This window comes from Curtobacterium sp. MCBD17_003 (genome assembly GCF_003234885.2).
Classification (GTDB): domain Bacteria; phylum Actinomycetota; class Actinomycetes; order Actinomycetales; family Microbacteriaceae; genus Curtobacterium.
Genome location: NZ_CP126275.1, coordinates 337,346 through 395,016, shown reverse-complemented (window position 1 = coordinate 395,016; position 57,671 = coordinate 337,346). Strand labels below are relative to the sequence as shown.

Annotated in this window: 52 protein-coding genes (2 of these 52 running past the window's edge); 16 read left to right on the top strand and 36 right to left on the bottom strand. The window is 72.3% G+C overall.

The window, feature by feature from the left end; genetic code table 11:
- The 4 genes in view from DEI88_RS01975 to DEI88_RS01960 are tightly spaced (at most 10 nt apart) and all read right to left on the bottom strand, a layout consistent with a single transcriptional unit that may run on beyond the window.
- Positions 1-738 carry the 5' portion of an ABC transporter ATP-binding protein gene (locus DEI88_RS01975; protein ID WP_111012171.1) on the bottom strand. 15 nt of this gene lie to the left of the window's left edge, so the window shows 738 of its 753 coding nt (coding positions 1-738); its start codon is at positions 736-738; its stop codon lies off the left edge, out of view.
- On the bottom strand, positions 735-1,742 hold the full coding sequence (locus DEI88_RS01970) for an ABC transporter ATP-binding protein (protein ID WP_111009775.1): 1,008 nt from the start codon (positions 1,740-1,742) through the stop codon (positions 735-737). Before DEI88_RS01970 ends, DEI88_RS01975 begins: the two co-directional genes overlap by 4 nt.
- A complete protein-coding gene (locus DEI88_RS01965) occupies positions 1,735-2,721 on the bottom strand; it encodes a branched-chain amino acid ABC transporter permease (RefSeq protein WP_111009776.1) in 987 nt (328 codons plus the stop codon). The genes DEI88_RS01970 and DEI88_RS01965 overlap by 8 nt, the downstream gene beginning before the upstream one ends.
- A gap of 10 nt (positions 2,722-2,731) precedes the next feature.
- Positions 2,732-4,042, bottom strand: a complete 1,311-nt coding sequence (locus DEI88_RS01960; RefSeq protein WP_181441245.1) for a branched-chain amino acid ABC transporter permease — start codon at positions 4,040-4,042, stop codon at positions 2,732-2,734.
- Positions 4,043-4,474: 432 nt separating this feature from the next.
- Between DEI88_RS01960 and guaB the strand changes: the two genes are divergently transcribed.
- Positions 4,475-5,977 carry an IMP dehydrogenase gene (guaB, locus tag DEI88_RS01955; protein WP_111009777.1) on the top strand — a complete coding sequence of 501 codons (1,503 nt, stop codon included), beginning with the start codon at positions 4,475-4,477 and terminating at the stop codon, positions 5,975-5,977.
- A 119-nt stretch (positions 5,978-6,096) separates the two neighbouring features.
- Here the strand turns inward: guaB and DEI88_RS01950 are convergent, their stop codons facing one another.
- Positions 6,097-8,775, bottom strand: coding sequence for a LuxR C-terminal-related transcriptional regulator (locus tag DEI88_RS01950; RefSeq protein ID WP_181441244.1), 2,679 nt, complete (start codon positions 8,773-8,775; stop codon positions 6,097-6,099).
- Between the two features lie 297 nt (positions 8,776-9,072).
- Here DEI88_RS01950 and DEI88_RS01945 point away from each other — a divergent pair, with 297 nt between their 5' ends.
- Both DEI88_RS01945 and purB read left to right on the top strand, forming a co-directional pair.
- On the top strand, positions 9,073-9,597 hold the full coding sequence (locus DEI88_RS01945; protein WP_111009897.1) for a low molecular weight protein-tyrosine-phosphatase: 525 nt from the start codon (positions 9,073-9,075) through the stop codon (positions 9,595-9,597).
- Positions 9,594-10,979 carry an adenylosuccinate lyase gene (purB, locus tag DEI88_RS01940; protein WP_111026984.1) on the top strand — a complete coding sequence of 462 codons (1,386 nt, stop codon included), beginning with the start codon at positions 9,594-9,596 and terminating at the stop codon, positions 10,977-10,979. The genes DEI88_RS01945 and purB overlap by 4 nt, the downstream gene beginning before the upstream one ends.
- Here the strand turns inward: purB and DEI88_RS01935 are convergent.
- Positions 10,934-11,944 carry an epimerase gene (locus DEI88_RS01935; RefSeq protein WP_111036960.1) on the bottom strand — a complete coding sequence of 337 codons (1,011 nt, stop codon included), beginning with the start codon at positions 11,942-11,944 and terminating at the stop codon, positions 10,934-10,936. The two genes, purB and DEI88_RS01935, sit on opposite strands and share 46 nt — an antisense overlap.
- 77 nt (positions 11,945-12,021) lie before the next feature.
- Entirely contained in the window at positions 12,022-12,696 is a 675-nt protein-coding gene (locus DEI88_RS01930) for a DUF4166 domain-containing protein (RefSeq protein WP_111036873.1), read from the bottom strand.
- A gap of 57 nt (positions 12,697-12,753) precedes the next feature.
- On the opposite strand from DEI88_RS01930, the gene DEI88_RS01925 reads away from it, so the two are divergent.
- Positions 12,754-13,668: a cation diffusion facilitator family transporter gene (locus tag DEI88_RS01925; protein ID WP_111026986.1), complete on the top strand. Its 915-nt coding sequence runs from the start codon at positions 12,754-12,756 to the stop codon at positions 13,666-13,668.
- Positions 13,669-13,683: 15 nt separating this feature from the next.
- Here the strand turns inward: DEI88_RS01925 and DEI88_RS01920 are convergent, their stop codons facing one another.
- Positions 13,684-14,961: an MFS transporter gene (locus tag DEI88_RS01920; RefSeq protein WP_111072208.1), complete on the bottom strand. Its 1,278-nt coding sequence runs from the start codon at positions 14,959-14,961 to the stop codon at positions 13,684-13,686.
- Positions 14,962-15,043: 82 nt separating this feature from the next.
- Here DEI88_RS01920 and DEI88_RS01915 point away from each other — a divergent pair, with 82 nt between their 5' ends.
- Positions 15,044-16,018 (top strand): LysR family transcriptional regulator, encoded by a 975-nt coding sequence (locus DEI88_RS01915; RefSeq protein ID WP_181441243.1) that lies wholly within the window; start codon positions 15,044-15,046, stop codon positions 16,016-16,018.
- Here the strand turns inward: DEI88_RS01915 and DEI88_RS01910 are convergent.
- From DEI88_RS01910 to DEI88_RS01890, 5 genes are all read right to left on the bottom strand, one after another.
- Entirely contained in the window at positions 15,988-17,385 is a 1,398-nt protein-coding gene (locus DEI88_RS01910) for an MFS transporter (RefSeq protein ID WP_146246075.1), read from the bottom strand. The genes DEI88_RS01915 and DEI88_RS01910 overlap by 31 nt on opposite strands.
- An 82-nt stretch (positions 17,386-17,467) precedes the next feature.
- Complete coding sequence (locus DEI88_RS01905) at positions 17,468-17,722, bottom strand: ABC transporter permease (protein ID WP_111009783.1); 255 nt, start codon at positions 17,720-17,722, stop codon at positions 17,468-17,470.
- A complete protein-coding gene (locus DEI88_RS01900; RefSeq protein WP_258375106.1) occupies positions 17,719-18,360 on the bottom strand; it encodes a DUF308 domain-containing protein in 642 nt (213 codons plus the stop codon). Before DEI88_RS01900 ends, DEI88_RS01905 begins: the two co-directional genes overlap by 4 nt.
- 151 nt (positions 18,361-18,511) lie before the next feature.
- Entirely contained in the window at positions 18,512-20,455 is a 1,944-nt protein-coding gene (locus DEI88_RS01895) for an L-type lectin family protein (protein WP_181441242.1), read from the bottom strand.
- A 145-nt stretch (positions 20,456-20,600) separates the two neighbouring features.
- A complete protein-coding gene (locus DEI88_RS01890; RefSeq protein WP_258375105.1) occupies positions 20,601-22,253 on the bottom strand; it encodes a glycoside hydrolase family 13 protein in 1,653 nt (550 codons plus the stop codon).
- 217 nt (positions 22,254-22,470) lie between these two features.
- Here DEI88_RS01890 and DEI88_RS01885 point away from each other — a divergent pair, with 217 nt between their 5' ends.
- The 4 genes from DEI88_RS01885 (at position 22,471) to DEI88_RS01870 (ending at position 25,783) form a co-directional block, all read left to right on the top strand.
- Entirely contained in the window at positions 22,471-22,980 is a 510-nt protein-coding gene (locus tag DEI88_RS01885) for a MarR family winged helix-turn-helix transcriptional regulator (protein ID WP_111009786.1), read from the top strand.
- 110 nt (positions 22,981-23,090) lie between these two features.
- Positions 23,091-23,615, top strand: a complete 525-nt coding sequence (locus DEI88_RS01880) for a Dps family protein (RefSeq protein WP_111009787.1) — start codon at positions 23,091-23,093, stop codon at positions 23,613-23,615.
- Between the two features lie 159 nt (positions 23,616-23,774).
- Positions 23,775-24,575 carry an SDR family NAD(P)-dependent oxidoreductase gene (locus tag DEI88_RS01875; RefSeq protein WP_111009788.1) on the top strand — a complete coding sequence of 267 codons (801 nt, stop codon included), beginning with the start codon at positions 23,775-23,777 and terminating at the stop codon, positions 24,573-24,575.
- 14 nt (positions 24,576-24,589) lie between these two features.
- On the top strand, positions 24,590-25,783 hold the full coding sequence (locus tag DEI88_RS01870; protein ID WP_111072205.1) for an NAD(P)/FAD-dependent oxidoreductase: 1,194 nt from the start codon (positions 24,590-24,592) through the stop codon (positions 25,781-25,783).
- Between the two features lie 28 nt (positions 25,784-25,811).
- On the opposite strand, the gene DEI88_RS01865 is transcribed toward DEI88_RS01870, so the two are convergent.
- Together DEI88_RS01865 and DEI88_RS01860 are read right to left on the bottom strand one after the other, a co-directional pair.
- Positions 25,812-26,906: an alpha/beta fold hydrolase gene (locus DEI88_RS01865; protein WP_146246074.1), complete on the bottom strand. Its 1,095-nt coding sequence runs from the start codon at positions 26,904-26,906 to the stop codon at positions 25,812-25,814.
- 124 nt (positions 26,907-27,030) lie between these two features.
- Complete coding sequence (locus DEI88_RS01860; RefSeq protein ID WP_111072203.1) at positions 27,031-27,900, bottom strand: SMP-30/gluconolactonase/LRE family protein; 870 nt, start codon at positions 27,898-27,900, stop codon at positions 27,031-27,033.
- 68 nt (positions 27,901-27,968) lie between these two features.
- Here DEI88_RS01860 and DEI88_RS01855 point away from each other — a divergent pair, with 68 nt between their 5' ends.
- Positions 27,969-28,595: a TMEM175 family protein gene (locus DEI88_RS01855; RefSeq protein WP_181434591.1), complete on the top strand. Its 627-nt coding sequence runs from the start codon at positions 27,969-27,971 to the stop codon at positions 28,593-28,595.
- A 21-nt stretch (positions 28,596-28,616) separates the two neighbouring features.
- On the opposite strand, the gene DEI88_RS01850 is transcribed toward DEI88_RS01855, so the two are convergent.
- Positions 28,617-29,783 carry an RtcB family protein gene (locus DEI88_RS01850; RefSeq protein WP_111072202.1) on the bottom strand — a complete coding sequence of 389 codons (1,167 nt, stop codon included), beginning with the start codon at positions 29,781-29,783 and terminating at the stop codon, positions 28,617-28,619.
- Between the two features lie 447 nt (positions 29,784-30,230).
- Between DEI88_RS01850 and DEI88_RS01845 the strand changes: the two genes are divergently transcribed.
- Complete coding sequence (locus tag DEI88_RS01845) at positions 30,231-32,048, top strand: glycoside hydrolase family 15 protein (RefSeq protein WP_111036893.1); 1,818 nt, start codon at positions 30,231-30,233, stop codon at positions 32,046-32,048.
- Positions 32,045-32,683 (top strand): DnaJ family domain-containing protein, encoded by a 639-nt coding sequence (locus DEI88_RS01840; RefSeq protein WP_111072201.1) that lies wholly within the window; start codon positions 32,045-32,047, stop codon positions 32,681-32,683. The genes DEI88_RS01845 and DEI88_RS01840 overlap by 4 nt, the downstream gene beginning before the upstream one ends.
- A 6-nt stretch (positions 32,684-32,689) precedes the next feature.
- Here the strand turns inward: DEI88_RS01840 and DEI88_RS01835 are convergent, their stop codons facing one another.
- A complete protein-coding gene (locus DEI88_RS01835) occupies positions 32,690-33,700 on the bottom strand; it encodes an aldo/keto reductase family protein (RefSeq protein WP_111009796.1) in 1,011 nt (336 codons plus the stop codon).
- A 163-nt stretch (positions 33,701-33,863) separates the two neighbouring features.
- On the opposite strand from DEI88_RS01835, the gene DEI88_RS01830 reads away from it, so the two are divergent.
- Both DEI88_RS01830 and DEI88_RS01825 read left to right on the top strand, forming a co-directional pair.
- On the top strand, positions 33,864-36,314 hold the full coding sequence (locus DEI88_RS01830; protein ID WP_111036895.1) for a phosphoketolase family protein: 2,451 nt from the start codon (positions 33,864-33,866) through the stop codon (positions 36,312-36,314).
- Between the two features lie 11 nt (positions 36,315-36,325).
- Positions 36,326-36,613, top strand: a complete 288-nt coding sequence (locus DEI88_RS01825; RefSeq protein ID WP_220037435.1) for a DUF3253 domain-containing protein — start codon at positions 36,326-36,328, stop codon at positions 36,611-36,613.
- A 152-nt stretch (positions 36,614-36,765) separates the two neighbouring features.
- On the opposite strand, the gene DEI88_RS01820 is transcribed toward DEI88_RS01825, so the two are convergent.
- The 8 genes from DEI88_RS01820 to DEI88_RS01785 all read right to left on the bottom strand — a co-directional run bounded on the left by DEI88_RS01820 (position 36,766) and on the right by DEI88_RS01785 (position 46,242).
- Complete coding sequence (locus DEI88_RS01820) at positions 36,766-37,566, bottom strand: SDR family oxidoreductase (RefSeq protein ID WP_111012157.1); 801 nt, start codon at positions 37,564-37,566, stop codon at positions 36,766-36,768.
- A 98-nt stretch (positions 37,567-37,664) separates the two neighbouring features.
- The gene (locus tag DEI88_RS01815) at positions 37,665-39,005 is read right to left on the bottom strand and encodes an ABC transporter substrate-binding protein (RefSeq protein WP_111009798.1); all 1,341 of its coding nucleotides are present in this window, start codon (positions 39,003-39,005) and stop codon (positions 37,665-37,667) included.
- 256 nt (positions 39,006-39,261) lie between these two features.
- Positions 39,262-40,224 carry an EamA family transporter RarD gene (gene rarD / locus DEI88_RS01810; protein WP_258375103.1) on the bottom strand — a complete coding sequence of 321 codons (963 nt, stop codon included), beginning with the start codon at positions 40,222-40,224 and terminating at the stop codon, positions 39,262-39,264.
- A gap of 194 nt (positions 40,225-40,418) precedes the next feature.
- Complete coding sequence (gene groES / locus DEI88_RS01805; protein ID WP_111009800.1) at positions 40,419-40,715, bottom strand: co-chaperone GroES; 297 nt, start codon at positions 40,713-40,715, stop codon at positions 40,419-40,421.
- 118 nt (positions 40,716-40,833) lie between these two features.
- Positions 40,834-41,835 (bottom strand): NAD-dependent epimerase/dehydratase family protein, encoded by a 1,002-nt coding sequence (locus tag DEI88_RS01800; RefSeq protein WP_111072217.1) that lies wholly within the window; start codon positions 41,833-41,835, stop codon positions 40,834-40,836.
- A gap of 139 nt (positions 41,836-41,974) precedes the next feature.
- Positions 41,975-43,711: a phospholipase C gene (locus tag DEI88_RS01795; RefSeq protein ID WP_258375100.1), complete on the bottom strand. Its 1,737-nt coding sequence runs from the start codon at positions 43,709-43,711 to the stop codon at positions 41,975-41,977.
- A gap of 36 nt (positions 43,712-43,747) precedes the next feature.
- The gene (gene efeB / locus DEI88_RS01790; protein WP_111072199.1) at positions 43,748-45,067 is read right to left on the bottom strand and encodes an iron uptake transporter deferrochelatase/peroxidase subunit; all 1,320 of its coding nucleotides are present in this window, start codon (positions 45,065-45,067) and stop codon (positions 43,748-43,750) included.
- Positions 45,064-46,242: an EfeM/EfeO family lipoprotein gene (locus tag DEI88_RS01785; RefSeq protein WP_111072198.1), complete on the bottom strand. Its 1,179-nt coding sequence runs from the start codon at positions 46,240-46,242 to the stop codon at positions 45,064-45,066. The genes efeB and DEI88_RS01785 overlap by 4 nt, the downstream gene beginning before the upstream one ends.
- Positions 46,243-46,455: 213 nt before the next feature.
- On the opposite strand from DEI88_RS01785, the gene DEI88_RS01780 reads away from it, so the two are divergent.
- A complete protein-coding gene (locus tag DEI88_RS01780; RefSeq protein ID WP_111072197.1) occupies positions 46,456-47,646 on the top strand; it encodes a class I SAM-dependent methyltransferase in 1,191 nt (396 codons plus the stop codon).
- Positions 47,647-47,778: 132 nt separating this feature from the next.
- Here DEI88_RS01780 and DEI88_RS01775 read toward each other — a convergent pair whose 3' ends face one another.
- The 10 genes from DEI88_RS01775 to glmS all read right to left on the bottom strand — a co-directional run bounded on the left by DEI88_RS01775 (position 47,779) and on the right by glmS (position 56,697).
- Positions 47,779-48,318 carry a DUF4190 domain-containing protein gene (locus DEI88_RS01775; protein ID WP_181441241.1) on the bottom strand — a complete coding sequence of 180 codons (540 nt, stop codon included), beginning with the start codon at positions 48,316-48,318 and terminating at the stop codon, positions 47,779-47,781.
- Positions 48,319-48,473: 155 nt separating this feature from the next.
- Positions 48,474-49,535: a tRNA (adenosine(37)-N6)-threonylcarbamoyltransferase complex transferase subunit TsaD gene (tsaD, locus tag DEI88_RS01770; RefSeq protein ID WP_111072195.1), complete on the bottom strand. Its 1,062-nt coding sequence runs from the start codon at positions 49,533-49,535 to the stop codon at positions 48,474-48,476.
- Positions 49,532-50,023 (bottom strand): ribosomal protein S18-alanine N-acetyltransferase, encoded by a 492-nt coding sequence (gene rimI / locus DEI88_RS01765; protein WP_258375099.1) that lies wholly within the window; start codon positions 50,021-50,023, stop codon positions 49,532-49,534. The genes tsaD and rimI overlap by 4 nt, the downstream gene beginning before the upstream one ends.
- A complete protein-coding gene (tsaB, locus tag DEI88_RS01760; RefSeq protein WP_111072194.1) occupies positions 50,020-50,688 on the bottom strand; it encodes a tRNA (adenosine(37)-N6)-threonylcarbamoyltransferase complex dimerization subunit type 1 TsaB in 669 nt (222 codons plus the stop codon). Before tsaB ends, rimI begins: the two co-directional genes overlap by 4 nt.
- A gap of 148 nt (positions 50,689-50,836) precedes the next feature.
- Entirely contained in the window at positions 50,837-51,520 is a 684-nt protein-coding gene (locus DEI88_RS01755; protein ID WP_111072193.1) for an SGNH/GDSL hydrolase family protein, read from the bottom strand.
- 84 nt (positions 51,521-51,604) lie between these two features.
- Positions 51,605-52,081, bottom strand: a complete 477-nt coding sequence (gene tsaE / locus DEI88_RS01750) for a tRNA (adenosine(37)-N6)-threonylcarbamoyltransferase complex ATPase subunit type 1 TsaE (protein WP_111072215.1) — start codon at positions 52,079-52,081, stop codon at positions 51,605-51,607.
- 38 nt (positions 52,082-52,119) lie between these two features.
- Positions 52,120-53,298 (bottom strand): alanine racemase, encoded by a 1,179-nt coding sequence (gene alr / locus DEI88_RS01745; RefSeq protein ID WP_111072192.1) that lies wholly within the window; start codon positions 53,296-53,298, stop codon positions 52,120-52,122.
- Positions 53,295-54,380, bottom strand: coding sequence for an alanine racemase (gene alr / locus DEI88_RS01740; RefSeq protein ID WP_111012144.1), 1,086 nt, complete (start codon positions 54,378-54,380; stop codon positions 53,295-53,297). The genes alr (DEI88_RS01745) and alr (DEI88_RS01740) overlap by 4 nt, the downstream gene beginning before the upstream one ends.
- 96 nt (positions 54,381-54,476) lie before the next feature.
- Positions 54,477-54,845: a holo-ACP synthase gene (locus DEI88_RS01735; protein ID WP_111012143.1), complete on the bottom strand. Its 369-nt coding sequence runs from the start codon at positions 54,843-54,845 to the stop codon at positions 54,477-54,479.
- A 4-nt stretch (positions 54,846-54,849) separates the two neighbouring features.
- Positions 54,850-56,697, bottom strand: coding sequence for a glutamine--fructose-6-phosphate transaminase (isomerizing) (gene glmS, locus DEI88_RS01730; RefSeq protein WP_111009811.1), 1,848 nt, complete (start codon positions 56,695-56,697; stop codon positions 54,850-54,852).
- A gap of 120 nt (positions 56,698-56,817) precedes the next feature.
- Between glmS and DEI88_RS01725 the strand changes: the two genes are divergently transcribed.
- Positions 56,818-57,300, top strand: a complete 483-nt coding sequence (locus DEI88_RS01725; protein ID WP_111009812.1) for a glutathione peroxidase — start codon at positions 56,818-56,820, stop codon at positions 57,298-57,300.
- A gap of 56 nt (positions 57,301-57,356) precedes the next feature.
- Here DEI88_RS01725 and DEI88_RS01720 read toward each other — a convergent pair whose 3' ends face one another.
- Positions 57,357-57,671, bottom strand: partial view of an aldo/keto reductase gene (locus tag DEI88_RS01720; protein WP_111027355.1) — the 3' end only. 744 nt of this gene lie beyond the right edge of the window; the window shows 315 of its 1,059 coding nt (coding positions 745-1,059); the start codon falls outside the window, past its right edge; its stop codon occupies positions 57,357-57,359.

The window sequence follows — 57,671 nt, the reverse complement described above, 5'->3', positions numbered from 1 at the left end:
GACGTCCTTCGCGAGGGTACCGAGGTACAGCTCGATCACCTTCGGGTCGTCCGCGAGCGCACGGCCGGTGCCCGAGTAGGCGTTGCGTCCCTGGTCGAGGACGTACGCCCGGTCGCAGATCTGCAGGCAGCGGCGGGCGTTCTGCTCGACCATGACGATCGAGACGCCCGCCTTGTTGATCCGTCGGGTGCGGATGAACGTCTCGTCCTGCCGCACCGGCGACAGCCCGGCGCTCGGTTCGTCGAGCAGGAGCACCTTCGGGTCCATCATGAGGGCGCGGGCCATGGCCACCGACTGTCGCTCGCCGCCGGACAGCGATCCGGCCCGCTGACCCCGCCGCTGGCCGAGGACGGGGAACAGGTCGTAGACGACCTCGAGCCGTTCGGCGAACTTCCGTGGCCGCAGGTACATCCCCATCTGCAGGTTCTCCTGGATCGACAGTGACGGGAACACGTTGTTCGTCTGCGGGACGAACCCGATCCCGGCCCGCACGAGCTTGTCGGCCCGGTGGTTCGTGATGTCCTCGCCCTCGAGGGTCACGCTGCCGCTCCGGACCGTCACGAGCCCGAACAGCGCCTTGAGGAGCGTCGACTTGCCGGCGCCGTTCGGGCCGATGATGCCGATGAGCTCCCCCGGCGCGCACACGAGGTCGCAGCCGTTCAGGATGTCGACGCCCGGCAGGTAGCCGGCCACGACGTTCTCGGCCCGCAGCACGGGCTCCCCGATGGTGGCGGTCATCGCGTGGTTCCTCCGATGTGGTCGCTCGCCGTCGGCGGCGCTGGGTGGTCCTGGTCGTGGGCGGCGTCCTCGGCCGCGACCTCCTGCTCGAGCTCGTCGAGCGTCTCGTCGCTGAGGAGCGCGTCGTCACCGAGGTCCGTGTCGTGGTGCGCGCCGAGGTAGGCGTCGATCACGGCCTGGTCCTCCATCACGCTGGCCGCGGGCCCCTCGGCGACCACGCGCCCCTCGGCCATCACGACGACCCAGTCCGAGATGTGCCGGACCATGTGCATGTCGTGCTCGACGAACAGGACGGTCATGCCGTCGTCGCGGAGGCCCTGGATGTGCCCGAGCAGACTCTGGGTGAGCGCGGGGTTCACACCCGCCATCGGCTCGTCGAGCATGATCATCGTCGGATCGGACATGAGCGCCCGCGCCATCTCGAGCAGCTTCCGCTGCCCACCGGACAACGACCCGGCGTAGTCGTCCTGCTTGTCGAGGAGCGAGAAGCGGGCGAGCAGCTCGCGCGCCTTCTCGGTGATCTCGGCCTCCCGCTTGGCCCACAGCGGCTTGACGAGGGCCGTGAAGAACCGCTCACCGGGCTGGTCCGTGGCGCCGAGCAGCATGTTCTGCAGCACCGTGAGCCGGGACAGCGCCTTCGTGAGCTGGAACGTCCGCACCATGCCGGCGCGGGCCACCGCGGCCGCGCCGACCGAGCCGAGCGGACGTCCGTCGAACTCCCACGCCGCGTCCTCCGGGCGCCGCCGGGCGAGGGCGCGCGGCGCGGAGCTCGGCTTGTCGAAGCCCGTGAGCAGGTTGAAGAAGGTGGTCTTGCCGGCGCCGTTCGGTCCGATGAGGGCCGTGATCGCGCCGCGCTGCACCTCGAGGTGGTCGACGTCCACCGCCGTCATCCCACCGAACCGGCGCGTGATGCGATCGACGCGGAGCACGGGGTCTGGCTTGGCGGAACCGGGCGCGTGCGGGACGTCCCGGAGGGCGACGGCCGCGGTCGTGGGGTCAGACACTGAACGTCAGCTCCTTCTTGTTCCCGAGGAGTCCCTGCGGGCGGAACACGATGAGCAGCATGAGCGCGACCCCGACGAGGACGTACGAGAACTGCTCGGCCTGCTGCGTGTTCATGATCGAGTTCGGGATGACGTCGCTCGCGAGCGTGCGGATGGCGAGCCGGACGACGAAGAACAGGACCGAGCCGAGCACGGGGCCGAAGACCGTCGCCGCCCCGCCGAGGATGAGTGCGGTCCAGATGAAGAAGGTCATCGAGCGGCCCATCGCGTCCGGCTGGACGGACGACGGCAGGACGTACACGATGCCGGCGAGCGCACCGATCACCCCGCCGAGCACGAGCGCCTGCATCTTGTACGAGTACACGTTCTTGCCGAGGGAGCGGACGGCGTCCTCGTCCTCGCGGATCGCCTTGAGGACCCGCCCCCACGGACTCCGCGTGAGCGCGAACAACATCAGGGACAACAGGGCGACGAGGCCCCAACCGACGATGCGGATCCACCAGCCGTTGACGCCGTTGTTCGTGAAGTCGAACCAGAGGATCCGCGTGCTGCCCTCGGGCAGGAACGACAGCGCGTTGAACGAGTCGCGGTAGCTCGACCCGGTGAGGCCGTTCGACCCGCCCGTGACCGTCGTCAGGAGGCTGGAACGCCCCACCATCCGGATGATCTCGGCGCCCGAGATCGTGACGATCGCGAGGTAGTCCCCCCGCAACCGGAGCGTCGGGATGCCGAGGACGACCGCGAACACGATCGCCGTGAGCAGTGCGATGACGATCGCCAGTCCCACGGGCACGCCGTGGATGACCGCGATCGCGTACCCGTACGCGCCGAGCAACAGGAACGCGGCCTGTCCCATGTTGACCAGTCCGGTGAGCCCGAAGTGGATGTTGAGGCCGATCGCGGCGATGGCGAACGCCGCCGTGGTGGGCGCGATCGCCTCGGCCGAGAGCGACGTGAGCAGGCTGACGAGGTAGTCCATGGTCCGTTCCCTAACCGATCCGTTCGGCGCGTCCGAAGATGCCCTGCGGCCGGAGCAGCAGCACGAGGATGAGGATGACGAGCGCGGTGGCGTACTTGAAGTCGCCGGGCAGCACGAGGTTCGTGAGTTCCACGACGATGCCGATCACCATCGAGCCGACGAGCGCGCCGTACGCCGTGCCGAGGCCGCCGAGCGTGACCGCCGCGAACATGAGGAGCAGCAGCTGCAGCCCGGTCTGCCAGTTCACCCCGTTGAGGACGAGCCCGAGCATGACGCCCGAGAGGCCGGCGAGGCCCGCGGCGAGGGTCCACACGAACCGGATCACCCGGTCCACGTCGATGCCGGACGCCGCCGCGAGTGCGGGGTTGTCGGACACCGCGCGGGTGGCCCGGCCGAGGCGGGTCCGGACGAGGAACAGGCCGGTCCCGACCAGCACGAGCACCGCGATGCCCATCGCGACGTACGACTGCACGGTCAGCGTCACGCCGGCGAAGTCGACCGTGCGCGGGTTGCCCTGCTGGATCCGCACCGTCGCCGCCCCGAAGAAGTACTGGAACGCGTACTGGAGCGCGATCGACAGTCCGATCGTCACGATCATGAGCTGCGTCAGGCTGATCCGCCGCCGTCGGAGGGGGCGCCAGATCACGGCGTCCTGCAGGTACCCGGTCGCCGCGCAGAGCACGACGACGATGATCCCGGCGAGCCAGATGTCGAACCCCAGGACGTTCGCGAACAGGTAGGCGAGGAGCCCGCCGAGCGTGACCTGCTCGCCGTGCGAGAAGCTCGAGAGCCCGGTGGTGCCGTAGATGAGCGAGAGGCCGACCGACGCGAGCGCGATGAGCAGCCCGAGGCGGATGCCGGATGCGAGCTGCTGCCAGGTCCGACCCCAGGTGACGCCCGAACCGTCGTCGAGGCTCGCGCTCGTCGCGCCCTTGACGGTGGTCAGCTGGAAGATCGTGCCGGCGTTCGACCCGACCGTGGCCTGCACGGGGCGCGCGTCCTGCTGCGCGTCGGCCAGGTACTGCCCCTGGGGCAGGGTCGTCTGGTCGAGGGAGACCCGGTACCGGCCCGACGTCGTGATGCGGACGGACCAGCGACCGTCGTCCTCCGTCGTGGAGGTCTCGGCGAACCCACCGGGTCCCGTGACCCGGACCTCCGCTCCCCGGACCGGCTCGCGGTCCGAGTCGAGGATCGTGCCCTGGATGCAGCCGTTCGCGTCGCTCACCGTGCAGGTCGCCGCCGTGGCCGCGACCGCGCCCGGGGCTGACGCCCACTGGAGGCCCACGACCGCGGCGAGCGACAGCAGTGCGGCGAGGAGCAGGACGACCGGGCGGTGCCGGCCCACCCGGGTGCGGGGACGGCGCGTGTGCGGCGCCGTGCCCGTCGACGTCGTGGAACCCACTGAGCCTCCCTCTCGGACCGTCGGACGTCGACGGTTCCGGCACGACCTCCGTCCGATCGGGCGGTCCGTGCGGTTGCGCCGACAGTACGGAGCGTTTGTGTCACCTGTGTTTCCATCAGGTTCCCTGCGTGCTTCGTCACGGAACCGTGATGATGCACAGGAGTGCGAGTGGCGACCCAGCGTCCGCTCAGCCGAACCAGGGCGGACCGCTCAGGTCCTGCCTCCCACCCGGTCGGACGGCGCCCGGCTGCGGGAATGGCGGGCCCACGCGCCCGCGTTACCATGTCCCATCCGGTACCCGACGTCGTGGCCGGAGCACCTGCAGCCAGCCCGGAACGACGAGAGGGACCCATGGACCAGCCGGATCCGTTCGGATTCATCGGACTCACCTACGACGACGTCATGCTGCTCCCCGGGCACACCGACGTCATCCCGAGCGAGGCGTCGACCCGCTCGCGCCTCACCAAGCGGATCGAGGTGGCGGTGCCGCTCCTGTCGGCGGCCATGGACACCGTGACCGAGGAGCGCATGGCGATCGCGATGGCCCGCCAGGGCGGGATCGGCATCCTGCACCGCAACCTGTCGATCGCCGACCAGGCGGCTGCCGTCGACAAGGTCAAGCGGAGCGAGTCGGGCATGATCACGAACCCGGTGACCACGCGGCCCGACGCCACCGTCGCCGAGGTCGACGCACTCTGCGGGCAGTTCCGCGTCTCGGGACTCCCGGTCGTGGAGTCCGACGGCACGCTCGTCGGCATCATCACCAACCGCGACATGCGCTTCGTCGCGCCGTTCGAGCAGAGCACGACACTCGTCCGTGACGTCATGACCAAGGCGCCCCTCATCACCGCGCCCGAGGGCATCGACCCCGAGGCGGCGGTCGCGATCTTCGCCCAGCACAAGATCGAGAAGCTCCCGCTCGTCGACGCGTCCGGCCGGCTCCGCGGGCTCATCACGGTCAAGGACTTCGACAAGAGCGAGAAGTACCCGGACGCCACGAAGGACGCCGAGGGCCGCCTGCGCGTCGGTGCCGCGATCGGCTTCTTCGGCGATGCCTGGCAACGGGCGACGGCCCTGCTCGAGGCGGGCGTCGACGTGCTCGTCGTCGACACCGCGAACGGCGAGAGCGAGGGCGTCCTCGACATGGTGCGCCGGCTCAAGGCGGACCCGGCGTTCGCGGGGGTCGACGTGATCGGCGGCAACGTCGCGACCCGCGCGGGCGCGCAGGCGCTCATCGACGCCGGTGTCGACGCGGTCAAGGTCGGCGTCGGTCCGGGCTCCATCTGCACGACGCGCGTCGTCGCGGGCGTGGGGGTGCCCCAGGTCACGGCCGTGTACGAGGCCTCACTGGCCGCGCGCGAGGCCGGAGTGCCGGTGATCGCGGACGGCGGCCTGCAGTACTCGGGCGACATCGCCAAGGCGCTCGTCGCGGGTGCCGACACGGTCATGCTCGGTTCGCTGCTCGCCGGCTGCGACGAGTCCCCCGGGGACCTCGTGTTCGTGGGCGGCAAGCAGTTCAAGACGTACCGCGGTATGGGGTCGCTCGGCGCGCTGCAGACCCGCGGCAAGAAGACCTCGTACTCGAAGGACCGCTACTTCCAGGCGGACGTCCCCTCGGACGACAAGCTCATCCCCGAGGGGATCGAGGGCCAGGTGCCCTACCGCGGCGCCCTCGGCAACGTGGTCTACCAGCTCGTGGGCGGCCTCCGGCAGTCCATGTTCTACGTCGGCGGTCGCACGGTGCCCGAGCTCAAGGCCCGCGGCAAGTTCGTCCGGATCACCGCCGCGGGGCTCAAGGAGTCGCACCCGCACGACGTCCAGATGGTCGTCGAGGCGCCGAACTACCGCGGCTGACACGGCTTCCCCGTGGACGGGCCCGTCGACTCCGGTCGGCGGGCCCGTCGCCGTTCCGCGGGCCCGCCGCCGTTCCGCGGCCCACGCGCGGTCGCTGGTGCGGGGAGGGTGGCCCGGCCCTAGACGTCGGCCCGTTGCCCCTCCGGCGCTCCCATGAGGTGCCACTCGTACGCGACCCGCACGGCCTCCGCACGGGAGCCGACGCCGAGCTTGCGGTAGATGCTCCGCACCTGCGTCTTCACGGTGTTCGGCGACACCCCCAGGTCGGTGGCGATGTCCTCGATCGAGCCCTGTGCCCGGAGCCGCGTGAGCACGACCCCCTCGCGGCGGGTCAGCCGCGGCACCGTGAGGTCGCTCGAGTACACCGACGGGGCGTCCGCGAGCACCGGCCGGAGGTGCGGGGCCACCTGGTCGAACAACCCCTCGAGTTCGTCGCGTGGAACGAGCCACCACGGGGTGGACAGGCCCCGCGCGCTGCTCACCGTCGCCGCCTCGTCGAGCGACGTCCGCGCGGCGTCGAGGTCGCCGAGCCGGCAGGACGCGACCGCGCGGACGACGTGGAGCTCGGTGCGGGTCCGGGGGCTCGGGTTGCTCCGCCACATGAGCCGGTCGGCGAAGAGACGGGCATGTGGCGCGTTGCCCGCGAGGAGCAGCGCGCGCGCCTGGGCGCCGGCGACGCTCTCGCGCCCGTCGAGGAACGGGCGGAGGCCGGCGAGCGCGGCCTTCGCCTGCCGCGCGAGCAGCAGCAGGTCGGACTTGAGGACGTGCATGAGCCCCTGGTGGTGGTTGCTCAGGGCGTCACGGCCGTAGTGGCCCTCGGCGTCGCGGATCACCCCGAACCCTCCGAGGCCGTCGCCCTGGAGCAACAGTCGGAAGGCGCGGAGGTGCACGACGAGCGGCCAGTCCTCGAGGTCGTACGGCAGGGTGTCGAGCACCCGCATGTGCCGGTCGACCGTCGGGAGGTCCCAGGTCTCGAGTGCGGCGAGGGCGGCGGCGACGTGGACGGGGACCGCCCACACGCTGTGCCGCCACGGGAACCAGCTGCCGTCGCGCATCGCGAGGGTCACGAGTTCCCGACCACGCCGGACGTCCCCGCGCAGGACGTGCAGGTAGGCGGAGTAGCCCATCGCCTGGATACGCAGGTGCGGGTCCTCGTTCGAGCGGGCGAGCGGCGCGAAGTGCTGCAGGGCCTCCTCGTGGCTGCCGTCGTGCAGGTGCGTGATGCCGACCTGCATGTGGCCGTCCGCGCTCAGGCGCACGCCCGCTGCCGGCGTGGTGCGCATCGCCGTGAGCAGGTCCGGCAGGGACCGGGCGACCGCGAGGGCCCGTCCGAAGCTCCCGGCGCGGCGGAGGGACGCGACGCGGAGGACCGAGTTGCGGACGCTCTCCGCTCCGACGTCGGACTTCAACCGCTCGCGCGCCGCGGCGTCGGCCCGGGCGAAGGCCGCGGCCGGCACCGCCGTCCGCCCGCCGTCGTCGGCGAAGTGCATGGCCGCCTGCAGGTGGAGGAGCCAGGGGTCCGTCTCCATGTGGTCACGCGGCACGACGGCGAGGATCGCCACGAGTTCGGCGTGGTGGTCGCGGCACAGCACCGCGTAGTGCTGTCGCGTCAGCGCGGCCAGGTACGGCCAGTCCTGCGCGGCGGCGGCGAGGCCAACGGCCTCCCGGATCTCGCCCTCCCCCTCGAGCAGACGCGCTCCGGCGGCCGCGATGTCGGGCATGGAACGGTCCTCCTGCAGGGCCACCTGCTCCGTGAGGACGCGCTTGACGACGGGGGTGAGCGTGAAGCGGGAGCGGCCGCGCACGCGGGTCCACGCGCCGAGCCCGGCTCGTTCCGCCACGTCGAGGAGCTGCGCGACCTGCGCCGCGTCGCCCTCGTCGCGGACGAGCATGTCCTTGTTCATGAACGGGAGGACCGCGCCGGTGACGATCGCCGGCCACGACGCCGTCCCCCGCAGCCCCGACGTCAACTCGTCGACGATCTCGACGGCGATGCGGCGGACGACGGGCTCGAGCTCGTCGCGGTGCCACACCCGGTGCGGTTCGAGCGCGAGCTGGTTCGTCAGCCGTTGCACCGCGGTCGGCCAGCCGGACAGCCGCTCGTGCACCATCGCGATGGCGGGGCTGTCGAACGCGACACCGCGGAGCGTCAGGACCGCCGCGGTCTCCTGCTGTGTGAAGAGCAGGCCGGACGTGTCGAGGACCTCGACGTCGAACCGGGCCGCGACCGCACTCCCCTCGAACGCCGTGCTGCGCCGCGACACGACCACGACCGTGCAGCGGGTGCGTTCGAGCAGCCAGGCGACGTCGTCCTCCACCGCTGCCGCGATCCCGGCATCGCGGAGCCGGTCGAACTCGTCGAGCACGATGACCTCGTCGCCGTCGAGTCGGGTGAGCAACGCCGCCACGACCTCCTCGTCCGGCTCGTCATCGCGGTCGGGGTGCTCGGGCTGCGGTCCGTCCGCTTCCCGTCGGAGCTGGGCGACCACGCTCCGCCACAACCCGCACCGTGTGTCGGTCTCGCGGGCACCGTGCCACGCGACGCGTCGTCCGCCCTCGGTGACCTCGCGGTCGACCCAGTCGGCCACCACGGTGGTCTTCCCGGTCCCGGCCGGACCACGGACGCACACGATCTGCGCGCGAGCGGCGTCGTCGAGCGCCTCGAGCCACCGCGGCCGACGCAGCTGGAACCGGCGCGGTCGCGGGTAGCCCGGCCGCGGTGTCCGACCACCTCCGCCTCGCGCCCGAGCGACGTCCGCCGCCTGTTCCGTCCCGACCGAGGTCAGCATCTCTTCCATACGCGTTCGCTCCGATGACCACATCACGTACCCCTGACTGGGTACGAGGAGGCTAGGTGCGTGATCAGGCGGACGCGACGGCGAAACTTCGTACATCGCCGTTATCTCGCCCACGGGTGACATTCCGGAACAACACCGGGTCGTTCCACTTCACCCGGTACCCAGAGGTGAAGGGCAAGACCCTCCCGCCCTGAGGGTATCTCGACACCGCTCGCGGGTCGAGCACGACCGACGACGGACCGTCCGGTGGACGGGGGTGCCCTCGCGTCGTGGCCGACGGTGCGCCATGATGTGCAGATGCCCTCGGCCGCCGACGTCCCGACCTCGTCGCCGTTCCGCATCTCCTTCGTCTGCAGCGGCAACATCTGCCGGTCCCCGATGGCCGAGGTCGTCTTCCGCCGCATCGTCGAGGAGGCCGGGGTCGCCGACCGCTTCGCCGTCTCGTCCGCCGGCACGGGCGACTGGCACGTGGGCGAACCGGCCGACGAGCGGACGATCGCCGCCCTCGCGGCACGCGGATACGATGGGTCCAGGCATCGCGCCCGTCAGTTCGACCCGGACCGGTTCCCGGAGTTCGACCTGGTGGTCGCACTCGACCGCTCCCACGAGCGCATCCTGCGATCGTGGGCCCCCACGATGGACGACGCCGCGAAGGTGACGCTCATGCTGCGGTACGACGAGGCCTGGCCGCAGCACGCCGACGTGCCCGACCCGTACTACGCGGATCGGCACGAGTTCGACCGGGTCCTCGCGACCATCGAACGCGCGTCGCGGGCCCTCTTCCACCAGATCGAACCGGCAGTCCGTCAGGGAGCCCCATGACACCCCTTCCCCCGCAGCCGATCAGCCCGCTCGACGGGCGGTACTTCCCGGTCGTGCACACGGTGGGGGAACACCTCTCCGAGGCGGGTCTCAACCGGGCCCGCGTCCGGATCGAGGTCGAGTGGCTCGTGTTCCTGACGGACCACGCGATGTTCGCGACGTCGCCGCTGTCGATCGACGACCGAGCAGCGCTCCGCGCCGTCGCGGACGACTTCGGGCAGGCGGCGATCGACGAGCTCGCCGGGCTCGAGGCCACCACCCGACACGACGTCAAGGCCGTCGAGTACTTCGTGCGCGCCCGGCTGTCCGAACTCGGGCTCGACGCCATCGCCGAGCTGACGCACTTCGCCTGCACGAGCGAGGACGTCAACAACCTGGCCTACGCGCTCACCATCCGCGACACGGTGCAGGACGTCTGGCTGCCCGCCGCCCGAGCCGTCACCGACGCGCTCCGCACCCGGGCGGTCGAGCTCCGCGCGGTCCCCATGCTCGCCCACACGCACGGACAGCCGGCCACGCCGACGACGCTCGGCAAGGAGCTCGCCGTCGTCGTCCACCGCCTCGAGCGGGTGCTCGCGCAGGTCGAGGACACCGAGTACCTCGGCAAGTTCTCCGGCGCGACCGGCACGTTCTCGGCGCACCTGGCCGCCGATCCCGAGGCCGACTGGCCGGCACTCTCCCGGGCGTTCGTCGAGTCGCTCGGGCTCGTGTGGAACCCGCTCACCACGCAGATCGAGTCGCACGACTGGCAGGCCGAGCTGTACGACCGGGTCCGGCACGCGAACCGCATCCTGCACAACCTGGCGACGGACGTCTGGACCTACATCTCGATGGGGTACTTCACGCAGATCCCGGTCGCCGGTGCCACCGGGTCGTCGACGATGCCGCACAAGATCAACCCGATCCGCTTCGAGAACGCCGAGGCGAACCTCGAGCTCTCGACGGCGGTGTTCTCGACGCTGTCCGAGACACTGGTGACGAGCCGCATGCAGCGCGACCTCACCGACTCGACGACGCAGCGGAACATCGGGGTCGCCTTCGCGCACTCCCTGCTCGCCCTCGACAACCTGCGCCGCGGGCTCGGTGAGATCGCCGTGGCCGAGGGCCGCCTCGCCGCCGACCTCGACGGCAACTGGGAGGTCCTCGCCGAGGCGATCCAGACCGTCATCCGCGCCGAGGTGACCGCGGGCCGCTCCGAGATCGAGGACCCGTACGCGCTGCTCAAGGAGCTCACCCGGGGCCGCCGCGTCGGCCGCGAGGACCTCGTCGCGTTCGTGAACGGACTCGACATCTCCGACGGAGCGAAGGCGCGGCTCGCCGCGTTGACCCCGGCGACCTACACCGGCCTCGCCGACGAGCTCGTCGGGTTCCTCGACTCCTGACGACCGCGCTGCCGGTGCTCCGCCACGGCGCTCGCGAGCGCTCCGCGGAGTTCCGGGTGCACGAAGCGGTAGCCCGCTCCCTCCAGGCGCGCGGGGACGACCCACCGGCTCTTCAGCACGAGCTCCGTCTCGGTCCGGATCGCGATCGACCCGAGTTCGAGCATCCAGCGCGGGAGCGGGAGCCCGAAACGCCGCCCGACGATCTCGCGGAGGGTCCGCATCATGGTGCGGTCGTCCGTGGGGTGGGGGGCGCAGACGTTGACGACCCCGTCGATCTCCGGATGGTCGCGCACGAACCGGATGGCCCCGAGCACGTCGGCGATGTGCACCCAGCTGAAGCGCTGCCTCCCGTGCGTGTGCCGGTCCTCGTGGAACGTCCCGGCGGCGCGACGGCGACGCGTCGCGAACCACGGTCCGTCCAGGTGCGGACCGCCGAGTCCGAGCCGCGCCAACCGGATGAGCGGCACGAGGGCGCTGCCGTCGCCGAGCACGATCGCGATGCGGAGCGCGACCCGACGGGTGCCCGGCAGGTCCCCGTCGAAGAACGCCGCCTCCCACGCCCGTGCGACCGACACGGAGAACCCGGTGCCGATCTCGCCGTCGGCCTCGGTCTGCGGGCGGTCCTCCGCATGCCGGTAGATGGTCGCGGTCGACGCGTTGCACCAGACCCGCGGCGGCCGTCGCGCCGCGCGGATGGCGTCCCGGAGTTCGCGCGTGGTCTCGACCCGCGAGCGGAGGATCTCGGCACGGTTGCGGGCGCCGTACCGGCAGTCCACGCTCTTGCCCGCGAGGTTGACGACCAGGTCGGCGCCGTCGACGAGCTCGGTGATCCGGCGGGTGTCGCCCCACACCGCATCGCCGGTCCGTCCCACGGTCGTGACGTCGGCGCCCTCGGCGCGGAACGCGTCGACGAGGTACCGGCCGATGAAGCCGGACGCACCGGCCACCACGACGAGTGGCCGCACCGCGTCGCCACCACCGCTGCCGCTGCCGCCGCCGCCGGCAGCACCGTGCTCGCTCCTGCTGTCGCTCCCGCTGTCGCTCATGGACGCCTCCCCGGTCCGCCGGTTCCCCCGGGGGCGTCCGCGTCGTCGGGCACGACACCGTGGACGAACGACCCCTCGTACCGGTACAGCGTGCCGACGAGCGGCGCCGACAGCGTCAGCGACACGCGTTGGCGGTCGATGCCCGGGTCGTACCGCTCGGTCAGGACCACCCGCGGTGCCACGGCGGCCGGGAGGCGCAGCATCCGTCCCAGCACCCGGAACGACACACGGGTCGAGACCAGGCGGAGCGCGCCGTCGGCGACCGCGACGTCGAGCGCGGCCACGAGCCGGCCGCGGCGCCCCAGGTGGTCGGCGAGCCCATCGGCGTCCGCCGTGATCGCGTCCTGCATCACCCAGGGCCCGGACCGGAAGTGGAACGTCCGGCGAGCGAGGACGGCGATGCGTCCCTCCCGGTCGACGGCCGGCCGGTTCTCGACCGTGAACGGCACGTCGCGTTCCCACACGGGCGCCATGACCGCGTCGCGGGCGAACCAGGCGAGCAGCGGCCACATCCAGCGTCGTGGCGTCCCGACGACGTCGAAGACGCCGGTGCCCCGTCCGACGTGCCCCGCGGGGATCGCGCCGAAGTAGCCGCGCAAGCGGGGGTGCAGCGCGTCGAGGGTGCCGGGACGGGTGCTCGCCTCGTAGGGCGATCGTGCGCTCGGGGTCACGGTCGGATCCTGTCACGTCCCCGGTGCCCGGTCGGTGCGGATGCCTACGATGGCGGCATGGGCCACCACCACGAGCACGGCGCGCGGTCGGCCAGCGCTCGGGCGTTGACCGTGGCGTTCTGCGTGTCCGCCGCGATCCTCGTCGCCGAGGTCGTCGGCGCCGTCGTGACCGGGTCCCTGGCGCTCCTCGTCGACGCCGGGCACATGGTCGTCGACACGGGCGGTCTCGCGATCGGGCTCGTCGCGGTGCGGCTCGCGCAGCGCTCACCGACGGCCAGACGGACCTGGGGCTTCCAACGCGCCGAGGTCCTCGGCGCCGTCGCGCAGGCCGCGGTCCTGCTCGGGGTCGGGATCGTCGTCCTCGTGACGGCCGTGCAGCGCCTGGTCACGCCGGTCCCCGTCCCCGCGGTGCCGCTCCTGGTGTTCGGTGTCCTCGGCGTGGTCGGCAACGCGGTCGCGCTGGCGGTGCTCGCGCGGTCCGGAGGCGGGACGTTCACCGCGCGGGCGGCGCGGCTCGAGGTGCTGAACGACTCGCTGGGGTCCCTCGCGGTCGTCGCCGCGGCGATCGTCGTCGCACTGACCGGCTGGGAGCGCGCGGACTCCGTCGCCGCGATCCTCATCGGTGCGCTCATCCTGCCGCGCGCACTCCGGCTGCTCCGCGAGACCACCGACGTCCTGCTCGAGGCCACCCCGCCCGGGCTCGACCTCGACGCCGTACGTCGTCACATCCTCCGGCTCGACCACGTGCGCGCCGTGCACGACCTGCACGCGTCACTCGTCGCCACCGGGGTGCCGACCCTCACCGCGCACGTCGTGATCGACGACCACTGCTTCACCTCCGCGCACGCCCCGACGATCCTCGACGAGCTGCAGCAGTGCGTCGCCGAGCACTTCGCCGTGCCGGTCGAGCACTCGACCTTCCAGCTCGAGCCCGCGTCACACCAGCGGCACGAGCACGACGTCCACGCCTGACCCCGGCGGCGCGGCTCAGGCCCGGGCTGCGAGACGGCTGCCGGCCCAGAGCGCGAGTGCGATGACGACGACCACGAACCCGAGGAGCACGGGCAGCGGCGCGACCACGAGCAGCACCGCGCCGGCGAGGACCACCGGGACGACCATCCCCGCGTAGCCGATGAGGAACGTCGCCGCCAGGACACCGCCGCGCCGCTCCGGCCCGACCAGACTGCCCGCACCGGCGATGGAGGCCCGGAAGAGCAGTCCGACGCCGGCACCGGCGAGCACGCTGCCCACGACGAACACCGCGACGACGAGGACGAGCGCGCCGACCGCGACCCCGGCGAGTCCGACGGTGACGAGCAGCATGCCCCAGCGGACCTGCGCACGCATCGCGAGGCGGGCGAGGGCGATCTGCGCGACCGCAGCGCCCGCGAAGACCCCGAAGCTCGTCGCACCGGCGGCGAGCCGGTCCGTGACGTGGAAGGTGGTCGCGAGGAACGTCGGCGCGATCGACGTGAACAGGCCGAGCACGGCGAAGGTGCTGAACGCCCCGGCACCCGCCGCCCAGAAGGGTCCCGCCGCCCCGGACGGCGCGGTGATCGGCTGGGGTCGGTAGGCCGGGCGTACCCGCCCCGTGTCGATGGTCTCCGGGACGACGAGCATGGCGACGAAGGCGACCGCGAGGACCACGACGAACACGGCGTACGGCACGACGAGGGGGTGCCGGACGAACTCCGCCAGCACACCGCCGACGAGGGCACCGCCTCCGATGCCGCCGAGGTTGACCGCTCCGGCGACGACGCTCGCGTTCCCGCCCGCGCCCCCGTCCCGGCGCGCTCGGACCCGGAGTTCACCGAGGTGGGCCGTGGCCGAGGCCGTCAGGGTGCCGACACCGAGTCCGCTGATGAACCGCGCGACGAGGAGGCCCGGGACGTCGTTCCAGACGAGGAACAGCACGGCGGCGACGAGCTCGAGCGCGACCGACACGAGGATGAGCCGTCGGCGTCCGTGGACGTCGCTGAGGTGCCCGGCGAGCCAGAGCGCGATCATGACCCCCACGGCGTACGCCGCGAACACGAGTGTCACGGTGAAGGTCGGGAAGCCGTCGCGTGCCTGGTACAGCGCGTACAGCGGTGCGGGGACGGCGGCGAACGCCATGACGCTGAGGAAGCTCCCCGCGACGATCCAGAACCCGGCCGCGTGGCGCTGACGGCTCGGGGTCGGTCGGGCGGGCCGCTCCGGGCGTCCGGCACCAGCGACGGGATCGGGCAGCGGCACGGGTGCGGTCCGGGGAGCGGTGGTGGTCATGGTCCGAGCGTGCAGGACTGCGCCGAATCGTGTCCAACGGACAGGACCGCTGACGTCCATCGACGTGGACGATGATGGACGCATGGAGACCCGCCTGCTCGAACAGTTCGTCGCCGTCGCCGACGAGGGCAACGTCACCCGCGCCGCCGCCCGGCTCTTCGCTGCGCAATCGACCGTGTCCGCCGGTCTGCAGAGCCTCGAGCGCGAGCTCGGCGGGGCCTTGTTCGACCGGGTCGGTCGCCGTCTGACCCTGAGCCCCCTCGGCGAGGCGCTCCTGCCGGACGCCCGGGCGGCGCTCGGCGCGGTCGAGCGCCTCCGGGACGGCGCCGTCACCGCCGACGCGCAGCTCCGCGGCCGCGTGCGCGTCGGGATCTTCGCGAACATGGACATCGTCGACCTGCCGCGGATCATCACGACCTTCCACGCGCGGCACCCGCTCGTCGACGTGCACCTCAGCGCCTCCGCGGCGGGGACCACCGGCCTGGCGGAGGACCTCCGGGCCGGCCGGCTCGACCTGGCCTTCACCGCACTGCCGCAGGACCCGCCGGGGATCGCGGTGACTCCGCTCCGCGCCCTGCCGTTCCGGGTGTACGTCGCACCGCGGCATCGACTCGCGGACCACGCTGTCGTGTCCCTCGCCGAACTCGCGGACGAGCCGTTCGTCGACACCGCGCGCGGGTTCGGGAACCGCATCATCCTCGACGCGGCGCTCCGCGACCGGGGCATCCGGCGCCGCATCGTGGCCGAGATGAACGACCTGCCGTCGGTCGTCCGATTCGCGGCGACCGGGCTCGGCGTCGCGGTCGTCCCCGACCCCGGCACCGCCGGGGACGCTGTCGTGCTCGAACTCGCGGACCCGGTCGAGCCGCTGCGAGTCGGACTCGCCACCGCTGCCGGCGCCGCTCTGAACCGCGCCACACGCGCCCTCGCCCGAGCGGTCGTGAGCGGTACCGACGGCGGCACCGGCGGCGGTACCGACGGCGGCAGCGGCCGCGTCGGCAGCGCCGAGCGGAGCGCCGGCTCGGATCAGGCCGCGGACGGCTCCTCGAGCAGGTGACCGATCGCCTCCACCGAACGCCGGGCGCGCGCCGTCGTCGACACGAAGCCGATCACGACGACGCCCACGGCGATGCCGACGACGATCCACCACATGGCGTGCGTCGCGACCGCGAAACTCGCGTGGACCGCCGCCGCTCCGCTCGCTCCCGTGACCGTCCCGGCGAGCGCCACGCCGAGGGAGACCCCGGTCTGGCGACTCGTCGACGCGACCCCCGCAGCCGATCCCGCCTGGGCACGGGGCATGCCGGACACCGCCGTGTTCGTGATCGGCGCGTTCACCATCCCGAAGCCGAACCCGAACAGCGCGAAGGCGACGACGAGCATCCACATCGGCGTGTCCGCGCCGATCGTCGTGAGGACCGCCGCGCCCGCTCCGATGCCGACGCCGGCGAGCACGAGTGGGATCCGGGTGCCGACCGAGGCGACGAGGCGACCGGAGAACGGCGACACGACCATGGTCGCCACCGCGGCGGGGAGCGTCCAGAGCCCGGCCTCGAACGGTGACATGTGCCGGACCTCCTGGAGGTACAGCGCGTTGAGGAACAGGAACGCACCGTTCGCGCCGAAGGCACCGACCGCCGTGAGCACGGCCGTCGAGAACGGGATGCTCCGGAAGAACCGGACGTCGACGAGCGGCTCCCGGCGCCGCCGTTCCACCACGACGATGAGGACGAGCGCGAGCGCTGCGGCGGCGAACAGGGCGATCGCCGCGACCGAGCCCCACCCGAGCCGTGGACCCTCGATGAGTCCGCCGACGAGCGCCGCGAGCAACACGACCACGAGTGCCTGACCCGGGGCGTCGAAGCGCCGGGGGCGAGCCGCACGGGACTCCGGGACGAACGCGAACGTCAGCACGACGGCCGCGATGCCGATCGGCACGTTGATCCAGAAGATCGCCCGCCAACCGATCGTGTCCGTCAGGGCTCCACCGACGAGCGGACCGACCCCCATCGAGACGCCGACCACCGCCCCCCAGACACCGACCGCGCGAGCACGCTCCTTGGCGTCGTCGAAGGTCGCCGTGATGATGGACATCGCGACCGGGTTCATCATCGAGCCGCCGACGGCCTGGACCATCCGGAACACGACCAGCCAGCCGACGCTCGGAGCCAACGAACAGAGGAGCGAGCCGACGGTGAACAGGACGAGCCCGACCTGGAACGTCCTGCGTCGGCCGATGCGGTCCGCGGTGGACCCCGACAGCATGAGCAGACTCGCGAGGACCAGCGTGTAGGCGTCGATCGTCCACTGGAGCCCGGAGATCGTGCTGTGGAGCTCACGGCCGATCGACGGCAGCGCCACGTTCACGACGGTGGCGTCCAACGAGACGATGAAGAGGCTGAGGCAGCAGACCGTCAGGATCACGTACCGGTGGCGGTACCGCGACGGGAGGTCCGGGTCGCCCTGCTGGGGGCTGCGCGCGTGGACGGACTCGCGTCGGTCGTGGTCAGTGGTGGTCGTCGCCCTCGTCCTTCCGGTGTCCGCCGAGCATGTCGTTGTCGTCCTGCTCACTCGTGGCCGCCAGCTGCAACATCGCCAGCACGACGATGACGACGATGAACGCGATGCAGAGGAACACCGCCGCGAGTTCGGGCTGACGCGTGGACATCAGGACGACGAGTCCGACGAACACCGCGACGATCGCCGAGATCGCGAGGAGTTCGACCGGGCGGAGCCGGTCGCGGCGGCTTGGGGTGGTCATGCGTGTGGTGCTCCGTTCGGGGCCGACGGCGTGGGTGCCGAGGTCCCCCACTTGTGCGAGAGGGCGGCGATCACGTGGAAGACCGCCGTCAGGGCGAGGTACGCGCCGAGCAGGCCGACGAGGATGATCGACGAGTCGAGGGTGCCGCTGACGTGCTCGATGCCGCCGAGGTCCTTGGAGTAGTCCGGAGGCGTCAGGAGGAACGCGATCGCCAGCAGGACCGTGAGGCCCCCGACGGTCATCCAGTCGCGGGCGAAGGGCGACGTACGCCGCGCGAGGACGCCCTGCAGGAGTTCGATGCCCCCGGTGACGATCGCGAACGCGGTGACGACCGCGAGGAACGCCGGGAGTCCCGCAGACGGGAGGAACAGCGCGACGGCGCCGGCGGCGATGGTCACCGCAGCCTGCACGACGGCGAGGCGACGGGACCGGGGGTCGTCGAGTCGGCGCAGGCTGCCGACGCCGAGCAGGGCGCCCTCGACGATCGCGAAGGCGCCGAACAGCACCAGCCCGAGCGAGGTGGCGTGGTTCGACGAGAACGTGATCACCATCGCCACGACCGCGGCGGGCAGTGCCCGGGACAACGGGACCGTCCAGTACCGGGCGCGCTGCGCGGCGTCGTCCACGGTGTCGGACACGGAATCCCTCTCTTGGGCAGGCTGATCGTACGGTCAATGGTACCGCCGGGCCGATGCGGGCCCGTCCGGCCGGCGGCGTCGCGGCTGAGGATGCTCGAACCGCGAACGCGCGCCGCCGACCCCGCGGGCCGACGGCGCGCGACACGACCGGTCAGGCCGCGGGGTCCTCCTGTCGCTCGAGCTCACGTCGGCGACGGACCGAGCGGACGCCCAGGCCGGTGACGACGGCGATCGCCGCGACCAGGACCGCAGCAGCCGTGCCCACGGTTCCGGTGAAGGCGAGCCGGGCCGGGTGCGCTCCGGCGGCGACCGGTGTCGCGGAGGCCGAGGGCCGTGGCGTCGCGGTCGGGTGCTCACCGCCGTGGGGCGGGGTGGTCGGTGTCACGACGGGCGGTTCGATCGTGCCGATCGGTCCGGGCAGCGGCACGGGGTCCGACGGGTCGCCGTCGTCCGGGTCGTCGGGCGAGGTGGCGATCGCGACGTTGAGGACGTCGGCGCCGTCGCCGCGGTACCCGGCGTCGAGTTGGGCGTCGAAACGGAACCGGTGCCGTTCGCCCGGTGCGACCGTGACCGCCGAGGAGCACGTCACGTGCTGACCGTCGGCGCGACAGCCGTCCTCGGACCCCACGAAGCGCACGGGCTCCGGCAGGTCGTCGACCGCACCGACCCGGCGCGCGTCGGACGGTCCGCCGTTGACCGCGGTGATCGTGTACCGGAACACGCCCCCGGGCAGCAGCTCGACGTCCCCGGGCAGGAGGTCGGCGGCCTTCTCGGTGCGCAGCGCGGCGTCGGTCCCGATCGCGGCCCGGACCGTCGACGCGTTGTCCGCCGTGTTCGTGTCGGCGCGCGACGGTGGCGTGGTGATCCGTGCCGCGCTCGCGATCTGCCCCGTGGCGTCCGCAGCGAGGTCGCCCTCGATCGTCCAGGTGACCGTGGCCCCCGGGTCGATGTCGGCCGTCGTGGCGATCTCCGGACCGGCGCCGGACCCCGCACCGCACGCGGCACCGGCCGTGGCGGCGCACGTCCAGCGGACGTCGTGCAGTTCGGTCGGCGTCGCGATCACCACGTCGTTGCGCGCGGAGCCGTTCCGCCCCCGGTTCGTCGCGGTCGCCGTGTACCGGACGTGCGTGCCCGCGACGACGCGCTCCGGCATCTCCTGCGTGATGCCGACGTCGGTCGGGATGGACACGGTCAGGTCGTCGACCTCGTGGGCGTTGGTCGAGTTCCCGGTCGAGGCGGTGAACCCGAGGCGCAGCGTGTCCGGGAGCGGCGCCTGTCCGTCACCCTCGAGCGCCACCTGGTCGATCACGGTCCGCATCCGGGTACCCGGTCCGGAGTCGGACCGCACCGTGAGTGCGAGGACCCCGTCGGCGGCCGGCAGCAACGTGACGTGCACCGTCCGTTCGTCGGACCGGGATTGCGTCCCCACTCCACCGTCGGGGCCGACCGCGCCGCGGAGGAACCGGTAGCCGTCCGTGCCGTTCCCCGAGCCGCGGAGCACGACGTGGTCGGGCTGGGGACCGGGGCCGGACCCGTTGAACGGGCGTGAGAAGTTGCCGCGCAGGTCGAACCCGATGCCGACGAACGCCCCGGGCATGCCGGCGACGTCGCAGGTGCCGTAGTGGCCCGAGTCGTCGTAGCAGCTGTACCCGAGCGCCGCGCCGGGTCGCCCGACCCCCGGCGCGACGGCACCGTCCGACAGCGACATGAGCAGGCCGTCCGCCCCGGTGCCGCCGTGCATCGCGTACCGGAACTCGATCTCGAGCCCGAGGTCCGACGCGAACACGTCGTCGGTGGCCCAGGAGCCGGCCTCGCTCCGCACGGCGTCCGTGAGTCGCAGCCAGCCGTCCCCGACCTCGGCGTCGCCGGACAGCGTCCCGCCGTCGGCCGAGTCGAAGTCGGTGTGGAACGGGAACGCGAGCTCGGCTGCGTGGGCGGTCGTCACGGGGACCATGGCCCCGGCGCTCAGCGCGGAGAGCGCCAGGGCTCCGCAGGCGATGCGCCGCAGTCGCCGCAGCGCCGCGGCGCGGGGTACGGCGCCCGGCGTCCCGGGTCGTGCTGGTGTCGGTGGATGTGCTCGTGGTGCTGATGTCATGCCGCCCATGCTGGGGACCGGAGTCGCTCCCCCGAGGCCGGAGCGGACCGGTTGTGGAGGCCGCGCCCGGGCCTCCCGGCTGTGGACGGCGGACCGACGGGCCGACGGGCCGCCCACCGCACGCAGTGGACGGTCCGCCGTCAGCTCACGCGGTGAGCCACACCGTGCTCTCGCCCGGCAACAGCCCGTCCTCGATCGGGCACGACGCCACGACGACGGCGCCCTCGGGCAGCGGCACGGGGTCGGTGCCGAAGTTCGTGACCGAGCGCCATCCGTCGGCGCGCGCGAACCCGACCACCCGGTCCGGTGTCTCGAGCCACGTCAGGTCCTCGCCGCCGCGGTGCGTCCGACGGAACGCGAGCGCCGCGCGGTACAGCTCCAACGTGCTGCCGTCGACGCCGTCCTCGGCCTCGACGCTCCACGTCCCGAAGTCGGCGGGCTGCGGCAGGTGTGCCCCGTCCGGCCCGAACCCGAACGAGGAGCCGGACCGGCTCCACGGGATCGGCACGCGGCAGCCGTCACGGCCCTTGTCCGTGTGCTCCGAGCGCGCCCACTTCGGGTCCTGCAGGCGGTCGCGCGGGATGTCCGCGACCTCGTGGAGGCCGAGCTCCTCGCCCTGGTACACGTACGCGGACCCGGGCAGCGCGAGCACGAGGAGGGACGCGGCACGGGCACGACGGAGCCCGCGGTCGCGGTCGAGCACCGGCTCCCTGCCGTCGCTCATGAGCCAGGCGCCCGAGTCCGCCCCGTCCGGGAGCCCGTACCGCGTGGCGTGCCGCACGACGTCGTGGTTCGACAGCACCCAGGTGCTCGAGGCCCCGGACTGGCTCGCCTGCGCGAGGTTCTCGTCGATGATCGCGCGGAAGGCCTCGGGGTCGAACGGGGCCTCGAGCAGGTCGAAGTTGAACGCCTGCCCGAGTTCCGTCGGTCGGGCGTAGAGCACGCGACGGCGGGCGGGTACCCACGCCTCGGCGATCGCGCTCCGCGGCGGGTCGTACTCGTCGAGCACCCGTCGCCAGGACCCGAGGATCTCGTGCACCTCGTCGCGGTCGTAGAGCGGGTCGCTGCCGTCGAGGGGCAGGTGGTCCTGGTCGCTCGGCCGGAACGGCTCCGACAGGTCCTTGGCCATGCCGTGCGCGACGTCGACGCGGAAGCCGTCGACGCCGCGGTCCGACCAGAAGCGGAGCGTCTGCTCGAAGTCGGCGCGGACCTCCGGGTTCGACCAGTCGAGGTCGGGCTGCTCCCGCGCGAACAGGTGCAGGTACCACTGGCCGTCGGCGATCCGGGTCCACGCGGAGCCGCCGAAGTTCGAGACCCAGTCGGACGGCGGCTCCGCGCCGTCGGGACCGGAGCCGTCGCGGAACACGTAGCGGGCCCGGGCGGCGGAGCCCCGCGGGGACTCGAGTGCCTCCTGGAACCACACGTGCAGGTCGGAGGTGTGGTTCGGGACGACGTCGACGATGATCCGGATCCCGGCGGCGTGCGCGGCCGCGACCAGGGCGTCGAAGTCGGCGAGCGTCCCGAGCTTCGGGTCGACGTCGCGGTAGTCGGCCACGTCGTAGCCGCCGTCCGCGAGGGCGGACGGGTAGAAGGGGCTGAGCCAGATCGCGTCGACGCCGAGCTCCCGCAGGTACGGCACCCGGTCGGTCACCCCGGCGATGTCACCGACGCCGTCGCCGTCGACGTCGGCGAAGCTCCGTGGGTACACCTGGTAGACGACGGCTTGGCGCCACCAGTCCGGGTCGTGGAGGGACGGGATCGGCTGGTCGGTCCCGGGGACCGGTGGCTGGGTGGACACGGAAGCGTCGTTCCTCTCGCGGCGGGTTCGGTGCGTCCGTCACGCTACGCGGCGGTGGCTCGGAGGGATCGCGGACCCGAGAGAGGGCCGCATCCCGAGCGCGAGCTGGCCGTTGCCCGCCGCGCCCGGCCACTGCGCGCACCACCGCCCGAGTGGTTCCTGTACGTCCCGGCGTTCGCTAGCCGGTCTAGCAAGTAGGCAGGTTAGGGTGGTGTGCATGAGCACGCAGGAGGTCACCGAGCCGTCCGGGTACTGGTACCCCGACGACGATGCGACCCAGCGGGGCGTCGACGTGCTGAACGCCCTGCGCCGCTACCGCGGGGCCGAGACGGCGATGCGTCGCCGGACCCGTGACGCGATGGGCATGGGCGAGACGGACCTCCTGGCCGTCCGGTTCCTGCTGCAGGCGCAGCGGGCGGACCGCACCATCAGCCCGAAGGACCTCGCCGCCTACCTCAAGATCTCGTCGGCGTCGACGACGATCCTGGTCGACCGCCTCGTCAGGAGCGGCCACGTCCGGCGTGAGCCGCACCCGACCGACCGTCGTGCACTCGTCATCGTCCCGACGACCAACACGGACACCGAGGTCCGCGCGACGCTCGGTCGCATGCACCGGCGGATGATGCACATCGCGGAGTCCCTCACGGCGGACGAGGCCCGGGTCGTCATGACCTTCCTCGAGGACGTCCGTGCGGCGGTCGACATGGTCGACCCGCACGAGGACTGACCGCCCAGCCGTCCGGTCACGGGGGACGCGTGTCCGGACGTCGGCTGAGCGTCGCCCATGCCGCCCCGGGTAGACCGGGAACCGTCACCGAACCTCGGAACGGAGCCATCATGCACGCATCGGACAAGCTCGCCGGCAATCTCCAGAAGGTCCTCGTGGACCTCATCGACCTGCACGTCCAGGGCAAGCAGGCCCACTGGAACGTGCTCGGACACAACTTCCGGGACCTCCACCTCCAGCTCGACGAGATCGTCACGGAGGCACGTGAGTTCTCCGACACCGTGGCGGAGCGCATGCGCGCCCTCTACGCCACGCCCGACGGTCGCTCGAAGACCGTCGGCGCCACCTCGAGCCTCGACGAGTTCCCGGAGGGCGAGGTCTCGACCCACGACGTCGTCGACATGATCACCCTGCGCCTCTACCAGGCCGTGGGGACCATGCGCGACGTGCACGACGAGGTCGACGAGGAAGACCCGTCGACCGCGGACATCCTGCACGCGATCATCGACCGACTCGAGCAGCTCGCGTGGATGGTCAGCGCCGAGAACCGCACGCCGAAGCAGACGCTGTCGGCGGCGACGACCGCTCCGAACGCCGAGAGCGTCGAGAGCGCGCAGTCGACCAGCCTGAGCTGAGCCGACCCCTCTCCGGGTCACCCGCGCATCCGGGTCACCCGCCCATCCGGGCCACCCGCCCATCCGGGCCACGGCGCACCGGCGACCGGCCGCGGCGGCATCCGCCGACGCGGCCGTCGTCGTGCGCGCACGCAGAACGACAGACAGGAGCACCACCCCATGGACCTCGGCATCTCGGGCCGCATCGCGCTCGTCTTCGGCGCGGACTCCGGCATCGGCTGGCAGACGGCCAAGCTCCTGCTCAGCGAGGGCGCCACCGTCGTGATCACCGACCTCGACCAGGCCGCCCTCGACGACTCGGCCGCGAAGCTCGAGGCCCACCCGGGCCGGCTCTTCGCGTTCGCCGCGGACGTCACCGACAGCGCGAGCCTCACCCGCCTCCACGACCAGGTCCGCGAGTCCGTCGGCGTGATCGACATCCTCGTGCAGTCCTCGGGGGTCACGGGCGCCCAGGGCATGTTCCACGAGATCGACGAGCAGGGTTGGCTGTCGACCATCGACATCGATCTCATGGGCCCGGTGCGGATCACGCGTGAGTTCATCGGTGACCTGCGCGACGGTGGCTGGGGCCGGATCGTCTACGTGACGAGCGAGGACGCCCTCCAGCCCTACGACGACGAGCTGCCGTACTGCGCGGCGAAGGCCGGCGTGCTCTCGTTCGCCAAGGGACTGTCCCGGAGCTACGCGAAGGAGGGGCTGCTCGTCAACACGGTCTCCCCCGCCTTCATCCACACCCCGATGACGGACGCCATGATGACGAAGCGGGCCGAGCAGACGGGCCAGGGCTTCGACGAGGCCATCGAGTCGTTCCTCGACGAGGAGCGCCCCTACCTCGAGCTGCACCGCCGCGGCGAGCCCGACGAGGTCGCGAGCGTCATCGCGTTCCTCTGCAGCGACCGCGCCTCGTTCGTGAACGGGTCCAACTACCGGGTCGACGCCGGCTCGGTCGCCACCATCTGACCGGGAGACACACGATGACCGACCACCGCTACCTCGTGATCGGCGGGGGCATGGTCGCCGACGCCGCCGCCAAGGGCATCCGCGAGATCGACGAGCAGGGCTCGATCGGCATCCTCAGCACCGACGTGGACACCCCCTACGCCCGCCCCGCGCTGTCGAAGAAACTCTGGACCGATCCGGACTTCAGCTGGGACAAGGTCGACCTGCACACGGCCGACGCGACCGGCGCCGAGATCCACCTGCGCACGACGGTGGTCGCGATCGACCGTACGGCGAAGTCGGTGACGACCGATGACGGACAGCGGTTCGGGTACGAGCGGCTGCTCATCGCGACCGGCGGAACACCCACGCCGCTGCCGATCGAGCACGACGACCGCGTGATCGACTACCGGAGCGCCGAGGACTACCGACGACTGCGGGGGTTCGCGGACCAGCACGCCCACGTCATCGTCGTCGGCGGCTCGTACATCGGCACGGAACTCGCCGCGGCGCTCGTGCAGAACGGCGCGACCGTGACGCTCGTGCACCCCGACGACGTGCTCGGCGGCTCCATGTTCCCGGCGGACCTGGCGGCGGCGTTCGAGCGCCGGTACCGCGACGCCGGTGTCGATCTCGTCGGCGGCCGCAAGGTCACCGACGGGCGCGGGACCGACGACGGCGTGATCGTCACGCTCGACGACGGCCGCGAGCTCCGCGCCGACGCGGTCGTCTCCGGGCTCGGGATCACGCCGAACGTCGACCTGGCACGGGATGCGGGCCTCCCGGTCGATGACGGCGTCGTCGTCTCGGCGACGCTCGTGACGGAGGACCCGGACGTCTTCGCCGCGGGCGACGTGGCCGAGTACCCGGACCTGGTCCTCGGCCGCCGCCGCGTCGAGCACGTCGACAACGCGCAGGAACAGGGCCGGCAGGCGGGCCGGAACCTCGCGGGTGCCGACGAGCCGTACACCCACACCCCCTACTACTACTCGAACGTGTTCGACATCGGGTACGAGGCCGTCGGCCGCGTCCAGGCGACGCTCCGCACGGTCGAGGAATGGGCGGCCCCGCTGGAACAGGGCGTCGTGTACTACCTCGACGGGGACGTGACCCGCGGCGTGCTCCTGTGGAACGTGCAGGGGCAGCGCGACGCGGCGCGCCAGGTGCTCGCCGAGGCGGAAGCGCTCACCCCCGACATGCTGCCGGGCCGGATCCCCACCGGGGGCTGAGCCGGGAGGCCCAGCCTCCGTCCGTCGCTCAGGCCGCGTCCTCGACGCGCTCGGGCCCACGGACCGGCGTCGACCGCTCGTCGCCGTCGGCGCGGCGCTCGGCGCCGTCCTCCGACCCCGCGGCGAGCTCGCCGTCCGCGATCACCTGCTCGGCGTCGCCGACCGGTTCGTCGTCGTGGACGGTGGCGCGAGCGTGCTCGGTCTTCCCGGCCGCGACCAGGTCGTCCCCGCGGACCATGCCGACGAGTTCACGGAGGCGCGCGACGAGGACGTGCCACGCCTCCGCAGGGCGCAGTCGGTCGAGGTCCGACCTCGTGGTCGTGTCTGCCACCGCGGTGAGCGACGCCACGCCGCGGTCCGGCAGGTCCCCGCGCACGTGCGCCACGGCGAGCGCCGCGACGACGTCCGCTTGCCCGTGCACGACGGCGTGGGCGCCGCCCGTGACCTCACGGAGGACCGCGTACGGGAACACCCGCCCGAGCCGCCGCACCCAGTCGCGCGGGACGAGGGCGTCGTGCTCACCGCGGACGACGAGCACCCGGGCCTGCACGGCCTCCGCCCGACGCTCGATCGGGTACGCGAGCATGCGGGGCAGGACCGCTCGGAACCAGTGCCAGCCGCACAACGCGTACGCGGTGAGGGCGTGCCAGCGGATCGCGGCCGGCTCGTGGACGACCGAGCGGGCGAACCGCACCATCGACTCGCTCACCGTGCGCGCAGCGCTGTCGACGACCGGGCTGATCAGGACGACGTCGCTGAGGTCGGGCCGGCGGGCCGCCACCTCCGTGACGACCTGCGCCCCCATCGAGTGCCCGACGAGGACCGGGTCGACGAGCCCGAGCGCGTCGATGACGGCCTCGACCGCGTCGGCGTACCGCTCGATCGAGACGGTCCCGCGGAACCGTCGGACCCCGGCGAACCCGGGCAGGTCGAGGGCGTGCACCGGGCCGAACGCGTTGAGGTTCGAGGCGAGCCGCTCGCGGTGGGTCGCCGCGACGCTGAGGCCCGCGACGAGCACGAACGCACGGTCCCCGGGGGCGCCGATCGTGCTCACGCGGACGGTGGTGCCGTCGACCGGGACGCGACTGACGGTGACGGTGGCGTTCGGCAGGGCGTCGGACACGTGGACCTCCGGGTGCTCGCTCGGGCGGATGACCGACGATAACGGCCGCACCCCCGAACGGGTGGCGCGACGGGCCGGGAGGCGCGGGATGCGGCCGTCCCGTCCCTCCCGTCAGCCTGCGCGGTCAGCCCGCGAAGCGGTGGGCCGGGATCCCGTGCACCCGCGTCGGCACCGCGAGGACGGCGCCGGAGAGCGGCGCCTGCTCGAGCTGCTCCTCCGTGAGGTTCTCGCGCGCGGTGCCGATGAACAGCGTGCTCATGTCCACGCCCCCGAACGCGACCGAGGTGACGTTCGGGGCGGGCAGGTCGACGACCTCCAGGCGTTCGCCGTCGGGCGAGTAGCGCTCCACGCGCCCCTCGCCGTAGATCGCGCCCCAGAAGCAGCCCTCGTCGTCGCGCACCAGGCCGTCGTGCGCGGCACCACTGACGAAGGGCTCCAGGTCGCCGAGTTCGCCGTCCGGCCCGTAGGAGCCGCGGAAGATCGTGGAGACCGCGGTGTCCGTGACGTACATGACGCTGCCGTCCGGCGACCACTCCATCCCGTTCGTCGTGCCGAACCCGCCTCGGAGCACGCGTACGGTGCCGTCCGGGTCGATCGCGTAGAGGGCCGCGTCGCCGTCGCCCTGGAGGTCCATGCTCCCCACGAGGAACCGGCCGAAGGGATCGCATTTGCCCTCGTTGAACCGCATGTCCGGTTTGGCGTGCTCGACGGTCGCGAGCTCACGGTCGACGGCACCGTCGGCGTCGGTCAGGACCACGCGGTCCCCGAGCGCCGCGACGAACCCTCCGGAGGCACGGGGCTGGAACGACGCGAGCGGCGGCGGCAGCGGGACCGAGGACACCACGACGCCGTCCGCGGTCGCGGTGTGCAGGGTGCCGAGCGGGATGTCGGTCCAGTGCAGGCGCTGGCCGTCCGGGTCCCAGACGATGCTCTCGACGAGCGCTGCCTTCGCATCGGTGAACGCGCGGACGGGACCGGTCGTGGCGGTGGACATGCACCCCGGTCTACCCGGGCCGCGCTGAGGACGCACCCCGGACGTGACACGTGCTCCATACTCATCCCGTGGATGCGCAGCGCGAGTCGGAGACCGAGCGACTCGTGGTGTTCACCGACGCGGTCGCGGCGATCGCGATCACGCTGCTCGTGCTGCCGCTCGTCGACATCGTGCCCGAGGCCGCGCACCGGGACGGCGACGTCGGCGCGCTGCTCCGCGAGCACGTGCCGCAGTTCGGCGGGTTCGTGCTCAGCTTCGCGGTCATCGCGCGGTTCTGGTGGTCTCACCACGAACTGTTCCGCACCGTCACACGCCTGAGCCGGGCGGTCGTGCGGTGGAACCTCGTGTGGACGTTCGCGATCGTCGCGCTGCCCCTGCCGACGGCGATCATCACCGCGTACCGGCCGAGCCCCCTCACCGTGGAGCTCTACGTCGGCACGCTCGTGCTCGCCACCGCGGCGCTCGCCGGGATCGCGCGGGCGTTCCTCCGCCGCGACGACCTGACCGACCGCGAGCGCACCGCCGCCCGCCAGCAGCTCCTCGGCTCGGCCGTGAGCGCCGGCCTGTTGCTCCTGGCCGCCGTGGTGGGGAGCCTCGTGCCCGCCGTCAACTTCTTCGCGCTCCTGCTGCTGTTCGCCTCCGGGCCGGTCGAGCGGGTGCTCCGCCGACGCTGGACGAGCGCCACGCCGGGGTGACCCGGCGCGGCGCCCGGGGCGTCAGTCGCCCTTGACGTTGACGAGCTGCCGCAGCGTGTGACGGATCGTCACGAGGTCGGCGGCGTCCGCCATCACCTGGCCGATCGGCTTGTAGGCCGCCGGGATCTCGTCGAGGAACGCATCCGTGTCCCGGAACTCGATCCCCGCCATCGCCGCGCGGAGCTGCTCGTGGGTGAAGGTGCGCCGAGCCGCGGACCGCGAGTAGGACCTCCCGGCTCCGTGCGGTGACGACGCGAGCGACTGCGCGTTGCCGCGCCCCTCGACCACGTACGAGGCCGTGCCCATGGACCCCGGCACGAGTCCGAGCTGCCCCTCGCGCGCCGAGATCGCACCCTTCCGCGACACCCACACGTCCTTGCCCCAGTGCCGCTCCTGCTGCGTGAAGTTGTGGTGACAGTTGATGCGCTCCTGCTCGTCCACCAGCACCCCCATGACCTCGCTGAGCTGGCGGACGACGCGGTCCATCATCTCCTCGCGGTTGAGCAGGGCGTAGTGCTGCGCCCACCGGAGCTCGGCGATGTACCGGTCGAACTCCGGCGTCCCCTCGACCAGGTACGCGAGGTCGGCGTCGGGCAGCTGGATCCACCAGCGCTCCATGAGCCGCTTCGCGACCGCGATGTGCCGCTGGGCGATCTTGTTCCCGACACCCCGGCTGCCCGAGTGCAGGAACAGCCAGACGCGGTCGGTCTCGTCGACGCTCACCTCGATGAAGTGGTTGCCGCTCCCGAGCGTGCCGAGCTGCTCGCGCCATCCCCCGAGCGCTCGCGCGGGGTCGAACCCCGCGGCGTCGGCGAGCGCCTCGAGCTCCGCGATGCGGGGCGCGGCCGTCGCGACGACCTTCCGGTTCGCGGCCCCGGCCGACAGCGGGACCGCCCGCTCGATCTGCTCGCGGAGCGGGCGCAGGTCGGTCGGCAGGTCGGCGCGGTCGAACTGGGTCCGGACGGCGATCATGCCGCAGCCGATGTCCACGCCGACGGCGGCGGGCATGACCGCGCGGAGCGTCGGGATGACGGAGCCCACGGTCGCGCCGAGCCCCAGGTGCGCGTCGGGCATGAGCGCCACGTGCGGGAACACGAAGGGCATCGCGGCCGTGGTCCGTGCCTGCTGCTCGGTCGTCTCCTCGAGGAGACTCGCCCACGAGAGCAATCGGTCGTTGATCTTCTGCATCGTTCCGCCTTCCGTCGGATCGGGATGGTGACGGTCCGGGGCGGACCGGCACCGTCCCTCCCGACCGACACGATGGTCGGTGACCGATGTGGTCGACGGGAGACGGGTGCGCAAGACGCCCTGGGCCTGGTGGGCACGGGCGTCGGAGGACGACCGTGCCTACACGGGATAGCTGCTGGTGGGCCGCTGCTCGAGCGCACGCCACATGAGCGGCACGAGCTGCTGCTCGTTCCGCTTCCGGGGCTGCTGTTCGACGCGCACGGCGGTCCTCCAGTCGAGTGCCCAGGGCGGGCACGGAGCACCGACCATAGTGCGACACGCCCGAGCTGCACAACCGCGACACGCCCGGAAGGCCCGGCGCGGGTCGCACCGGTCGGTGTGCGCACGTGGACCGGAGGTGGGAACGGCAGCCGGACTGCTCGCAGTCGAGGGGAGCAGAGTAGGAGGATGCCCGAGCGCACTCCGGACACCCCGGACTCCTCCGACAACGCCGAACGCACCGACGGCTACGCCCCCCTCCGCTCCTACGCGGCCATCGGCGACGGCCGCACCGTGGCGCTCGTCGGGCGCGACGGCCGCATCGACTGGTTGCCGGTGCCGTCCATGGACTCCCCCGCTCCCTTCGCGAGCATCCTCGATGCCGAGCACGGCGGGCACATCGCGTTGAAGCCGACCGGCCCGGCGCACATGGAGCGCCGCTATCTGCCCGGCACGAACGTGCTCTGCACGACGTGGACCACCGCCGACGGCGAGGCCACGGTCACGGACGCCATGGCCACCGGCGTGGCCGGACGACTGCCCTGGGCCCAACTCGGGCGCTGCGTGCAGGGCGTCCGCGGGGCGGTCGAGTTCGAGTGGGCGGTCCAGCCGGGCACGCTCCTCGGGCAGGCCCGACCGGAACGACTCGACACGGTGAACGGCTCGATCGTGGCGGTGGACGGCGTGAGCATCGCCATCGTCGAGCTCGGGTTCGAGCCCGTGCACGAGGACGGCCCGCGGTTCTCCGGACGGTTCCGGACGTCCGAGGGCTCGAGGTCGATCCTGTCGGTCATCGGGACGCTCGACGAGCCGCTGTTCATCCCGGACCCGCACGAGACGATGCGCGGTGTCGACCGCACCATCCGCAACTGGGAGACCTGGTCGAAGGAGTTCGCGTACGACGGCCCCTGGGCGGACGCCGTGCACCGCAGTGCCCTCGCGCTCAAGCTGCTCATCTTCGCGCCGACGGGGTCGATCGCAGCCGCGGCCACCACGTCGCTGCCCGAGGACGAGCACGGCGACAAGAACTGGGACTACCGGTTCGCCTGGGTGCGCGACCTCGCCTACTCGGTCCGCGCGCTGACGCGGTTCGGGCTCCGCGAGGAGACGCACGCCGCCGTCTCGTGGCTCATGCGGACCATCGCGGACAACGGCGACGGCATGCCGATCTTCTACCGGCTCTCCGGCGCGCGGTCGGACGGCGTCGTGGAACGTGACGTGCCCGGCTGGCGCGGCATCGGTCCGGTGACCGAGGGCAACCGTGCAGCGGACCAGCTCCAGCTCGGCGTCTGGGGCGACGTGTTCGACATCATGCGGCAGTACGTCGCGCAGGGGAACGTCCTCGACCGGCAGACGGCGCACGTGCTCGAACGGCTCGCGGACGAGGCCTGCCACAAGTGGGTCGAGGAGGACTCCGGGATGTGGGAGCTCCAGGAGGCCCACCACTACACGACGAGCAAGATCGGCTGCTGGCAGGCACTCGACGCGGCGATCGAACTGCACGACAAGGGGCAGATCGGCGGCCCGCGCGACAAGTGGGTGGAGAACCGCGAGCTCATCGAGCAGTGGGTGGCTGAGCACGGCTGGAACGAGGAACTCGGCCATTACGTCATGCACCCCGACACCGATGCCCTCGACGCGTCGATCCTGCTGCACGCCTCGTCGTCGTTCGACCGGGGACCGCGGATGTCCGCGACGATCGACGCCATCCGGGAGCAGCTGTCGGTCGGGCCGCTCGTCTACCGCTACTCCGGGCTCGAGGACGAGGAGTCGCCGTTCGTGGCCTGCTCGTTCTGGCTCGCGTCGGCGTTGGCCTGCGTGGGACGTGACGGCGAAGCCAGGGCGCTCATGGACGACATGGTCGCGCAGGGGAACGACGTCGGGCTGTTCGCCGAGATGATCAGCGCCGACACGGGGGAGTTCATGGGGAACCTGCCGCAGGGCCTGTCCCACCTCGCGCTCATCAACGCGGCGATCACGATCGAGGAGATGGCCCGCGAAGGATGACGAACGACCCCGACGCCCGGATGGACCGGCTGCGGAAAGCGGCTCGGTACCGGTTCGCGCAGTACGCCGAGGAGCAGGCGCGCGAGACGGAGGCATCGGGCACGCCCGCATCGCGATCGCTCGACCCCGACGAGGTCCGTGCCGAGCGACGGCTCCGGGGTGCCCGGGACATGGTCGCGCACGCCAACGCGCTCATCGAGGAGGGTGACGAACGTGGGGTGTTCGAGCACAACCCGCTGCGCGGCAAACCCCTGCCGGACAACGACGGCCGGCACGACCCCGACTGGTGGATCCGGCGCTACGTCGAACGCGAGGAGCTGACCGGCCTCGGACCGCCGGCGCTCGCCCTCCGGAAGGAGGACGCGGAACTCGACGCCCGGCTCGACGAGGAGTCGAGCGAGCGACGCGTCCGCGAGATCGTCGAGGACTTCGACGCGCGGGTCGTCGAGGCACGGCGGCAGCTCATGGGCGGCCCGCCGGTCGTCACGCCGGTCCGGGACGTCGACGTCGAGATCGAGCGGTGGCGCGACCGCCGGGAGGCCCGACAAGCGGTCGAGCGCGCCGCAGCGGCCGAGCAGGCCGCCGCCGATGCGGAGGAACGGCAGCGGCGGCGTCGATGGTGGCGCCGCCGCTGACCGCTCCTAGGCCTCGCGCGTCTTCGGCGAGCTGTCGTTCGTCTTCGCCGGGTCGCGCTCGACGACGTCGCCGAGGACCTCGTCGATGCGGGCGAGGGCTTCTGCCGGGATCCGGACACCGGCCGCGCCGGCGTTGTCGTGCACCTGCTCGGGACGGGACGCCCCGATGATGGCGGACGCGACGTTGTCGTTCTGCAGGGTCCACGCCACGGCGAGCTGCGCCATGGACAGGCTCAGCTCCTGCGCGATCGGCTGCAACTGCTGTACCCGCTCGAGCACGTCGTCGCGCATCCAGCGCGAGATCATCTGCGCGCCGCCCTTCTCGTCCGTCGCCCGCGATCCCTCGGGGAGCGGCTGGCCCGGCTGGTACTTGCCCGTCAGGACACCCTGGGCGATGGGCGACCAGACGATCTGCGAGATGCCGAGCTGCTCCGACGTGGGGACGACCTCGCCCTCGATCACGCGCCAGAGCATCGAGTACTGCGGCTGGTTCGAGATGAGCTGGACCCCGAGCTGCTTCGCGAGCGCGTGGCCCTTCTCGATCTGCTCGGACGTCCACTCGGAGACGCCGATGTACAGGACCTTGCCCTGCCGGACGATGTCCGCGAAGGCCTGCATGGTCTCCTCGAGCGGGGTCTCGTGGTCGAAGCGGTGCGCCTGGTACAGGTCGACGTAGTCGGTCTGGAGCCGCTGCAGCGAACCGTCGATCGACTCGAGGATGTGCTTGCGCGACAGACCGGTGTCGTTGTGTCCCTTGGGCCCGGTCGGCCCGAAGACCTTCGTGGCGATCTCGAGGGACTGCCGCCGCTCGCCCTTCAGGGCCTCGCCGAGGACGGTCTCGGCACCCGTGTTCGCGTACACGTCCGCCGTGTCGAAGGTCGAGATGCCCACGTCGAGTGCCGCCCGCACGCAGGCGATGGCCGCGTCGTTCTCGACCTGCGATGCGTGGGTGAGCCAGTTGCCGTAGGTGATCTCCGAGACCTTGAGTCCCGAGTCGCCGAGGTAGCGGTGTTCCATGTGTCGTTCCTCCCGGGCCGCGTCGGTGCGGCGCCGGGGTCGACGGTAGTCCCGACCCGGGACCGCGCGCACCGGCGTCTCCGGTCCTGTGGACGGGGGCGACCTGTGCACGTGCGTCCGGTCCTGTGGACGGTGACGCTCGAGCGCGCCTACGGTGGGGGCCATGTCGCACAGCGCCTCGACCTCTGACCGGCTCCTCGCGATCGACGCGTGGTGGCGCGCCGCGAACTACCTCACCGTCGGGCAGATCTACCTGCTCGACGACCCGCTGCTCACCCGCCCGCTCCGCCGCGAGGACATCAAGCCCCGGCTGCTCGGACACTGGGGCACCTCGCCCGCGCTGAGCCTCGTGTACGCACACCTCAACGCGCTCATCAGCGAGCGCGGACACGACGTGCTGTACGTGTGCGGGCCCGGGCACGGCGGTCCGGCGATGGACGCGAACGCGTGGCTCGACGGCACGTGGAGCGAGCTCTACCCCGGCATCACACCCGACGTCGACGGTCTCCGGCAGTTCTTCAAGCAGTTCTCGTTCCCGGGCGGCATCCCGTCCCACGCGGCCCCGGAGACGCCCGGCTCGATCAACGAGGGTGGGGAGCTCGGCTACTCGCTGTCGCACGCCTACGGCGCGGCGCTCGACAACCCCGACCTCGTCGTGGCGTGTGTCATCGGCGACGGGGAGGCCGAGACCGGTCCGCTCGCGGCGTCCTGGCAGGCCCACACCTTCCTCGACCCGGTCAAGGACGGCGCGGTCCTGCCGATCCTCAACCTCAACGGCTACAAGATCGCCAACCCGACCGTGCTCGCTCGGATCCCGGAAGAGGACCTCGTCGCCTTCTTCCGCGGGCTCGGGTACGCGCCGATCATCGTCGACTCCGCCCGGGTCGACGACGACCCGTTCGCCGTGCACGCCCTGTTCGACGCCGCTCTGCGACGTGCGTTCGGACAGATCGAGGACCTCCAGGCGGCGGCACGCGGTGGCTCGGGCACCGAGCGCCCGCGGTGGCCCCTCATCGTCCTCCGGACGCCGAAGGGCTGGACGGGGCCGAAGGAGGTCGACGGCCAGCGGGTCGAGGGCACCTTCCGTGCGCACCAGGTCCCACTGCCGGGCGTCCGCGACTCCGACGACCACCGCCGGCAGCTCGAGGAGTGGATGCGCTCCTACCGCCCCGAGGAACTGTTCGACGAGCAGGGCCAGCCCATCGGGATCCTCGGCACGATCCGCCCCGAGGGCGACAAGCGCATGAGCGCGACCCCCCACGCGAACGGCGGCCGGCTCCGGGTGGCGCTCGACCTGCCGGACCTCGAGCCCTACGCGGTGGACGTCCCCGACGACCGCACGACCAACACGTCCGCCACCGGGACGCTCGGTCCGTGGCTCCGGGACCTCATCCGCCGCAACCCGTCGAACTTCCGGCTGTTCGGCCCGGACGAGACGATCTCGAACAAGCTCGACGCGGTGTTCGAGACGACGGACCGCGTCTGGCGCGCCGAGCTCGAACCGGACGACGCGCACCTCGCCCTCGAGGGCCGGGTGACCGAGGTCCTGTCCGAGCACACGCTCGAGGGGCTGCTCGAGGGGTACGTGCTCACCGGCCGGCACGGCATGTTCAACACGTACGAGGCCTTCGCGCACATCATCGACTCGATGGTCGGCCAGTACCTCAAGTGGCTCGAGTCCTCCGCGGACATCGACTGGCGTGTCCCGGTCTCGAACCTGACGATCCTGCTGTCCTCGCACGTGTGGCGGCAGGACCACAACGGGTTCTCACACCAGGACCCCGGGTTCCTCGACGTCGTCGCCTCGAAGCAGCAGGACCTCGTCCGCGTCAAGTTCCCGCCGGACGCGAACTCGCTGCTCGCCGTCGCCCGACACGCGTTCGAGACCACCGAGCGCGTCGAGGTGATCGTCGCGGGCAAGAACCTCGAGCCCGACTGGCTCCCGATCGACGAGGCCGTCGCGCACGTCGCCGCCGGCGTCGGGGTCTGGCACTGGGCGGGCACCGTCGCGGAGGGCGCCACGCCGAACCTCGTCATGGCCTCCGCCGGTGACGTCCCGACACTGGAGACCATCGCCGCGATCGACCTCATCCGAGCGAACGCGCCCGAGGTCGCGATCCGCATGGTGAACGTCGTGGACCTCCTCGCGCTCGGGGACCCGCGGAACCACGAGCACCCGATCAGCGACGACGACTACGACGCCCTGTTCCTGCCCGGCACGCCCGTGGTCTTCGCGTTCCACGGCTACCCCGCACTCGTCCACCAGATGACGTACAACCGGCACGGCCACGACGACATGCACGTGCACGGCTACATGGAGCGCGGCACCACCACCTCGCCGTTCGACATGGTCATGCTCAACGACATGGACCGCTTCGCGCTTGCCGCCGACGCCCTGTCCCACGTGGACGCCGACCGGTACGCGGGTCTCGTGCAGGCCTGCCAGGAGGCCCGGGACGCTGCACGTCGGTTCGCCTACGAGCGCGGTGAGGACCACCCGGCGGTCGCCGGCTGGCAGTTCAACGGCTGGCCGCAGGACGACCCCGACGGACACCGTCAGGGCGTCGCCGGCGGGGTGCAGCAGGGTGCGGACTCGTCGGACGACAACCACTGAGGCGTCCAGTCGTGGGTGACGACCAGCGGACCGCCGGGGACGGCGTCCTGACCGACACCGATCACGCCCTCGAGGCGACGATCGCCCATCTGCTCGACACGCGCGCCGCCACGTCGAGCACCTGCCCGTCGGAGGCGGCACGGGCACTCGGCGGCGATGACTGGCGCAGCCTGATGGAGCCGACGCGGCAGGCCGCGCGCCGCATGGTCGCGCGCGGGGAGGTCGAGATCACCCAGCGCGGGTCCGTGATCGATCCCGACCACATCCACGGTCCGATCCGGATCCGCCGGCCGCGCTGACGCCGTTCCTCCCCATCGCCCACCTTCGGCGATCGATCCGCGGCGAGTCGGAGGAACCGCCGTGATCGATCCCGTCGAAGACCGCAGCGTTAGGCCGCACGGGCGGCGCGCGCCGACAGCAGGCCGGCTCCGCCACCCAGTGCGGAGGCGACTCAGGCCTGACGCCAGTCGTCCGACTGCAGGTGCGACCCGGCCTGCGGCCCCATCTGGAGCATGCCCCCGTCCACCGCGTACGAGGCACCGGTCACGTACGACGCGAGCGGCGACGCCAGGAACGCGACGACCGCGGCGATCTCGCGCGCATCCCCGGGGCGTCCGAGCGGGACCCCCGGCCGGTCGATGGGGTGCGGGTCGGTGTCCTCGTTGCCCGTCATCTGCGTCGCGATCTCGCCGGGCGCCACGGCGTTCACGGTGATCCCGTGTCGCCCGAGCTCGAGCGCCACCGTCTTGAGCAGGCCTCCGAGGCCGTGCTTCGCGGCGTCGTACGCGGCGGACCCGACGCGCGGCTGGTGCTCGTGCACGCTCGTGATGCCGATGATGCGACCGCCTCGACCGGCCTCGACCATGCGTCGGGCCGCGTGCTGGATGCACACGAAGGCGCCGTCGAGGTCCGTCGCGACGGTGTGCCGCCACTGGTCGAGGGTCATCTCGAGGAACGGTGCGTTGTCGCCGGTGCCGGCATCGTTGACGAACACGTCCACGCCGCCGAGTTCCTCCGCGAGTCGGTCGATGACCTGCCCGCAGCGCTGCAGGTCCGTCACGTCGATCTGCATGACGACCGCGCGGCGTCCGTGGGCGCGGACCTCGGCGGCGGTGTCCTCCGCGCCGCGGAGGTCCTCGAGGTACGTGATGCCGACGTCCATCCCGGCCTCGGCGAGCGCCACCGCGGTGGCCCTCCCGATCCCCGACTCGGCTCCGGTGACGATGGCGGTGGTGGGCTGGAAGTCACTCATGCCGCGGACGGTACCCCCAGCCGCCGGACCGTGCATCCAGCGACGACCCAGGGCGGCCCCGGTGCCCCGGGACCGCCCTGCGATCAGACGGACGTGACCTACTTGGTCGAGCCCTGGATGGCGCTCTGGTAGACCGGCTTGTTGTCCTGGTCGTACTTGTAGATGCCGATGTAGGCGCTCGATGGGTCGTTGTCGGCGTTGAACGGCCCGACGCCGGACGGTCCGGTGTACTGGATCTTCGTGCCGGCGTCGACGAGCTTCTTGCAGTCGGCGAAGGTCGAGCACTTCGTCCCGCCCTTGGCACCGGAGACCGAGGCCATGTGCGCCTGGATGGTACCGGCGTCGGTGCCCTTGCCCTCCTCTGCCGCGAGCGCGGTGAGTACCATGGCGTCGTACGACTCGGCGGCGTAGGCGAAGTCGTGGAGGTCCTTGCCCTCGTTCGTCTTGTACCACGTCGTCAACTTCGTCTTGAACGCGGCCTTCGGATCCGAACCGGGGATCGTGCCCTGACCGTTGAGGAGCGTCTTCGGGTCGAAGTCCTTCGAGTAGTCCGCGGTGTTGCCGTCGGACATGTACGTCTTCGACATGTCCCAGCCCTGCGAGACGAGCTCGGGCACGATCGACTTCGTCTCGTCGAACGAGAGGATGACGATCGCGTCCGGCTTGGCGGCCAGCGCGGCGGTCACCTCGGACGAGAACGTCGTCTGTCCGGGCGGGAACTCCTGTCCCTTGCCCTTCCCGCCGTAGACCACGCTGCCGCCCGCGGCCTCGACGGCCTTCTGCACGGTGTTCCGCAGGCCGGTGCCGTAGGCGTCGTTGAAGACGAGGAACGCGATCTTGGCGTTGCCGTCGCCGACGACGAGCTGTCCGAGCGCGGACCCCTGGACGGTGTCCGGCGGCGCCGTCCGGTAGTAGTACGACGAGTAGCCGGACAGGTCGGTCGCCGTGTTCGCCGGCGAGATCTCGATCGTGCAGTTGCTCGTGATCTGGTCGACCACGTTCAGGGTCACGGACGACGACTCGGCGCCGAGGACCACGGGGACCTTGGCCGCGATGAGCTTCTGGGCCGCGGACGACGACACCGTCATGTCGGTGCTGTCACCCGAGTCGGTGGCGGTCGAGATCTTCACGTCCTTGCCGATGACACCGCCAGCGGCGTTGATGTCATCGATCGCGAGACCGGCACCGGCGATGGCAGGCGGCCCGAGGTAGGCGAGGCTGCCGGTCAGGGGCAGCAGCGTGCCGTACTCCAACGCGTCCTGGCTGGGCTTCGACGGCGCCTTGCAGCTGGCCGCCGGGTCCTTGCCCGACGACGACGACGCCGACGCCGCACCGGATGCGCCACCGCTGCCGGCGCTCTCCGTCGAACACGCGGCGAGCAGGATGGCGGCTGCTCCCGCGATCGCGAACGCCTTGGCGGCGCTGCTGGTTCTGATCATCCGTGATGCCCTTTCTCTGAGCGGCCGCGACCGCTTCGATCGTCGAGCAGCTGTGCGTCCGCTGGGATGCGAGCAAACGTAGGGTTCGATTGTTTCGGCCGTGTGGCGGTCTCGTCAGGGTGGTGTTTCGTTGCTGAACCGTGACCGAACCTGTGGGAACGAACGGGAACGGCGATGCCGACCCAGCGGGTGCACAGTGCCGGCGCTGCTCGCGCTCGGCCCGGAGGCCCGTCGGAGCGTCAGCCTGTCGGCGCGCTCAGATCACGGGGTCGACGCGGACAGGGTCGCCGACGGGGCGCCGGGCTCGGCGCCCGGCGAGCAGACCGTCGGTCGACAGGACGACGAGCGCCACCCAGACCAGCGCGAACCCGACCCACCGCTCCGGCGACATCGGCTCGTGCTGCAGCCAGACGCCGACCACGAGCTGGAGGACCGGGGTCAGGTACTGCGTCAGGCCGAGCGTCGACAGACTGAGCCGGCGTGCGGACGACGCGAACAGCAGCAGCGGCACCGCGGTCGCCGGCCCAGCCGCGATGGTGATGAGCGCGTGCACCCAGCCGTTCGCCGTGAGGGTGATCCCCCCACGGGACGCGGTGGCGACGACGACGAGCCCGATCACCGCGACGGGGGTCAGCCACATGGTCTCGATGGTGAGGCCGCTGACCGCGTCGACGACCCCGCTCACGCGCTTCTTGACGAGCCCGTAGAGCCCGAACGAGAACGCGAGGGCGAGCGAGATCCACGGCATCCGACCGTACCCAACGGCCACGATCACCACCGCCACGACGCTGATGCCCACCGCCGCCCACTGTGCGGCGCGGAGGCGTTCCCCCAGCAGCACGACGCCGAGGAAGATCGTCACGAGCGGGTTGATGAAGTACCCCAGGGCCGCCTCGACGGTGTGACCGGTGGTCGTGGCGACGACGTACACCGTCCAGTTGACGACGATGAGGAACGCGGCGAGCGCCATCACGCCCATGACCCGCGGTTGTCGGAGCAGCGCGACCAGGCGACCCCACGCGCGGAGCACCGCCGTCAGGACGGCGCAGAACACCAGTGCGAAGAGGATCCGCCACGCGACGATCTCGGTGGCTCCCGCCGGTGCCATGGCAACGAACAGCAGCGGCATGAGGCCCCAGAGTCCGTACGCGGCCAGGGCCTGGACGACGCCGACGGCCGCTTCCGATCGGGGTTCGGCGGACGCGGGTCGTGCTGGCACGCGTCCGATCCTAGGCACCGACGACACCGTGGTCGCCCGGCTGGCGCGTTCCCGGGCGACGGAACCGCAGTCGTCCGACGGGACGCGCGCCAGGCTGATGTGCGGACGCCGGGTGCCCGGGCCGGGACAGCAGCAGGCCCCGCCGGTCGGAACCGACGGGGCCTGCTGGAGCTGGTCCTGCTGCTGGTGCTGTCCTAGCGGACGACGACGGCGAGCACGTCGCGCGCGGACAGGACCAGGAGGTCCTCGCCCGAGTACTTGACCTCGGTTCCGCCGTACTTCGAGTAGATGACCTTGTCGCCGACCGCGACGTCGAGCGGCACGCGGTTGCCGTTGTCGTCGATGCGACCCGGGCCGACGGCCACGACCTCGCCCTCCTGGGGCTTCTCCTTCGCCGTGTCCGGGATGACGAGACCGGACGCAGTGGTCTGCTCCGCCTCGACCTGACGGATGACGATGCGATCTTCGAGCGGCTTGATGCTGACAGCCACGGCTGACCTCTTCTTTCTCGGTACTGAAGAAAAACTGGGGCTGGCACTCCCCCGGGGGCAGTGCCAACCCCAACTGTAGGGGGTGGTCTGGCACTCGGTCAATCCGAGTGCCAAGAGCCTATCGCCGGCCGGCGGCGAGCGTCCGGACGACCTCGGGCACGGAGCCGCCGAGGTCGACCTGGCCGTGGTCCGCGAGCCACACGAGGGCGTCGGCGAGGGCCTCCAGGGAGGTCCAGCCCGGCGCGTACCCGAGCTCCGTCGCGGCCCGGTCGATGCTCATCGCGTGACTCCGGCGCACGTGCTCGAACGTCGTGTCGGCGTGCTCCGGCGTGGTGGACGCGCGGAACGCCTCCCACGAGGCCGGACGGAGGTCCGCGGTGCGCCCGAACCAGCTCGCGACGCCCTCGGCGAGCCCGCGGACGCTCATCGCCCGCGGCGACACGACGTTGTAGACGCGGCCGGCGGCCACGTCGGGCCGCTCGATCGCGAGCGCGAACGCCTGGGCGACGTCGTCGGCGTGCACGTGGTGCAGCGTCTCGAGCCCGAGGTCCGGCACGGTGAGCGGCTCCCCCGTGGCGAGGCGTTCCCAGACGGTCGCGTCGAGGTTCCCGAGCGGCGTGATGACGGGCCACCCGGGGCCGGTGATGTGGCCGGCGCGGAGCACGGTGGCGGGGAGCCCGTCGGCGCGGGCGGACTCGGCGAGCAGCAGGTCCTCGATCGCCGCCTTCCGGGTGCCGTACTCGCCGATCGGCCCCCGCGGGTCGTCCTCCGAGGTGGGGACGACGAGCGACGGACCGTGCACCCAGATCGTGCCGCAGTGCACGAGGTGCCCGGCGCGCCCGCGGAGCGCCTCGACGAGGCCCCGGGCGTCGTCCTCGGTGAAGCTCGTCAGGTCGACGACGACGTCGGCCCCGAGGTCGGCCACGGCGCGTGGGAACCCCTCGGGGTCGCCCTCGCGGTCGAGCACGACCCGCTCCACGTCGTCCCACGCGGCGTCCGCCACGTAGGGGGCGCGGTGCCCGCGACTGATGGCGACCACGTGGTGTCCGCTCCGGACGAGGCGGGGCACGAGGAAGCTCCCGATGTGACCGGTGGCTCCGATGACGGCGACGTTGCTCATGTCCTCCATCGTGCTCCTCCGCGCGGGACCGCGAGCGGCCGCGGCCCCGGACCGACGACGAACGGGAGGCACGGTGCGGGCTTGCACCGTGCCTCCCGGCCGTCAGGCGGTCACGTCCCCCCGCCGACGCGCGGCGGCGTCAGTGGTGGTGGTGGTGGTGCCCACCGCCCCAGCCCGGCTTCCCCGGCTTCCCCGGCTTCCCCGGCCCGTGCGGCGGGGCCGGCGTGTGCGACGGGACGGTCGACACGACCTTCGCGACGGCGCCGGTGGTGGTGTCGAGCAGGACCTCGCGCTGCTGCGGGTGCGCGAAGTCGAACATGCCGGCGAGCGATCCACCGCGACGGTCGAACGAGGCGTCCCCGATGTGGCCGAGGCCCCAGTTGTCCTCGATGAACGCCGTGGTCGACGTCTGCTCGATCCGGGTGTGGTCGACCGCGTTCTGCTTGGCGAAGGGCGAGATGACGAGGTACGGCAGGCGCTGCGAGGGGCCGCAGCGGTCCTGGTACCCGCCGGCGACCGCGGCACGGGCGTTCGTGCAGATGGTGCTGTCGGTCGCCGTGTCCTTCGACCCGTTGAGGATCGTCGGGGCCTGGTGGTCGTACCAGCCGTCCGAGTCGTCGTAGTTGATGACGATCGCGGTCGAGGACCACGCCTTCGACTGCTCGATGGCGTTGATCTCGCGCGTCAGGAACTGCTGCTCGTCGATCGGGTCGGAGTAGCCCGGGTGGCCGTCCTGCGCCTCGGGGGCCTTGAGGAACGACACAGCGGGGACGTTGTCCTGCGCGAGCGCGGTGGTGAACGCCGACAGGTCGTACTCGTGGTTCGCCTGGTCGCTGTGCCCGATCATCGCGTCGCTCGTCGGCGGCAGGTGGTGGGGGTTCGACGTCGACTTGTAGTACGCGAACGGGTTGTGGTGTGGCGAGTAGTCCTTCGCCGCGGTCCCGCCGAGGTTCGCGGTGGTGGCGTCGCACTTGGCGTACGTGCCGGAGCCCGCGTACTTCGTGGTCGGCGTGAAGCCGCCCTGGAACCAGCCCCACGTGACGCCCTTGGCGTTGAGCAGGTCACCGATGTTCTTGCCCTGCATCGCGACGAGGTTCGACGTCGACGTGTGGTCGCTGTCGGAGCAGTCGTCGTAGGCGGGGTCGGGGTCACCGATCACGGTGCCCACACCGTCCGCGTTCGCCGAGGCGACCGCGGTGGAGCCCTTGACCACGGCGCCGGTCACGGAGTCGACCGCCACGCCGCCGTGCGTCTGGCCGCTCACGAGGTTCAGCGCACCGGGGGTGGACGGCCCGAAGGTCGTGTCCCAGGCGTTGTCGCTCATGGCGTAGTTCTGGGCGTAGTTCCACAGACCCGTGACGGTGTTGCCGTCGTAGTAGTCCATGGCCAGGCCCGGGCTGCCGTACTCGCCCGTGCAGGTGTCGGTCGAGGTGTTCTGGACGAAGGCGTCCATCTTCCCGCCGTCCTCGGCCTTCTGCTCGGCGGCGTACCCGTGGTTCTGGTCGCAGGTGAGCGCCTGGGACGGGGTGAGCCGGCTCGGCGCGTAGAGGTTCGGGTTCCCCGTCAGCGTGCCCGAGGTGACGAGGTCGTTCACCCTCGGCGTGCCCTTGGCGGCGGCGAAGGTCGTGCCGTCGGTGTTCGTCGCGTTCGGGTAGGTCCCGAAGTAGTGGTCGAACGAGACGTTCTCGTCGAACAACACCACGAGGTGCTTGATGGGCGTGCTCGTGCGCGACGACGAGGCCGGTTGGTTCGTGGCCGATGCCGTGAGCGGCGCGATGGCGATGGCCCCCACGGTCACGGCGGCCACGGCGGTCGCTCCGGCGGCGAGTGCGAATCGCCCCTTCGTCGACCGCATGAGCGCGGATGGTCGGATCACTGGTGTCCCCTGTCTGGTGGTGTGTGGAACAGTGCGTCAACTGAGCAGTGGTCGTCCCAGCCAGTCGTCCGCGTGGCGGACTCCCGGGAGGGCGAAGAAGTAGCCGCCGCCGACGGGCGAGATGTAGTCGACGAGCGGTTCGTCGGCGAGGCGCTTCTGGACCGTGACGAACTGCCGTTCGAGGTCCGCCTGGAAGCACGTGAACAGCAGCCCCATGTCGAGGTTCCCGTTCGCGTCGGTGCCGGCGTCGTAGTTGTAGGGGCGACGGAGCATCTGCTGGCGCTTCGCCGCGGCCGTGCGGGGGTTCGCCAGCCGGATGTGTGCGTCGAGCTGGATGACGTCGCCCGTCGGGTCGTCCGCGTAGTCCGGGTCGTCGAACTCGTGCGTTCGGCTGAGCGGGGCGCCGGAGTCGCGGTGGCGGCCGATCATCGTCTCCTGCTCGTGCAGGGACACGCGGTCCCAGAACTCGACGAGCATCCGGATCGTCCGCACGACGTGGTAGGTGCCGCCGGTCACCCAGTCCGGCTCGACGACGCCGTCCTCGGTCCGGCCCGCCCGGGTCCACACGAGGTCGTCCATGTCCGTCCGGTCGCTCGTCGACGGGTTGGCGGTGCCGTCCTTGAACCCCAGCAGGTTCCGCGGCGTGCCACTCGGCCGCGGCGGGGACACGAAGCCGTCCTGTCGCCACCGCACCTGCATCGCACCGCGCGTCGCCCGTGTGACGTCCCGGAGCGCGTGCACGACCGTGTCGGTGTTGTTCGCGCACACCTGCAGGAGCAGGTCGCCGTCGCAGATCGCCCGGTCGAGCGCGTCGTTCGGGAAGTCCTCCATGGTCCGCAGGCGCGCGGGCTTCCGGTCCGCGATGCCGTACCGGTCGTCGAACAGCGACGCCCCGACACTCGTGGTGATCGTCAGACCGTCGGCGGGCACGTCCGGTCCGAGCACGCCCGAGTCCGACGGCGGTGCCGTGATCCCGACGTCGGTCGGCTGTCCGCCGCGGGTGAGGAACCGCGAGCGCTCCGTGATCGTGCGCAGCAGGTCGCGCAGCTCGGACCGGGAAGCCGCGGTCACGTCGAGCGCCACGAAGGCCGCCGACCGCTGGGCCGGTGTGGTGATGCCCGCCTGGTGGGCGCCGTGGAACGCGTACGACGCGGCGGCACCACCGTCGGTCGCGGTGTCGCTCGCCGGGTTCCCGGCGCTCGCCGCGGTCGTGTCGGCCACGGCCGGGAGGCCCGGTGCCAGGGCCGCGGTCATGGTCGCCGCCGCCCCGGCGCCGGCTCCGGCCGCTCCCGCCAGGAACCCACGGCGGGAGGGACGGCGTGCCGCGGCGTGCGGGCACTGGGGCTGGTCGGTCACGAGGTCCTCCGGATGTCGCAGATCGCCGCGACGGGCGCGAGCAGTTCGAGTGCGCGGTCGATGGACGCGTCGAGGTCCTCCCGCTGCGTGGTCGTGAGGTCGGCGAGCGGCGTCCACGTGCCGTCGGCGTGGCGGCCCTCGTCGACGCGCGCCGTGAGCGCGGCGAGTGCTGCATCGGTCGCGGCGAGGTGCGGGTACCGGGTGCGGAGGATCCCCCGGATCGGGTCGAGGGCCCGCTCCGTGCCGGCGACGTTCGCGGCGATGGTGGCCAGGTTCGTGTGGCTGCCGGCGTCGGTCGCGCCCGTGGCCTCGAACTGCAGCGCGTTCTCGAGGATCTCGTGTGCGCGGAGCCCGATGTCGAGCGGGTCGATGCGGGCGGTCGGGAACGTGGCCTCGAGGTGCTGGACGGCCGCGACGAGCGCGTCGGCGACCGGAGCGCTCGCGGACACCGGTGCGCCGGACCAGAGCAGGGCCTCCAGGCGGTGGAACCCGGTGAGGTCCGGGTCGTCGAGCGCGGTCCGCCCCGATGCGGGGGTGCCGTCGATGGCCGTGTCGGCGTCGCCGAACGCCCCGTAGGCGGCGCCGAGCTGCTCGTACTCCGTGTGCCCGGTCAGCCAGTCCCGCTCGGCGGCCGCGCGGTCGCCGCCGTGCACGTCGGCGGCGACCCGCCGGACGTCGGCCTCGAGCACGGGCAGTCGACCCTCGATCCAGTCGCCGTACGCCTTCGCGGCGGGGATGAGGTCGTTGCGGGTGACGGGCACGACCCCGGGCGTCGCGCCGGTCACGTGCGCCGCGCCGTGGAGGTGGACGACCGGACCCACCACCGCGTCGGCGTCCGCCGGCAGGCAGCGGAACCGGTAGGCGCCCGAGCCGAGGCGCACGCGGTAGGTCTGGGACGCGCCGGCGCCGAGCCCCTCGGCGTCGAGGTACACGGCCCCGGACCGGGGGTCCTCGAGCTGCACCTCGACGCCCGCGACCGAGGTGTTCGTGATGCGGAGGGTCTGCGTGCCGCCCGCGGGGTCGGTCCATCCCGTCCCGCAGACGTCGGTGCCCGCGGCGACGTCGTAGTGTCCGGGGACGGCGCGCGTCGGCAGGAGGTGCGGCACGACGATGCCGGCCGTCACGACGAGTGCGACGACGAGCCCGACGACTCCGTACGCGAACCGATTCGACACCCGAGCCCCTTCCGCTCCCGGCCCCGTGGAGCAGCACGGGACGCCCTGATCGGACCCCCTTCCGGGGGGATCCGCGGAACACCGTAAGCCCGCTCCGAGGCCGGGTTTCCCCTGCGTTCACCGTCGTCACCGACTGTTCAGACAGCCGTCCGCCGACGGTCACGGAAGTGGGGGCTTGCCGAACCGTCGTGCGGGAACTGGGAGGATCGGGGCATGGACGCCGCCGACCTCGCACAGCTGCTCACACCCGAGGGCATGGCGCTCCTCGACCGTGTCCCGGGCCTTGCCGAGGGCGACGACGTCGTGCGTGCCGTGTCGCGCCTCCGCGCCGAGGGCCACGATCCACGGCTCGTGGCGACGGTCCTGACGCAGGCGCGACTCCGTCAGCGGGCCCGGGCGAAGTTCGGCGACTTCGCGGGCCGGATGCTGTTCACCGAGGCCGGTCTCGAGCAGGCGACGCGCCTCCGCGTCGCCGCACAGCACGCCGGCCGGTTCGCCGCCGCCGGGATCACACGCGTCGCCGACCTCGGGTGTGGCATCGGTGGTGATGCGCTCGCGCTCGCGGCGCTCGACCTCGAGGTCGTCGCCGTCGACCGCGACGAGGTCACCGCCGCGATCGCCACGCACAACCTGGCACCGTGGCCCGCGGCCCGGGTCGAGCTCGGGGACGCGGCCCGCTTCGACGTCGGCCGGGTCGACGGCGTGTGGCTCGACCCGGCACGGCGCACCGCGGGACACAGCGACACACGACGGCTCGACGACCCGGACGACTGGTCCCCGTCCCTCGACACGGTGTTCGCCGCGGCGACGCAGCTGCCCACCGGGGTCAAGCTCGGGCCGGGCGTCGACCGCGACCTCGTCCCCGACACGGCCGAGGCGCAGTGGACGAGCGTCGACCGCGAGGTCGTCGAACTCGCGCTGTGGTTCGGTTCCCTCGCGCGGCCGGGCGTCCGCCGCGCGGCCACCGTCATCGGCGCGCACGGGGTCGCCGAGCTCACGGGTCCGGCCGACGCCGAGGACGTCGAGGTCGGCCCGCTGGGCGAGTACCTCGTCGAGCCGGACGGCGCGGTCATCCGAGCTCGGCTCATCGGAGATCTCGGGCGGCGACTCGGCGGCCGGATGCTCTCGTCGGGCATCGCCTACCTGAGCACGGACGCTCCCGTCGACACCCCGTTCGCCCAGGTGTTCCGCGTCCGCGACGTCCTGCCGCTCGACCCGAAGCGCATCGGCGCGCGGCTGGCAGCGGACGGCGTCGGCCGGGTGGAGATCAAGAAGCGCGGCGTCGATGTGGACCCCGCGCAGTTCCGTCGGCGGTTGCGCCTGCAGGGCGGGTCCGGGCAGGCGACGCTCGTCCTCACCCGCCTGGAGGGACGGCACGCGGCCGTCCTGTGCGATCGCCCATGACGCCGGTCCTGCTTGCCCCATCCGCCGAGATCGCACAACACGCCGCTCACCTTCGAAGGTGAGCGGCGTGTTGTGCGATCTCGGTGAGGACCGCCGTCAGCGGGCGGGCGGTGCGGCCCGGGAGGCCCGGGATCAGGTGTTCGGGTAGTTCGAGTAGTCGCCGTTGTGCGACGCGACGAACGCGAAGAAGATGACGATGAACACGATGTAGGCGACCCACAGCGCCGTGATCACGTAGCCCGCGATGAGCCCCGTGAGCGCGAGCGGGCGCCCCTGCTCCCCCGTGCGCTTGATCTGGTGCAGGCTGATGTGCCCGAACACCACCCCGAGGGGCGCCACCACGAAGCCGAACACGATGGCGAGGATCGAGAACAGGTTCCAGCTCGACGACGCCTGCGGGTACCCCGACCCGGGCTGTCCGTAGGGATTGGGCTGGCCGTACTGCGGCTGGCCGTACGGCTGCTGCCCGTAGGGATTGGGCTGGCCGTACTGCGCCTGCCCGTACGGCTGCTGCCCGTGCTGACCCTGCTGTCCGTACGGCGACTGCTGCCCGTGCTGCGGCTGTCCGAACTGCGGCTGGCCGTACCCGTGGTGTCCGGACGGTGTCTGTCCGGACGGCGCCTGGCCGGACGGCGTCTGTCCGTACTGCGGCTGGTCGTTCTGGTCGGACACGTGTTCCCCTCCTCGTCGCCCACGGTGCGGGCGTCCCGCCGATCCTCCCACAGGGCGCGTGCGCACGACCGGCCGCCAGCACCCCCGGAGCGGGGGAGGCACGGCCAGCGGACGCGCGGTGCCCCGCCGCCACGGTCGTCAGGCCTGCACCCTCGTCAGACCTGCACGGTCGTCACGGGCAACGTCGAGTCCGCCGCGATCCCCAGGTCGCTCGGGGCGTGCCCGGACGCCACGAGCTGCGCCCCGATCGCGGCGATCATCGCGCCGTTGTCGGTGCAGAGATCGAGCGGCGGGATCCGGAGCGTGACGCCGGCGGCCGCGCACCGTTCCTCGGCCACGGCCCGGAGCCGCCGGTTTGCGACGACACCCCCGCCGAGCAGGAGCCGGTCGACGCCGGTGTCCCGGCACGCGGCGAGCGCCTTCGTCAGGAGCACGTCGACGACGGCCTCGCGGAAGCTCGCGGCGACGTCGGCGACGGGGACGTCGCGCCCTTCGTCGCGGCAGCGCTCGACCCAGCGGGCGACCGCGGTCTTGAGGCCGGAGAACGAGAAGTCGTACCGGTGGGCCGCCATGTCCTTCGGCAGGGTGAGGCCGCGGGGGAACCGGATCGCGGAGGGCTCGCCATCGGCGGCGGCTCGGTCGATCTCGGGCCCGCCCGGGTACGGCAGCCCGAGCAGCCGTGCGACCTTGTCGAACGCCTCACCGGCAGCGTCGTCGATCGTCTCGCCGAGGAGCTCGACGTCGTCGACGAGGTCCCGCACGAGCAGGAGCGACGTGTGGCCGCCCGACACCAGCAGTGCGACGGTCGGCAGTTCGATCTCGGTGCCGTCGGCGCGCAGGACGTCCGCCCCGACGTGGCCGACCAGGTGGTTCACGCCGTAGAGCGGCTTGCCGGTCGCGACCGCGAGCGCCTTCGCCGCGCCGACCCCCACCATGAGGGCACCGGCCAACCCGGGTCCAGCGGTCACGGCGACGGCGTCGAGCTCGTCGAGCCGCACGCCCGCGGTGTCGAGTGCCTGCTCGAGCGTCGGGGTCATGGCCTCGAGGTGGGCGCGCGCCGCGACCTCGGGCACGACCCCGCCGTAGCGGGCGTGTTCCTCCATGCTCGACGCGATGACGTTCGCGAGCAGGGTGCGGCCCCGCACGATGCCGACGCCGGTCTCGTCGCAGCTCGTCTCGATCCCGAGGACCAGCGGGCCGTCCGTCGTCGTGCTCATGCCGTGCCTCCCGTCGTTCGGTCCCGGACCGCGCCCCGCATGACCAGCGCGTCGACGTCGTCGGGTTGGTAGTACCGCGGCCGCGTGCCGATGGCTTCGAAGCCGAACGAGCGGTACATGGCCTGCGCGACGGGGTTGTCAGCACGGACCTCGAGGAACACCTCGCGCACGTCGCGGCGGGCGGCCTCGTCGAGCAGCTCGCGGAACAGCGCTCGCCCGAGGCCCTGCCCGCGGTGGTCGGCGGCCACGGCGATCGTCTGGACGTCACCGTCGTGTCCTCCGGGCAACGACGAGAACCCGGCGTACCCGACCAGGACCGGCTCCGGTGCCTCGTCGGTCGTCTCGGCCACGACGTAGTGGCCGTAGGGCGAGCGGAACTCCTCCCTCATCTGCGCGCTCGACCACGCGTCGGTCGGGAAGGAGGTCCGCTCGAGCCGCATGACCGCGTCGAGGTCGTCGGGCCGGGCGGGCCGGATCCGCCAGCTCACGAGCGCACCCGCTTCGGCGCACCCGGCATGGTCACGTCCGGGTCCCGGAGGTACAGCGGCTCGTCGTCGGCGAACGGTGCGCCGACCGCCAGACGTTCGGCGGCGAGCAGTCCGAGGCGCCCGGCCGGGATCGTCACCGCGGTGACGCGACGCAGGTCGGCGGCGTCACCGAGCACGGCGTCGAGGTCGTCCGGGCGCGCGAGCCCGGGCCCGGCGGTCCGCACCGGGAGCGGTCGGGAGGCACGGTGCCGGTCCGACCGGTCGGTCGCCGCCGCCTCGCTGCCGCCCGCGTAGACGCTCCAGTAGACCTCGCGTCGGCGCGCGTCGGTCAGGACGACGAGCGGCCCGCCGTCGGCCTCGGCCGCGGCGACGGCGTCGTGGCTCACGACCGGGAGGAACGGCACCGATCGCGCGACGGCGAACGTCCGCGCCGCGGCGATCCCGACCCGGAGGCCCGTGAACGGCCCGGGACCCATGCCCGCGACCACGCCCGTGACCTCCGCAGGGGTGACGCCGGCGATCGACAGGACGTCGGCCAGGAAGGGCCCGACGACCTCGGCGTGCCGCCGGGTGTCCTCGGTGCTCCGCTCGGCGAGCACGGTCCGGGCGGCCGGGTCGACGAGGGCGACGGCCGTGCCGGCGGACGTGTCGATGGTCAGGAGCACCGGACCATCGTACGGTCGTGGCGGGGACGCGGGGTGGCCCACCCGCGCCTCCCCGGCGCACGCGGGGACGGGGTCGAGCTGTCGGACGAGCTGGACGACCGCGGGCGCGCCGTCGCCGGCCGGTGCACGGCACCGGCCGGCGGGTTGCTCAGTTGCTGATGCCGGCCGCGGCGAGGTCGTCCGCGATCGCGTCCCCGAGGACCCGCTGGCCCTCGACGGTCGGGTGCTCGCTGTCCCCCTGGAGGAGTTGCGGCTGTCCGGCGAGCGGCTGCCCGACGTCGACGAACGTCCCGCCGGCGGCGGTCACCGCGGCCTGGAGGGCGTCCGAGCTCTCCGCGACCACCGGGTCCGCGGGCCCGGGCTGGTTCCAGAGGGTGCTCAGCCCGACGATGCGGGCATCCGGCAGTGCGCCGTGGATGCGCGCCACGGTCCTCCAGGCTCCCCTGGCGATCGCAGCGGCGCTCTGACCCTGGTCGTTGTCGGACGCCTGGATGACGACCAGGTCGGGGTGCGCCGCGACGGCCTGCCCGACGAGCCCGTTGAAGTCCGTCCCACAGTCGCCGACGCGGACGAACCCGGCACCGCTGCACGCGAGGTTCGTGACGTCGACGTGCTCGTCGGCTGCTTCGAGCGCGGGCCACGCCTGATCGGGGCTGAGGCCGTAGCCGGCCATGATCGAGTCGCCGATCGTCACGATGTGCGGTCGCGTCGCGTTCGCCGCGGAGGGCGCCGTCGAGTCGGCCGCCTCTGCGAACGCGGTCTGTCCGACGAGGCCGGATGACGCGGCCACACCGAGGATGGACACGAGGATTGCTTTCGGGAGCATCTTCATGGCGGTGACGGTAGCGGCGTGACCGGATCGTGACCTGTGCGCTCGGGGGACGGATGGTGCGCAGCCGACCCGGGGCGTACAGCGTCAGACGGTGACGCCGTCCCACCGCCGTCCCACCGCGCGGACCACCACGTGCCGCGGTTCGTCGGGGACGTCGTCCGGGTCGACGTCGTCCGCTCCGATCCCGCCCGCACCGTCGCCGGGCAGCGCAGCACCACTCGCCCGCTCGATCTCGACCTCGAGCACGTCCGCGCTGATGCCGTCCACCATGCCCCGCCCCCACTCGACGACGACGACCGAGCCGTCCCAGTCGAGGTCGAGGTCGTCGAGTTCGACCGGGTCGGACAGCCGGTACGCGTCGACGTGCACGAGGTCGACGCCCCGGGCCGTCGGGTGGGTCCGGGCGAGCACGAAGGTCGGGCTCGACACCTGACCCCGTGCGCCCATGGCGGCGCCGAGGCCGCGGGTCAGGGTCGTCTTGCCCGCGCCCAGGGGCCCCGTCAGCACGACGAGGTCCCCCGCACGGAGCACCGCTGCGAGCCGGGCTCCGAGCGCCTCCATGGCCCCGGTGCCGTCGACCACGACGTCGAGCAGCACGGTCACGGTCGGCCACCCGCACTGCGGTTCAGGACGGCGGCACGCTGGCTGAACTCCTCGGCGTGCCGCCCGGAGTAGCGCCGTGGCACGCGTCCGCCGATCCGGCAGGCGAGCTCCTCGCCGATCGTGTCGAGCCCCGCGGCCCACTCGAGGATCGTCGACTCGCCGCGCTCGCCCGTGCCGAACAACACGACCGTGTCGCCCACACGGACGTCGTCGTCCCCGACGTCGACGAGGAACTGGTCCATCGCCACCCGGCCCGCGATCGGGTAGCGGACGCCGCCGATCGTGACCTCGACCCGTCCCTGGGCGCGCCGGGGCACGCCGTCCGCGTAGCCGACGGGCACGAGGGCGAGCGTGGTCTCGGCGGCGGTCCGGTACGTGTAGTCGTACGAGACACCCGTGCCGACGGGGACCCGCTTGACCTTCGCGACCGACGCCGTGAGCGTCATCACGGGGGTGAGCCCGAGGTCCGCCGCGGTGACGCCGTCCGCGCCCGGGATGCCGTACGTGTTCGCCCCCATGCGGACCATGTCGTGCCGGAACTCGGGCCGCTCGAGGCCGGCGAGGCTGGCGGCGACGTGCCGGATCGGCAGCTCGAGCCCGAGTCCCGCGGCGGCGTCGACCGCCTCGGTGAACACGGCGACCGCCGCGGCGTCGTCGTCGTCGGACGCCTCCGCGAGGTGCGTGTACGCGGCGACGACCTCGATCGCACCGGCCCGCTGGGCGTCGCGGGCACGCTCGACGAGCGCAGGCCACCGGTCCGGCGTCGCGCCGTCGCGGTGGAGGCCCGTGTCGACGCCGAGGTGCACGCGCGCCGGCCGCTGGGTCACGGCCGCGACGATCCGGTCGAGCTCGGCCACGTTCGACACCCCGAGGTCGACACCGGAGTCCACGGCGTCCCGGGGGTCGAGGTCCGAGTCGTGCTGCCACGCGAACAACCGGACGTCCTCGCCGACACCGACCGAGCGCAGCCGCAGGGCCGCCTCGACCGTGAGCACCCCGAGCCAGCGGACGCCCGCGTCGACCGCGGTGAGCGCGAGGGGCACCATGCCGTGTCCGTACCCGTCGGCCTTGAGGACCACCATGACCTCGACCGGGTCCATCCACGACCGCAGGAGGTCGATGTTGGCCCGGTACGCATCGAGGTCGACGACGGCCTCGCGGAGCGGCGCGCTCACGTCGTCCTCCTCGCCAGGAGGGGGCCGAGTCGTGCGACCACCTCGTAGTTGATCGTGCCGATGGCGGCCGCCCACTCCTCGACGGACGGCACCCCGGCGGCCGGGTCGCCCCAGAGGACGACCTCGTCGCCCGCCGCGACCTCCGCGTCGCCGACGTCGATGTGCATCGCGTTCATCGCCACGCGGCCGACCACCGGGAAGCGTCGGCCGCCGATCGACACCGACACCCGGTTGCCGAAGCCACGGTCGAAGCCGTCCGCGTAGCCGAGTCCGATGATCGCGAGCGTCGTCTCGCGCTCGGTGCGGTGGGTGTAGCCGTACGAGACACCGTGCCCCGCCGGCACCCGGATCGTCCGGAGGACCGACGCCGTGACCGTCATCGCCGGGCGGAGTCCGAGCTCGGCGGACGTCCGATCCGCGAACGGGCTCAGGCCGTACAGGGACAGGCCGATCCGGGCCAGGTCGCGTCGCGTCTCGGGCACCGCGATCGACGCCGCGCTCGCCGCGAGGTGGACGACCTCGGGCACGATCCCGTGGGCGGCGAGCGCCGAGAGCGCCCGGTCGAGGGCGGCGTCCTGGGCGAGGTCGTCCTCGCGGGACGCGTTGGCCAGGTGCGACATGACGCCCTCCACCCGTGTCCGCGGCAGCGCCGCGGCAGCGGCGAAGAGCTCGGGCCACTCGGACTCGACGGCACCGTTGCGGCTCAGGCCGGTGTCGAGGACGAGGTGGACCGCTGGCACCTCCGCGCCGGCTGCCGCGGCGAGCTGCTCGACCGACGAGACGGCCGGCGTGATGCCCTCGGACGCGGCGCGCACGAAGTCCTCGTCCGGGGCGTGCAGCCACGCGAGGATCCGGACGTCGATGCCCGCGCGCCGGAGCGCGAGGGCCTCGTCGACGTCCGCGACGCCGAGCCACTCCGCGCCCGCGTCGACGAAGGCGCGTGCCGCCTCGACGGCGCCGTGCCCGTACCCGTCGGCCTTGACGACCGCGATCACACCCGCCGGTGCCACCCGCTCGGCGAGCGTCGCGTAGTTGGCGATCAGGGCCTCCCGGTCGACGGTGACGCCGGTGAACGCGCTCACCGGGTCACCACCACGGACGGGAGGCACGGTTCGGCCCCGGCGTGCTGGGTCGGCCGCGCGCTCCCGCGCGGCCTCCACGTATGGTCGGTCAACTCCTCAGTTCCCTTCGATGACGACGAACGCCGTCGCGATCGGTCCATCGTGCGACAGTGACAGATGGACGGCCGTCACGCCACGCGCGTCGGCCACCGCCTGGGCCCCCGCGTGCAGGGTCAGCGACGGTGCACGCTGGTCGTCCGCGACGACCTCGAGTTCCTGCCAGCTCAGTCCCGCACTCGTGCCGAACGCCTTGATCAGGGCCTCCTTGGCCGCGAAGCGGGCGGCGAGCGAGGCGGTGGGGCGGGGCTCGCCGTCCCGCAGCAGCTCCGCCGGCGTGAACAGGCGACGCCGGAGCGCGGGCGTGCGCTCGAGGACCCCGGCGAACCGAGCGAGGTCCACGACGTCGACACCGATGCCGATGATCACGGGACTACTCGACGGTCACCGACTTGGCGAGGTTGCGGGGCTGGTCCACGTCGAGCCCCTTGGCCGCCGCCAGTTCCATCCCGAACATGTGCAGCGGCGCGACCGCCAGGAGCGGCTCGAACAGCGGCGTCGCCAGCGGGATGCGCAGGACCTCGTCGGCGTAGGGCAGGACGGCCGCGTCGCCCTCTTCCGCGATCGCGATGACCCGCGCGCCACGGGCCCGGATCTCCTGGATGTTCGAGACGACCTTCGGGTGGAGCGACCGCTCGTCGCGGGGGCTCGGCACGATGACGAACACGATCTGCCCCGGTTCGATGAGCGCGATCGGGCCGTGCTTGAGCTCGCCCGCGGCGAAGCCCTCGGCGTGGATGTACGCGAGTTCCTTGAGCTTGAGCGCCCCCTCGAGGGCGATGGGGTAGCCGACGTGGCGCCCGAGGAACAACACGCTCCGGGTGTCCGCCATCCAGCGCGCGAGCTCGGTCACCGAGGCGGCGTCCTCGATCGTCTGCTGCAGCTTGGCCGGGAGCGCGTCGAGCTCCGCGACCTGCGCCGCGACCTGCTCCGGCGTGAGCGTGCCCCGGAGCGTCGCGAGGTGCAGGCCGAGCAGGTACAGCGCGACGCCCTGCGCCAGGAACGCCTTCGTCGAGGCCACGGCGACCTCGGGGCCCGCGTGCGTGTACAGCACGGCATCGGACTCGCGCGGAATCGTCGCGCCCTGGGTGTTGCAGATGGACAGCGTGCGGGCACCCTGCTCACGGGCGTACTTGACCGCCATCAGGGTGTCCATCGTCTCGCCGGACTGGCTGATCGACACGACGAGGGTCCGCTCGTCGAGCACCGGGTCGCGGTACCGGAACTCGTGCGCGAGCTCGACCTCGACCGGGACCCGCGCCCACTGCTCGATCGCGTACTTGCCGAGGATCCCGGCGTACGCCGCGGTGCCACAGGCGATCACGATGACGCGGTCGACCTGGGCGAGGCGGTCCGCGATCGGCTCGAGGTCCGTCAGGGTCACGGCGCCGTCGTGCACGCGGCCGAGCAGCGTGTTCGCGACCGCCTCGGGCTCCTCGCTGATCTCCTTCGCCATGAAGCTCGACCAGCCGCCCTTCTCGGCTGCGGACGCGTCCCACGACACCTCGAACTCGCTCGCGGTCGCGGGCGTGCCGTCGAACCCGATCACCGTCACGGCGTCGGGGCGGATCGTGACGATCTCGTCCTGCCCGATCGCCAGCGCGCGCTTGGTGTGCGACACGAAGGCCGCGACGTCCGAGCCGAGGAAGTTCTCGCCGTCGCCCAGGCCGACCACCAGGGGCGAGTTGCGGCGGGCGCCGACCACGACGTCCGGCTCGTCCGCGTGCACGACGAGCAGCGTGAAGGCGCCGTCGAGCCGGGCGACCGTCCGCCGCATCGCCTCGGTCAGGTCGTGGCCCGCGCGGAACTCACGCGCCACCAGGTGCGCCGCGACCTCGCTGTCCGTCTCGCTGTGGAACGTCACACCCTCGGCCAGGAGCTCGTCCTTGAGCAGGGCGAAGTTCTCGATGATGCCGTTGTGGATGAGCGCCAACTTGCCGCCGTCGGCCAGGTGCGGGTGCGCGTTGCCATCGGTCGGGCCGCCGTGCGTCGCCCATCGCGTGTGGCCGATGCCCGTGCGGCCGTCCGTCATGGGGTCGGCCTGCAGGTCGTCCTTGAGGACCTGCAGCTTGCCGGCCCGCTTGCGCGACTCGAGGTCGCCCGCGGCGTCGATCACGGCGACGCCCGCGGAGTCGTACCCCCGGTACTCGAGCCGACCCAGTCCGCCGAGGAGGACCTCCAGACTGCTGCCGTTGCCGACGTACCCGACGATGCCACACATGCGCTCGATCCTATGGGGTGCGCGGCCGGGAGCCCGCCGCACGGGCGTCGTGCGATCGCCCTGCCGGTCGCCGGTCCCGGGACACGCACGGCGCCCAGCTGCCGGGTCTAGCTTCGGCCCGTGACCCTCACCGACATCCCGATCACCACGCTCCAGGGCGAGCAGACCACCTTCGGCGCGTTCACCGACAAGGTCGTCCTCGTGGTGAACGTGGCCTCCCGATGCGGCCTCGCGCCGCAGTACGAGCAGCTCGAGGAACTCCAGCGCCGGTACGGCGACCGTGGGTTCACCGTCCTCGGGTTCCCGAGCAACCAGTTCCTGCAGGAGCTCGGGTCGTCCGAGGCCATCGAGGAGTACTGCAGCACCACCTGGGGCGTCACGTTCCCGATGTCCGAGAAGGTCAAGGTGAACGGCCGCGGCGCCCATCCGCTGTACCAGGAGCTCAAGCAGACCCCGGACGCGAACGGCAAGGCCGGACGGGTGACGTGGAACTTCGAGAAGTTCGTCGTGACGCCGGACGGCGCCGTCCACCGGTTCCGGCCCACCACCGTGCCGGACGACCCGGCGATCGTCGCCGTGATCGAGGCCGCGCTCCCCGCCTGAGCCCGGGCGAGGCCCCGCACGCTCGGTGGCGTGCGGGGCCTCGGACCGATCGGCGGTCAGTCCTGGTGCAGGTGTCGCCCGATGAGGCTGAGGTCGGCCGCGCTCGACCGACCGTCCGCCGTGTTCGCCTGGTGCCAGTACGGGTACTGCAGCGGGGTCGCGCTCGCGTCGTCGAGGCGGGCGATCTCGTCCGCGGAGAGCTGGACGTCCGCCGCTCCGAGGCTGTCGGTGAGCTGCTCCTCGGTCCGTGCGCCGACGATCGCCGACGTCACGCCCGGCTTCGCGAGCGTCCAGGCCAGGCCGACCTGCGTCGCGGTGACGCCCCGCTGCTCGGCGATGTCGACGAGCACCTCGATCGTGTCGTACAGGCG

Bases quoted from the DNA above. Each gene is read 5' to 3' on its own strand.
- DEI88_RS01815 (WP_111009798.1), bottom strand. From the start codon at position 39,005: ATGATCAGAACCAGCAGCGCCGCCAAGGCGTTCGCGATCGCGGGAGCA.
- DEI88_RS01880 (WP_111009787.1), top strand. From the start codon at position 23,091: ATGCACGCATCGGACAAGCTCGCCGGCAATCTCCAGAAGGTCCTCGTG.
- DEI88_RS01905 (WP_111009783.1), bottom strand. From the start codon at position 17,722: ATGACCACCCCAAGCCGCCGCGACCGGCTCCGCCCGGTCGAACTCCTC.
- tsaD (WP_111072195.1), bottom strand. From the start codon at position 49,535: ATGAGCACGACGACGGACGGCCCGCTGGTCCTCGGGATCGAGACGAGC.
- DEI88_RS01875 (WP_111009788.1), top strand. From the start codon at position 23,775: ATGGACCTCGGCATCTCGGGCCGCATCGCGCTCGTCTTCGGCGCGGAC.
- DEI88_RS01950 (WP_181441244.1), bottom strand. From the start codon at position 8,775: ATGGAAGAGATGCTGACCTCGGTCGGGACGGAACAGGCGGCGGACGTC.
- tsaE (WP_111072215.1), bottom strand. From the start codon at position 52,081: ATGGAGGCGCTCGGAGCCCGGCTCGCAGCGGTGCTCCGTGCGGGGGAC.
- DEI88_RS01925 (WP_111026986.1), top strand. From the start codon at position 12,754: ATGGGCCACCACCACGAGCACGGCGCGCGGTCGGCCAGCGCTCGGGCG.
- DEI88_RS01840 (WP_111072201.1), top strand. From the start codon at position 32,045: ATGACGAACGACCCCGACGCCCGGATGGACCGGCTGCGGAAAGCGGCT.
- DEI88_RS01885 (WP_111009786.1), top strand. From the start codon at position 22,471: ATGAGCACGCAGGAGGTCACCGAGCCGTCCGGGTACTGGTACCCCGAC.
- DEI88_RS01965 (WP_111009776.1), bottom strand. From the start codon at position 2,721: ATGGACTACCTCGTCAGCCTGCTCACGTCGCTCTCGGCCGAGGCGATC.
- purB (WP_111026984.1), top strand. From the start codon at position 9,594: ATGACACCCCTTCCCCCGCAGCCGATCAGCCCGCTCGACGGGCGGTAC.
- DEI88_RS01780 (WP_111072197.1), top strand. From the start codon at position 46,456: ATGGACGCCGCCGACCTCGCACAGCTGCTCACACCCGAGGGCATGGCG.
- DEI88_RS01895 (WP_181441242.1), bottom strand. From the start codon at position 20,455: ATGACATCAGCACCACGAGCACATCCACCGACACCAGCACGACCCGGG.
- DEI88_RS01850 (WP_111072202.1), bottom strand. From the start codon at position 29,783: ATGCAGAAGATCAACGACCGATTGCTCTCGTGGGCGAGTCTCCTCGAG.
- guaB (WP_111009777.1), top strand. From the start codon at position 4,475: ATGGACCAGCCGGATCCGTTCGGATTCATCGGACTCACCTACGACGAC.
- DEI88_RS01945 (WP_111009897.1), top strand. From the start codon at position 9,073: ATGCCCTCGGCCGCCGACGTCCCGACCTCGTCGCCGTTCCGCATCTCC.
- DEI88_RS01870 (WP_111072205.1), top strand. From the start codon at position 24,590: ATGACCGACCACCGCTACCTCGTGATCGGCGGGGGCATGGTCGCCGAC.
- DEI88_RS01820 (WP_111012157.1), bottom strand. From the start codon at position 37,566: ATGAGTGACTTCCAGCCCACCACCGCCATCGTCACCGGAGCCGAGTCG.
- DEI88_RS01845 (WP_111036893.1), top strand. From the start codon at position 30,231: ATGCCCGAGCGCACTCCGGACACCCCGGACTCCTCCGACAACGCCGAA.
- glmS (WP_111009811.1), bottom strand. From the start codon at position 56,697: ATGTGTGGCATCGTCGGGTACGTCGGCAACGGCAGCAGTCTGGAGGTC.
- DEI88_RS01800 (WP_111072217.1), bottom strand. From the start codon at position 41,835: ATGAGCAACGTCGCCGTCATCGGAGCCACCGGTCACATCGGGAGCTTC.
- DEI88_RS01835 (WP_111009796.1), bottom strand. From the start codon at position 33,700: ATGGAACACCGCTACCTCGGCGACTCGGGACTCAAGGTCTCGGAGATC.
- DEI88_RS01920 (WP_111072208.1), bottom strand. From the start codon at position 14,961: ATGACCACCACCGCTCCCCGGACCGCACCCGTGCCGCTGCCCGATCCC.
- DEI88_RS01830 (WP_111036895.1), top strand. From the start codon at position 33,864: ATGTCGCACAGCGCCTCGACCTCTGACCGGCTCCTCGCGATCGACGCG.
- DEI88_RS01860 (WP_111072203.1), bottom strand. From the start codon at position 27,900: ATGTCCACCGCCACGACCGGTCCCGTCCGCGCGTTCACCGATGCGAAG.
- DEI88_RS01755 (WP_111072193.1), bottom strand. From the start codon at position 51,520: ATGAAGATGCTCCCGAAAGCAATCCTCGTGTCCATCCTCGGTGTGGCC.
- DEI88_RS01915 (WP_181441243.1), top strand. From the start codon at position 15,044: ATGGAGACCCGCCTGCTCGAACAGTTCGTCGCCGTCGCCGACGAGGGC.